The organism is Streptomyces sp. NPDC047841 (assembly GCF_040704085.1).
Lineage (GTDB): Bacteria > Actinomycetota > Actinomycetes > Streptomycetales > Streptomycetaceae > Streptomyces > Streptomyces argyrophylli.
In genome coordinates this window covers 1-55,177 of the sequence record NZ_JBEYRP010000025.1, presented here as the reverse complement: position 1 = coordinate 55,177, position 55,177 = coordinate 1, and the positions used below count along the sequence as shown (strand labels likewise).

The window sequence follows — 55,177 nt, the reverse complement described above, 5'->3', positions numbered from 1 at the left end:
TCTGCCCGCCACGGCCCGGAGGCAGAGCAGCCTCCCAGCCAGACCCTCCCTCACGACATCGGCGCGGACACCCGGAGGAGTCCCTCACCGCCGCCACGCAACCCGATCAGCCCCGGCGACTGCCCGGACCCGGCCGGCGGCAGGCGGTCCAGCGCGCGGCGTGACGGCCCAGCGCACGGCCGGGAGGGCGGCGCGGGCGCGGCGACGGCTCGGGAGCCGGACAGGCGGCAACGGAACGACGCACACAGGCCCAACCCGGCGGGACGGGGCGCCGCAGACCGGCACAGCACGGCGGCCCGTGCACGAGCGGACCGGGAACCCGACACACCGGCGCGGGCGGGAATGCACGAGCACGGCGGGGCCGGGGCGGGCCCGCCAGGCGGCCGCGGAGCGGCGCGGACGGGGGGGCGGCGCGGCACGGGCGCAGCGGGCGGGGCGGGCGCGGCCACGGGAGACGGCCGGCGGCCCGGCTCCCGCGACGGCGGACAGGCGGCGGACGGCATGCGGGACGGACGGGCGGCGGTCAGGTGCCGCGCGGCCGGGCACGGGCGGGCCGCCAGGACGCCGCGCAGCTCGGCGCAAGCCTCCGGACGGCCAAGGGACCGGCGCGGGGGGCGGGACAGCGGACCGCCGACGAGCGGCCGGAGTCCGGGCGCAGGCGGCCAAGGGCGCGGGCGGGGCCACCGCGGCCGACGGCGGAAGTCCACCTTCGTGCACGGCGCCGCGCGGTCGCAGCACGGCGGGGGTGCGGCGGGGGCGGCGCGGGGAGTAAGGCGGCGGGCCCGGGGCGCAGGACGGCCGGGTCCAGGGGCCGGTGCGGCGGGGAGCCGGCCTCGGGACGGCACACGGGCGCAGCGGGAACGGGAGGACGGCGGGCACGGGCAGTGGGGCGGACGGGGGCGCCGGTGGGACGGCTGGACAAAGCCGGCGGCGGAGGCGACTGAAACGAGAGCGCCCCGGCCAGCGTGCAGGCCGGGGCGAACCCGCGAGGGGTGTGATCGTGAAGGGCGGTCGCCTACGCGGCGAAAGGCAATGCGAGGCTTCAGCCGAACGATCGTCCTCGCATGCGATAGATGAGGCCCGGGGACACAGTTCTCTTCACCATCACGTTTCGCTCAACCACACCTGCCCGGCGAACATTCCCGCGCGCCTACAAGATCTCGAGACCTTCCCGGCCGCGGCACCGCTCCCGTCATCGCCGCGAGGTGTGATCGTCACCGGCTTCCACGCCAGCCGCACCAGCCGCACCCACAAGCTCACCCCGGCCAGAAGACCGCCAACCGCGTCCTCGCCGTCGGACGCGCACCGGTCGAACACGGCTTCGCCCACCTCAAGAACTGGCGGACCCTCACCAAGTTCCGCAGCGACCCCGCCCGCACTACCCACCTCCTGCGCGCCCTGCTCGTCCTGACGAACCTCGAAGTCAACCGCTGAGACAACGTCCGGCCCCGTCCTGTACCCAGCCTGCGTGTAGTGGGAGGTTGGAGGGCCTGCGCCGCTCGGGCGGCCAGCCCTCCAACTGCTGCAGAAAGGATCGATCATGACCTCGGATCACGACATGCTGTGGAGTCGCTGCGCGTACCTGGGTCGCGTCCTGCTGCCACTGCTGGACCAGGAGCCATGGCGTCAGGATCGCCGCCGAGAGCGGCTGCACTCTTGGGGCATTGACCTCGCGGTGGGGGAACGGCTCATGGAGGTCTTCGCGTCCATGGCCGCTCACGCTGTCGCGGTGGACACTTCCTTGTCCGCTTCAGAGTTCGAGACCCTGCCCCTCAGCGTCGTGGCCGACGCGGCGACCGGCAAGCAAGACTTCGAACTACTCGCTGGCCTCCCAGACACCTTCGCTGACGACCGCGACGACGTTGCAGTCAAGGTTTTCCGCTTGTACGCCTATAAGGGCGGCCAGACCAGTCTTCAGCTCCTTCGGCTGGGCACGGAAGTGCGCCATACGCTGACTGTCCTCGCCGCCCGCGAGTCGGTGCCGTCCCCCACCTGCAGAGACATCTTCGGCCGGGCGGACGAGGCTCACCTGCCGCTGTAAGCGCCGCCGAAAACACAGCTTGACGTTTGATCTACTCCGCAGACAGCCGCCCCTGACCAGCGTGAGCATTCCGAGAACCGGTCACACCAGCCCTTTGAACTGCGGTTTCAAGTTGGCGGAGGCTCCGTGGTCTCCACTCTCCGAGTGGAGACCACTCCCCACCCAGCCTCCGATCCGCGCCCGGGTGCGCGGTGGAGTTCACCGTGCCCGCTCATCTCCAGCGGCGGCCCCGCACGGAGCGCCACGGGTTCGGCCGACCCGGGGTACTGCCGTGAGCGGGAGCGGCGCCGGAACGGGCGGCGGCTTCGGCGACGGGTACAGCGACACGCGTAGCCGGGTCGCGTCGGCGATGTGCTCCAGGCGCTCGCGCTGCTCCGGCGAGAGGTGCGGCAAGGTCGGATGGACCATCGGGGCCTCCGTGCTTGGGTGGGTTCGATTCCCTGCACCTTCGCCTTCCGCGTCGCCTGCGCGAGCGTCCGCGCGGCCCACGTCCCGACAGGCGCTCCGGCGGCTTCGCCCGTCGTCCCGTGAGACGGGCCCGGGAGCTCCGGAGCCCTCAAGGAAGCGAACGCGCCTGCGCCCACGGACAGGAGCCGGCGACGGCAAGAAGAGCGGCAGGACCGCGGGCTATCGGCCGCGCCTCCATCGCGAAGGCGGCAGTTCCAAGGAGCTCAGGCGCTGTGTGAGCGACTGTGTATTCGACGGGGTCGAGGGCCTGCCTGTGCGGGAGATGTCGGGTGGTCACGCAGAGCGGTGGGGCACCTGGTGTCTCAGGTGCCGTGGGTCCCCGGCGCGCCGTATCGGGCGAGCATGGTCAGCACCGCTTGGTCGACCGCGTTGGTCATGGCGGCGTCGTCGGGCTCCCAGCGTGCGAGTAGCATCCGCGGCCAGAACACGTAGTTGGAGATCATCCCGAGGAATTGGGTCGCCGCCATCTCCGCATCGTCGAGCCGGGCTGTACCAGCGGCGTTCTCCGCTTCCAGGTAGCGGCGGACCGATTCGAAGTAGGGCATCTTGCCGAGCTTGAACTGGGTCTCGCCGAGCTCGGGGAAGCGCGGTACCTCGGCGATGACGATGCGGAAGAGGGCGGCCATGCCGGGCTGGGTGAGAAGGCCCGCGTATCGGTGTCCGATGGTCTCAAGCCCTGCGCGGAGGTTCCCTGGCTCGGGGCGGGGCGCCTCCTCGTCGTCGATCTTCCAGTATTCGGTGACGATCGCCTCGAACAGGGCCGCCTTGGTGGTGAACTGCTTGAACAGAGTCGCCCTCGACACTCCGGCCGCCTCCGCGATGCGGGCCAGCGAGGTGCCGTCGTAGCCGGAGTCGAGGAACAGCTTCGTCGCTGCCTCGATGATGGACGTCCGCTTCTGCGCTGCCACGCGCCGGTGGTATTCCGAAGGCTGTGCCGTCATGCCCTCCAGTATGCCTCTCACTCCGAGGTGAGTCACTTGACTCACCTCTACCTCTGCTCCTACCTTGAGAGGGGAGGTGAGTCACTCGGCTCATCATCATGTGAGCCTGGAAGGATGAACCATGGGACGCTTTGAGGGCCAGACCGTCATCGTCACGGGCGGCAGCGGGGGCATGGGCAGCAGCCATGTGCAGGGCTACCACGCCGAGGGGGCGAACGTCGTCATCGCCGGCCGCGACGACGACGCCGGCCGCGATCTCGCTGCTCAGCTCGGTCATCGGGCTCTGTCCGTCCACCTGGATGTCGCCAGCGAGGACGACTGGGCGGCACTCGTGCGAGACGTCGAATTCCACTTCGGGCCGATCACCATCCTGGTGAACAACGCGGGCGTCCAGAACCCGGCGGCCCCCATCGAGCACACCGAACTCCGCACCTGGGAGCACACCTTCAGCGTCAACGTCACCGGCCAGTTCCTCGGCATCAGGGCCGTGGCTCCGTCGATGCGCAGGGGCGGTGGCGGAACCATCGTCAACATCGCCTCAACCATGGCCCACGTCGGCACGGCCTTCTACGCCCCCTACACCGCCAGCAAGTGGGCCGTGCGCGGGCTGACCAAGACGGCCGCGCTGGAGCTGGGACGGGACAACATCCGGGTCAACTCCATCCACCCCGGCGTCGTCTCCACACCGCTGATCAACGAACCCGCCGTCGCAGGCCAGCCGGCCATCGCCGACTTCTACTCACCCGATCCCTTCGCCATCCCCCGCCTCGCCGAACCCTCTGACGTTACCCGCCTGTTGCTCTTCATCACCTCCCAGGACGCATCATTCGCCACGGGCTCGGAATTCGTCCTGGACGGGGGCCTGCTGCTCGGCCCCGCACTCCAACCCGAATCCGACATCGCAGCTTGAGCCGGCATCGCGGTACGGAGCGTGCAGTCGCGGGCGCCCATCTTGCTCAAGGAGAAGCGATCTTGCCTTGCGATGATCCCCTTCGGGCGTCGTCAGGATGAGTGCGCACAGGATGAGTGCGCAGTTGCCTTCGGGCCAGGGTGTCGAGCATCTGCGGTGACAGGGCCGACGGCAGGAGCCACAGGCCCGCGATGCCGATGGTCGCGACCATCACGGTATGGCCAGCACGCCGGTTCGGTGAGGTCGACCAGCACCTCGGTGAGCTGTGACCCCAGCTCCACCACCTACTCCTACCGCTCGAAGACGCACGGCACCATCACGGCGGCCAGTGGAGACCCAGAAGATCCGGATCCGCCAGCTCGGCGGCCCCGGCAAGCACGGCGGTGCGCCCGGCGACTTGTACGTCACCGTGCACATCGCCGACTGGTAGCAGCCGCGCGTTATTCGGCCAGATCCGATGGCTTTGTGCCACTCGTCGGCAACCCGTCTCCAACATCACCGGCCCCCGGCTACACAAGAAAGCTGGGGTGGCGTTCTGCTGTCCCGGTGCGGTGGTGGCTGGTCGGTGGCGGAGGTCTGGACGGTTGCTGACCGTCAACGTGGCGTTGCTGCTCGCGGTCATCGTGTTCTTCCGGCTGCGGCGGCGAACGGAGGCGCGTAGCCGCAATGACGAGAAGCTGACCGTCATCATCGTCCTGGCGCTGGAAGTTCTGATCGCACCCACCCCGGCAGGCCAGGGAATCCTGAACCTTCTGGGGCTGCTCGCAAGCGGCGTCACGCAGGCCGGCCGGTGCGCCCCCACACGCGCAAGGGCCGGGCGACGCCGGTCAGGCGCCCACCGGTGCGGCGACGCACCCACAAGCCCAGCAAGCGGCAGCACGCCGACGACCGCCTGATCGGCCTCCCGATGGCCGCCGTCTTCGCCGTCGCCCTGGTGGTGACCGTACTCGACTGGCTGCTGGTCCACTGGTGGATCCCGGCGATCGCCGGGGCGCTGGCGGTGTTGGCTGGTGGCGACTGGCTGTACCACAGGCAGCAGCAGGCAGGCCCGTTGGGAAGCGGTGCGTGCGCAGTTCCTGCGCTACGGCCTGGCCCCACTGGACGCCCCGCACCACACCCGGTTCGAGGACGCTGTGCGCGACCTGATGCGCCGCGACGGCTGCCAGGACGCGACGCGTGTCACGACTGCTCCGGCACCCTCTGCGCGGCGAACGGCCACGAGACCCGCACCCCGCTGGCCCCTGACGAGAAGCGCCTGCTCACCCCGGCGCCGTCCGGGTCGGACCCGGTCGCCGTGGTGCCCAGCAGGGTATCCAGGCCGCCAACGAAGCCCGCACAACGGCTACCAGTCGGGTCATCTCGGGGCAGGCGTCGGTGAGCCGTGCGAGAAGATCGTGATGTGCGGGCTTGAGGTCGTCGGGCCTGGCCTGGTGAGGATCATTCGGGCGAGCCGACGCGGGCTGGTGTAGCTGCGGTCGGCGTCCTCGCGGCCCTGGTTGAGGTACTTGTACAGGAGGTTCAGGCAGCCGGTGAACCCGAGGGCCTTGATCTCTTCGAAGAGGTGCTGGACGGGCACGGCGGGATCTTCGGCACGGCGATTGCGCAGGTGCTCGCGGTAGGGGTCGACGAGGCTGGCGCGGTATTCGGGGACGCGGAGCATCCGCTCGGACCGGTCCGCCCGCGCGTAGCGTTTGACGTGTTCAGGGCCGGCGGAAGCCGGGGGCGCATTCGAGCAGGCCCACGCCCTTCTGGAGCAGGTTGTGGACCTGGTGCCGGCGTTCCAGGGTCGTCTGCGCGCGGGGCTCGTCGTAGAGGGGCGCGTCCAGCACGGCGGCCCAGCAGGTGCTGTGTGCCTTCACCTCGCTCAGGGCGGCTTCGCAGCGGCTGTGCCCCGCGCACGCCCTGATGTTCGCCGCCATGGGCGTCCGCTTCGGCATCGGCACCGACGGGACCCGCGGGGACGGCTTCCGCCTCCTCGACGCCGCCGAGAGCGCCCAGCGGCTGGCGTACGGACTGCCGTCCGGGGACTCCTCCTGCGGCGCCGGACAGCTCTGGCTCAGCCACGCCACCGCGCTCGGCGCCGACGCGCTCGGCCTGGGACACGTCCCCGGCGAGATCGCCGTCGGCAAGGCCGCCGCCTTCCTCGTGGTGGACCTCGCGGTCCCCGAACTCGTCCTGTCCTACCACCTGTCGTAGGAGCTGGTCCGGCTGGCTGGCCGCGGCCAGATCACTGCCGTCGTCGTGGATGGCCGCCTGTGGCTGTGGCACGGCCGGCCGGCCGACTGGGACGCGGCCGCCCTGGTCCGCCGGGCCGCCGCGGTGGGACCCCGGGTCGTCCGGAGCGCCGGCATCCCCCGGGTCGACCCCGACCCGGACGGCCTCCGCGCCGCCCCACGACGCTCCCCGTCCTGAACCGGGCCGCCATGACCGGACATCCGGCCCCGCCCGGCCGCCGAACCGGCCGGCGGGGCCGCCGCACGCACCCGCCCCACGCGTCAGGCGGTGCCGTCGTCCCCGTGGCTGCGGACGATCTCCTTGACCTTGGCCACCGCGAACCCCCAGCCCTGCTCGACGGTCGGCTTGGCCGGGACCGCGACCTCGTCCGGGTTGGTGAGCACGTCGAGCAGCACCGGCCCCGGCGTGTCGAAGGCGCGGCGCACGGCCTTCTCCAGTTCGGCCGGTTCGGTGACGCGGATGCCGGGGATGCCCATGGCCTCGGCGACGGCGGCGAAGTCCGGGTTGTCCAGCACCGTGCCGAACTCCGGCAGCCCGGCCTGCTCCTGCTCCAGTTTGACCATGCCCAGGCGGCGGTTGTCGAAGACGACGAGCTTGACGGGGAGCCGGTGCGTCTTCAGCGTCATCAGGTCGCCCAGCAGCATGCTCAGCCCCCCATCCCCACAGAAGGCCACGACCTGCCGCTCCCGGTCCAGGCACTGGGCGCCCAGCGCATGCGGCATCGCGTTGGCCATCGAACCGAGGTTGTAGGAGCCGATCAGCCGCCGCTCGCCGCGCATCTCGACGAACCGTGACAGCCACACCGTCGCCATGCCGGTGTCGGAGGTGAAGACCGCGTCGTCCGCGGCGAGCCGGTCCACCACGGCCGCCAGCGCCTCGGGGCGGATGTCATCGGAACGGTTGTCGAACGTGGCCCGCAGCCGACCGATCAGACGCTTGTCGTGCGACGGGTCGGCGAGCCGCGCCTGACCGGTGCGCCACTCCTGGAATCGCTTCCGCGCCTTCTCCAGGTGCGAGCGGTCCCGCGCGCCGTCCGTCCCGGCCGCGGGGGCGGCGAGGTGGGTGAGCAGATCGCGGACGGTCGCGCCCGTGTCGCCGACGAGGCCGGCCTCGACCGGTACCCGCCGCCCGATGTGGGTCGCCTCCGTGTCCACCTGCACGACGGTCTTCCCCTCGGGATACCAGTCCCGGTAGGGGAAGTCGGTGCCCAGGAGCAGCAGGGTGTCCGCCTCCTCGAGGGCCGAGGCGGCGGCCGGGTTGCCGATCAGTCCGGTCTGGCCGACCTGGAAGGGGTTGGCGTCGCCCTCGAAGCCCTCCTTGGCCTTGAGGGTGAGGACCATCGGCGCGGCCAGCCGGTCGGCCAGGGCGAGGACGTCCTCGCGGGCGTGGCGGGCGCCCCGCCCGACGAGCAGCGTGACCCGCTCGGCGCGGTCGAGGAGCTCGGCCGCCTGGCGCACGGCGGACTCCTCCGGCCGGGTCACCGGCGAGTTCAGCGAGAAGCGGGCCGGGCGGTCCGTGCTCAGCTCGCGTTCGCCGAGGTCGCCCGGCACCGTCAGGACGGCCACGCCCTTGCGGCCGAACGCGTTGCGCACGGCCAGCTCCAGCAGCTGCGGCAGCTGGTCGGGCGAGGTGACGGTCGCGCGGAAAACGGCCACGTCGCTGAAGAGGGCGTCGTTGTCGACCTCCTGGAAGTAGTCGCTGCCCAGTTCAGCGAGCGGCACCTGACCGGCGATGGCCAGCACCGGCGCGTGGCTCTTGGCCGCGTCGTACAGCCCGTTGAGCAGGTGCACGGAGCCCGGTCCGACCGTGCCCATGCACACGCCCAGGGTGCCGCTGAGCTGCGACTGGGCGCTCGCGGCGAACGCCGCTGCCTCCTCGTGCCGGCATCCCACCCACTCCACGCCGTCCGTGGTGCGCAAGGCGTCCGTCAAGGGGTTCAGGGCGTCTCCCACGACGCCGAACACCTGGCGCACGCCGAGTTCGCTCAGGGCGTCCACGATGACACGGGCGACAGTACGGGCCACTTCGGTCCTCCACGTCAGACGGTGAAACGGTCGGGGTCGGCGGTCTTCCAGTCGGCCGCCCAGGCCTCCGGCGGCTCGGCGAGCAACTGCCCGGGCTCCAGCCACTCGTACAGCTCCTCGTACGAGCGTTCGGTGCGGGGGTCGATGCGCCGGCGGAGCATGTGCGGGCGCAGGTCGGCGGGGTCGGTGACGCCCATGGACGCCATGATCTCCAGAGCGCTGGCCACGGTCGCCTCCTGGAAGCGCCGCACGCGCGGGGCCTTGTCCCGCACGTCGAGGGCGCGGGCGCGCCGGGGGTCCTGGGTGGCCACGCCGCTGGGGCAGGCGTTGGTGTGGCACCGCTGGGCCTGGATGCAGCCGACGGCGAACATCATCGCTCGCGCGGCGTTGCCGTAGTCGGCGCCTTGGACGAGGCGCTTGACCAGGTCGGTGCCGGTGGCGATCTTGCCGCTCGCCCCGATCCGGACGCGGTCGCGCAGTCCCGCGCCAACCAGGGCGTTGTGCACGGTGAGCAGGCCCTCGGTCAGCGGGGCGCCCACGTGGTCGGCGAACTCCATGGGCGCGGCCCCGGTGCCGCCCTCTCCGCCGTCCACGATGATGAAGTCAGGCGCGGCGCCCTCCTCCAGCATGGCCTTGCACACGGCGAGGAACTGCTGCCGCGAGCCCACACACAGCTTGAACCCGGTCGGCTTGCCCCCGGACAGCTCCCGGAGCCGGGCGACGGCGCGGACGAGTTCGCGCGGGGTGGAGAACAGCTTGTGGTACGGCGGTGAGATCACCGTCTGCCCCTGGGGCACGTCGCGTACCTTCGCTATCTCCGCGTTGACCTTGCTCCCCGGCAGGACGCCGCCGATGCCGGGCTTGGCGCCCTGCGACAGCTTCAGGGAGACGCACTTGACGTTGTCGTGCGCGGCCTTGTCGGCGAACTCGGCGGGATCGAAGTCGCCGTCCCGGGTGCGGCAGCCGAAGTAGCCGGTGCCGATCTCCCAGACCAGGTCCCCGCCCGGTCGCAGGTGGTACTCCGACAGACCGCCTTCGCCGGTGTCGTGGGCGAAGCCGCCGGCCGCTGCGCCGCCGTTGAGGGCGAGGATCGCGTTGGCCGACAGCGAGCCGAAGCTCATCGCCGACACGTTCAGCAGCGCCATGTCGTAGGGGTGGCGGCAGTCGGGGCCGCCGATCCGGACCCGCGGCGGCGTGCTCGGCGCCTGGCGCGGGGCCATGGAGGGCACCAGGTACTCGTATCCGGCCAGGTAGACATCGCGTTCGGTGCCGTACGGCTGTTCGGCGTCCGTACCCTTGGCCCGCTCGTAGACGATGGTGCGGACGTCCCGGTCGAAGGGGCGGCCGTCGAAGTTCCGCTCGATGAAGTACTGCTGGAGCTCGGGGCGGATCCGCTCCAGGAGGTAGCGGGCGTGGCCCAGCACGGGATAGTTGCGCAGCACCGAGTGCCGGCGCTGGAGCAGGTCCCAAGCGCCCAGCAGGCCCAGCGCGAGGAGGGGCACGGCGCCGAAGCACCACCATGGCGATGCCAGCACCGCGGCGACGGCCGCGAGGAGGCCGAGTGTCAGGGTCAGGACGACGATTGCAATGCGGGTCACCCTTGGCGCATTGCCCTCGGTCGGCCTTCCAGTCCTGTGGTTCGTCAAGAAACCCGTAAGGGTGGCGCACGCGGCCGACGGCCGCCCGGCGCCGGGTCACCGGAACGGAGCGGCGGGAACGCGAGGACCTACGGGCGACGCCGTGCGCTCACGGGGGCCCTCGGCCGCGGGCAGATCACCACCGCTACCGTAGGCCGATGCCACCGGCCCCGTACCGCCGCGAGGTCGCGGCAGATCCTCGACGAGCGGCTCACCGACCCGGACGCGACCGCCCCGCCTCTCCCCGAACGACAGGACGGCACTCTTGACCACGGACCTCACCCGTTTCGCGCACAGCATTTTCCAGGCCCAGCCGTTCAGCATGTTCCTGGGCGCCGAACTCACCTCCGTAGGACGGGACTCGGCCGAGATCCGCGTCGTCAACCGGCCCGAGATCCAGCAGCAGCACGGCTTCGTGCACGGCGGAGTCCTCAGCTACCTGGCCGACAACGCGCTGACCTTCGCCGGAGGACTCGCGCTCGGCGGCGACGCGCTCACCGCCGAGTACAAGATCAACTACATTCGGCCGGCCGTGGGCGATCTCGTCGTCGCCCGCGCCGAGGCGACCGCCACGACCCGGCGGCAGGCCGTGTGTCAGTGCTCGGTCTACGTCGTCTCGGAGCAGGGTGAGGAGCACCTGGTCGCCGTGGCGCAGGGGACGATCGTGCGGGCGGCCAACCAGGAGGACTGAGCCACAGAGGGGCACGTCGAGCGGCGCACCGGCACCCTCCGCCGGTCCGACGGTGCGCCGGCCGGTCCGCCCGTCAGGTCACGCGTACTGGATGCCTCACAGGTTGCTGTTCTTCTTGACCAGGGCGATGTCGCCGGACTTCTTCCAGAGCTTCGCCAGCACTGCAACGGTGCTTGCCGTGACTGGTGGCCAGGTCTGGGGCTGTGTCCGCGTCGTTTGCAGTGGCTGGTGCGGGCTTGGTGTTGGCGTCGTCGGCGCCGGGCCGACCGGTGCAGGATGTGCTCGACGGGCGTGGGCGGCCCATTCCGCGCCGGCCTCCGCATCAAGGCCGGCGGTCGGTGACACGGGTGATCAGCCGTCGTGTCTCGGCGAGGCTGAGGTGGATGAGCTGGGAGGATCCGTTTCTGCTTTCCCGGTATCCCCCGCCTGGTCGTGGCCGTCGGAAGGCCGCTGCCCGGCAGCCGGGGGAGGCGATCGCAAGGAGCACCCGCCACGCCGGGACGGTACGCCGGACGAGTGCCTGGACGAAGCCCCGGCGGAGGCGGCTGTCGTTGCCTCAGCCGTGTTACAGGCATGTGAGCGCATGACACAGCCACCTCTCTGTGATCTTGGTTGCGGGTTGAGGAATCCGACCAGCACGAACCATCGGTCGGGCACGCAGCGGTAACAGTGCCTGCCTAGGGTCGCGGCATGACTTTCCACCCCGCTCTGATCACCAGCAGCTTCGCAGTCGTCGAACCCCACGGCACCAAGGTCACCAAGGTCACCAAGTATTTCTACGAACACCTCTTCGACAACAACCCGGGTGTCAGGGCCCTGTTCGCGCGACACATGCAGGAGCAGGAGGACCGACTCTGGAACGTCCTGGGCGGCCTGGTGGCCAACCTGGAGGACACCGAGACGGTCGTACGCATCCTGCGAAACCTCGGAGCCCGGCACGTCGGTTACGGCGCGTTGCCCGAGCACTTCCCGGCCGTCGGCGCCAGCCTGCTCGCCACCCTCAGGCACTTTGCGGGCGAGGCCTGGACACCGGAGACCGAGGAGTCGTGGACCGCCCTGTACGGGGTGATCACCGCCACCATGAGTGAGGCGATGGCCGAGGTGGCTGCCGGCGCGCCCAGGTCCGCCCACAGCGGCTGAGGAGCGGCCGGCGGCCTTCGACCCTGATGTCCTCCGGGGCGCGGGCACGACTGCCGCGGCAGGACTTCGGCCGAGCGACGACCGGCGCGCTTCCCGCCGAGCTGGGCCGGGCCGTCCTGGCCGCCTGCCTCGCCCGCCGCGACAGCCGGGGCGAGACGGTCCGCGTTCTCGTCCGCACCGACCACGGCCAGCATCTCGTCATCACGGCCGACTGGGCGTCAGCTGCCGGTGCGGGTTTCGGGGCCGTGGTGGTCGAAGGCGGTGTCGCGGCCACGAGATCGGCCGGTGCGCGACGCGGTCGTGCCGGACTGATCGAGGTGCCGGCCGCCGCGCTCCAGACGGCGGCGATCCTCGACGAGGTCGACTTCGTCTCCGTCGGCACCAACGACCTCGCCCAGTACACGATGGCCACCGACCGCCTCCGCGGCGAACTCACGGACCTGCTCGACCCGTGGCAGCCCGCCGTGCCGGGCCTCGTCGCCGCAACCGCCCGCGCCGGCACGGCCGCGGCCAAGCCTGTCGGCGTGTGCCGGCAGATGATCAACGGGGTGCTGTGGCGGTTGCGGACCGGTGCTCCGTGGCGTGACCTGCCGGAACGCCATGGACCGTGGAAGACTGCCTGTGAACGCTGCGGAAGCGGGCCTCCTCGGCCGGTCTTCGACGGATCATCGGCCCTTTCTCACCGCGCACGCGAATACCTCCACCCGTTCCAACCCGTGCCTGCCGCTGTGGCGATCCGGGTCGTCACCGCGACCGGGTGCGCCGGGAGCGGTGAACGGATGCGGCCGGGACGTCGCCGGCATCCGGGACGGTGAGTTCGACGGCGGCTGTCTCGCCTTGCGTCAGGACGCGACGGCGAGCCCCGTTCCGGACACGGCGGCCCCGCCCCTGGCGTACAGGGGCGGGGCCGGGTGAAGAGGCAGGGGCGGTCAGGCGTCTTCGCTGTCGGGGGATTCGGCGCGGGCGGTGCGGTCGGCGCGGCTGCCGGGCCCTGGGTCGTGGCCTTCGCCGTCGGCGGTGGATTCGCCGCAGTCCTCGTTGCGGCGCAGGTCGTCCAAGAGCGCGGTTGTGACGGCTCGGCGATTGCACGTCGCCTTCGTTGGACTCGGCGCATCGATCGGACCCCTGCTCGTTTCAACGAGCCATTGCCTCGTTTCTGAGAGATCAGTCAGTCGCGCGGCAGAAGCGGAGGGACGGCGGGGACCTCGACGGCGTTCTCGATGTCCTCGGGGCTCATCCTGAACTCCTCGGGGTAATGGCCGCGCCGGGTGCGACGCGCCGGTTCGCTGGTACGCCACATGTACAGGCACCGCTGGCACTGGAGCACGTCCCACACGCCCGGGACGGGTGAGGTGAACAGCGTCTCAACACTTTCGTAGACGCAACGGGGGCAAGTCAGGCAGGTGTCCACGGCACAGGTCCTTCCGAAGTCCGGGGTCGGGTGGGATCAGCGGGCGGCAGCCAGCCGTTGCAGCCTGGTGAGCCATTCACCGGCCTCGGGCAGGTCACGCACCCGGGAACTGCGGTCGCCTCGCCGCTCGGGTTCGACGGGGGTGGTGGCGTCAATGATCAACTTGTCGACGATGCCCGGCGTGTCGGCCTGTGGGGCCAGCGGCACCACCGACATGGCGGGGAGCCGGACGAGGTCGTGGGCCGGGTTCATCTTGGTGGACAGGGCCCACATCACCTGCGTCAGGTTGAAGGGGTCGACGTCCTCGTCGACGACGATGACGGTGGCCGCGTACCCCAGGCCGTGCGACGTGCTCAGCACCCGCGTGCCGACCGCCTTGGCGAAGCCGCCGTACCGCGTCTTCGTGGAGACGATGACGACGAGCCCGTGCGTGTACGTGGCGTTGACCGCCTGCACCTCCGGGAAGTCTCTCTTCAGCTCTTGGTGGATCGGCACACAGGTGTTGGCGGCCATCAAGTAGTCGATCTCGGTCCACGGCATCCCGAGATACAGATGCTCGAAGACAGGGTCGGTGCGGTAGGAGATCCGGTCGACGCGGATCACAGGCATGGAGCGTCCGCCGGAGTAGTGACCTGTGAACTCGCCGAACGGACCCTCGATCTCCCTTGTACGTCCCTCGACGACACCCTCGATGACGACTTCGCTGCCCCACGGCACCGGCAGCCCGGTCAATGGAGCCTTCGCGATCGGCGCCGGCGCACCGCGCAGCGCCCCGGCCAACTCGTACTCGTTCTCGTCGTACGCCATAGGAGTCGCGGCGACGATGGAGATGACGGGATCGTTGCCGAGCGCGATGGCGACGGGCAAGTCCTCGCCCCGTTCCTCGGCCTTGCGCAGATGGAGGGCGATGTCGTGCACCGGCGCCGGCTGCAGGGCGAGCCGGCGCTTGCCCTTGACCTCGATACGGTAGATGCCGACGTTCTGTTTACCACTGTTGTCCGGGTCCTCCGGGTCCCTGGAGACGACGGCGGCCTTGTCGATGTAGAAGCCGCCGTCGCCGTCGTTGAGGCGGAACAGTGGGAGCACCTGAAAGACGTCGACGTCACCGCCCTCAACGGCGTTCGCCGCCCAGAGGGGTTCCGCGCGCCACTCGGGCTGCACGGGGAAGTTCTCCCAACGGCGGATGAACTCGGCCACCTGCTCCTTGGTCCCCGTCTCCTTGGGGAGACCGAGCGCCAGGGCGTGGTTGGCCCACGAACCGTGCACGTTCATCGCGATGCGGGCGTCGATGAAACCCCGGACGTTGTCGAAGTACAGCGCGGGGGCCGCGTCTCCCATACGCGATGCCGCGTTCGCCGCGGCGGCGATGTCCGGCTCGGGCATCACCTCGTCGGTTACGCGCAGGAGTTGGCCCTCTTTGTCGAGGGCATGCAGAAAGCTGCGAAGGTCGTCGTAAGCCATGAGGAAGCTGAACTCCTTGGTACGTGGTGCCGCGGCCGGTCAGACGGCGGGTTCGAGCCCGCGTGCGACGCGCATGCCCGCCCATCGCTCGGCGGCGGGCGCGGGCAGGTCGAACTGGTCGAGGACGCGGGCGGTGACGTGGTCCACGATGTCGTCGACGGATCGCGGATGGTTGTAGAAGGCGGGCATGGGCGGCACCATCGCCGCCCCCATGCGCGTCAGCGCCAGCATGTTCTCCAGATGGATCTCGCTCAGCGGCGTCTCCCGCGGCACCAGGACGAGCTTGCGCCGTTCCTTCAGGACGACGTCGGCGGCCCTGCCGATCAGCCCGTCCGCGAAGCCGGCCCTGATTCCCGCCAGGGTCTTCATGGAGCACGGCGCGATGATCATGCCGTCGGTCCTGAAGGAGCCCGACGAGATGGTGGCGCCCTGGTCCCCGGGTGCATGCACCTCGTCCGCCAGCTCGCCGACCTCGCGGACGGAGAGTCCGGTCTCCAGCTCGATGGTGGCTCGCGCCCAGCGGCTGAGCACCAGGTGCGTCTCCATCTGCGGTAGCCGGCTCAGACACTGCAGCAGACGGATGCCGAACACCGCGCCCGTCGCACCTGTCATACCCACGATCAACCGCATGTCGTACCCCTTTCTCTGGCGCACGGCAGGGAAGACGGCAGGTCACGGACTCTTTTCGGTCACCCACACTTCCGTGCGATCACTACGCTAGGTACACATCGCAGAGACAGCGCAGTAGGCTGGGGACACGCTATGAGCAAAAACGGTCAACCTGATGTCACGGACATCCCGTACCAGTCGTCCGCGGGAGCTCCACCGGGGATCGAGGTGCTCGACTTCCCCGGGCTGGCCGCGCGTGCCGCGAGTCACAGCGTCGACCCGTACTCCCCGTCGAGGGCGGCTTTCCACGAGGTGCTCACCGTGCGGACCGGGTCATTGCGCTATTCGCTGGACTTCACCGAACACCAGTTGAACGAAGGCCACTGGCTGTGGGCCCGCCCCCGGCAGATCCACCAGTACCGTTCCGACCTCACGGCCGCCGAGGGCGTCGTCATCCTCTTCCAGCCCGGCTTCCTCGGCGCAGCCACCGCCCAGGCCGCCGACGCGGACCGACCCCCGCCGCAGGCCCTGCTCGTTCCGGAGTCCGCCGCGCGTGACCGGCTGCAGCGAGTCCTCGAACTGTTGGAGAGCGAGTACCGCGAGTTCGCCGGCCTCCCCCTGGACGTGCACATCCAGGTGCTCGGACATCTGCTCGCCACCCTCCTCCTGCACCTTGCTCATCTGCAGGGCTCCCAAGGCGGCGGCCAGGTCGGCAATGACGTGTTCCACCGCTTCCGGGATGCGGTGGAACGCGACTACGCCCGCAGCCACCGCGTGGAGGACTACGCCAGGGAGCTTCGCTACAGCGTCCGCACTCTCACCAGGGCCACAATCGCCGCCACCGGGTCCGGCGCCAAGCGCTTCATCGACGACCGCGTTCTGCTGGAGGCGAAACGCCTCCTGGTCCACACCGATCTGTCCGCCGCCGCCATCGGCGAGCGACTCGGGTTTCCGAGTGCCACGGTCTTCACGAAGTTCTTCCGGCAGCGCGTCGGCCGGACACCGACCGCCTTCCGCGCCCGCGAACTGGGCACCTGGACCTGACCGACCAGACGCCGACGACGCCCTTGGAGCGTGTGAGTCTTCAACCCGTGTGTTGGAGGCTGGTTCAGGTGGGGTCGGTGGCGAGGAACCTTGCGGTCGGTGTGCGGAGGCGGAGGTGCAGGTGGAGTGGGGACATGGTGGCCGCGTGCTTCCGCGAGCGGGAGGACTCCCTGTGCCCAGTTCGGGCCCCTCGCACCTGTGCACGTGCAGAGTGCGGCCCTGGTGTCTGCAGGGGGTTGCGGACGCCTTGGTCGGCTGCCGCAGGCGCATCCCGCGGCGGCCTTGGCCTCGGGCGGGGTCTGGGCCGGGTCCACGGCCTGCTCGCCGGGGGTGTGGCAGGCGGTCGTGCCGCAGCAGGCGCCCGGAGCGGTGCCGGCCTTCTCCAGCGTGTCGGCGTCGGCCTTGACCACGTACACCCACCGTCCCAGGGCTCCTTGCCGGACCGGTCACCCATGTCTTGTCCTGCACGCGTAGCAGCAGGAGGTGTCGTTCTCCTCGAAGGCGGCCAGGCCGGCGTCTCCGAGGCGGGTGGTGGCGGCGGTGACCTGCTCGGTGGTCTCGACCTCGACGGCGAGGTGGTCGAGGCGGGTGTCCTCGCCGACTTCGCGCCTCGATGGGGACGAGCTTGAGCGGGGGCTCGGTGCTCGCGGAGTTGGCGTAGCCCTCGCGGCGCTTGGCCGGCTCGGCGCCGAACAGCTTGGAATAGAAGGCGGTCGAGGCTTCGAGGTCGGCGACGCGCAGGGCGAGCCGGCCAGTGCGACTACGCCCGGCTGTTCCCCGCCCCTTGGACGCCGTTTTGCCGGAGCGGCAACAGGAGTGGCGTGACCGGGCCCCGATGGGTGACGTTGAGCCCGTGACCGACAACATCACAGCGGGATCGCCCGCGTCTGACACTTCCTTGCCTGGCGACGGATACGTCGGAGACCCCGCGGTGCGGGCGGAGTGGGACAACCGATACGCCGACCGACAACAGCTGTGGAGCGGCCGGCCCAACGGTGCGCTCGTGGCCGAGGTCGCCGGGCTCACGCCCGGGCGGGTGCTCGACGTCGGCTGCGGCGAGGGCGCGGACGCCGTCTGGCTCGCGCGCGGCGGCTGGGACGTGACCGCGCTCGAGGTCTCGGGCGTGGCGCTGGAGCGGGCGGCCGGGCATGCGCGGGACGCGGGCGTCGCCGTTCGCTGGGTACACGCCACGCTGACGGAAGCGGCGCTCCCGCCGGCCTCCTTCGACCTGGTCTCCGCGCAGTATCCAGCCCTGCTGCGCACCCCCGACGCCGCAGCCGAGCGAGCGCTGCTCGCGGCCGTCGCGCCCGGCGGCGTACTGCTGCTCGTACACCACGCGGGGATGGACACCCAGCAGGCGCACGACAGCGGCTTCGACCCGGCTGACTACGTCTGGCCCTCGATGGTCGCCGCCCTGCTCACCGACGACTGGAAGGTGGAGGTGAACGAGCAGCGACCACGCGTGGCACCCGACGGCGGCGCCGGCGCGCACCATGCCGACGACCTGGTGCTGCGTGCGCGACGGCTGCGCTGAGCCCCTCCGCTCACAGCAGGCCGGGCAACTGGGCAGTCCCCCAGTCCCCCCAGCTGCCTCACAGGGTGTTGGGGAAACTGAGGGACCGCTCTCGGTGATCAGTTCGCGAGCGGCGGCCAATGTGCGGGCCGGTGCACTGCCCGCAGGCGGCGTAGCCGGCGCACTCCATGCAGAACTGCTTGGGGACGCGCGGGCACGAGCAGATCGGGTTGTGGTCGGGATCGTCGTCGTCCTCGCGCCAGGGCTCCCGAGCGGCGGCGCGTAGTCGACGCGGACCTGGCCGTCGGCCGTCAGGTCCTCGTACCGGGTGCCGCAGCCGGTCACCTCCACCCAGGAGGCCACCACCTCCATCAGCGAAGACCGCAGGCGCCTGGCCGTCAGCGCCTGCATCTGGACCCGCGTCACCGAAGGCGAGCCCGCCTTCGCGCCCTGCCCGCCACACATCGCCCCCGACCCGGAACTACGTCCCGTCCGGACCCGGGAACGACACAACGTCTTCCACTGGCTCCGCAAAGCTGACCACCGCGCCGTCAAGACCCTCCTCAAGCCCTGACCTGCCGCCCTTACTCCGCCACCCGTACAAGGAGCTTTCGTGCAGATCACCCGTAGCTCGATCGACACCGTCAAGGGCCCGGCCGACTGGTTCACGGGCGACGTCTACATCGACGCCGTCGCCGCCGCGCCCGAGCCGTCCCGGGTCACCGCGTCGCTGGTGCACTTCATGCCCGGCGCCCGCACTCACTGGCACCGCCACCCGCTCGGCCAGACCGTCTTCGTCACCGAGGGCGTCGGTCTGTGCCAGCGCCGCGGCGGACCGGTGGAGGTCATCCGCCCCGGCGACCGCGTCCTGTTCGAGGCCGACGAGGAACACTGGCACGGCGCCGCCCCGAACCGGCTGATGGTGCATGTGGCCATCAACGAGGGCGACGACGACCACGCCGTCGTGCACTGGCTGACCCCCGTCACCGACGAGGAGTACGCAGCCGCCCCAGCCACCGGCTGACACCCGGCGCCGCGCCACCACGCCCTGCCGGCACCCAACCCGGCACTGCCGCGTGCGCGGCCCGGCAGCTCATCCGACCCAGCGGAGTCTGGAGAGACAGGCCCGTGCTTCGCGCCTTCCTTCGCACTGTCCTGCTCGCCGTCCTGATCTGGCCCATGACGGCCTGCAGCGATCAGCCGCCGCCCGCCGCGCCGTCCCCGCACCCGTCGGCTACGACGCGCGCATCATCCGCACCCTCCCACAGGAACAACGCCATGCGCATTCGCCTGACGATCGACGGCCAGCCGGCCGACGGCACCCTGAACGACAGCCCCGCCGCCCGCGACCTGGCCGGCCTGCTGCCGCTCACGCTGAAGCTGGAGGACTTCCACGGCACGGAGCGGATCGGCTATCCGCCGCGCGAGCTCACCACCGACGGCGCCCCCCAGCCGTCCGCGGCCAAGGCAGGCGACCTGGCCTACTACGCGCCGTGGGGCAACCTGGCCATCTTCCACCAGGACGGCCCTGCCCCCTCGGCCGACCTGCTGATCCTCGGCCGCTTCGACGCCTCCGTCGAGCAGCTGGCCAAGGCCGAGCGGATCACCATCGGGCCCGCCACCTGACCACCCCTTCTCCAAGCCTGGAAAGAAGTTCTTCATGCCCCACCCCGCCGCTCCGGCGCCGGGCAAGCTGCCCTTCGTCGTGTGGATGCTCGCGGCCGGCACCTTCCTGATGGGCACCACCGAGTTCGTCATCGCCGGGATCCTCCCGGACATCGCCCCCGACCTGGGCACCAGCGTCTCCCACGCCGGACTGCTCGTCACGGCCTTCGCCGTCGGCATGATCCTCGGCGGGCCGACCATGGCCCTGGCCACCCTGCGCCTGCCCCAGCGCCTCACCCTCGTCATCGCCCTGACGGTCTTCGCCGCCGGTCACATCCTCGCGGCCCTCACCAGTTCCTTCACCGTCGTCCTGGCCGCCCGTTTCGTCACCGCGCTGGCCACTGGGGCGTTCTGGGCCGTCGGCTTCGTCATCGCCACCGCCGCCGCCGGACCGGCGAACGCGACCCGGGCCGTGAGCGTGATGATGGGCGGCCTGACCCTGGCCAACGTCGTCGGCGTCCCCGCCGGCTCCCTGACCGGACACGTCACCGGCTGGCGCGGACTGTTCTGGGTCCTGGCCGCCCTCGCCGCCCTGGCCGCCGCCGTCATCGGACGCTTCCTGCCCCGCACCCCGCGGCGCGCCCAGATGTCCGTCCGCGGCGAGATCCGGGCGCTGCGCCAGGGCCGTCTGTGGCTGGCGCTGGCCGCGGCCGTCCTGATCATGGGCGGGGTCCTCGCGACCTACACGTACATCACCCCGCTGCTGACCGACCGGGCCGGCATCCCGGCCGGGGCCGTGCCGCTGGTCCTGGTCGCCTTCGGCGCCGGCGCGCTGGGCGGCACCGCGATCGGCGGCCGGTTCGGCGACCGGCGGCCGATGGCCACGACGATCCCGGCCGCCGCAGCGACCACGCTGGCCCTGCTCGCGCTGATCCCGCTGTCCACCACTCCGGCAGCTGCCGTCACCCTGATCTTCCTGATGGCCCTGACCGGGTTCACGATCAACCCGGTCGTCACCGCCCTCGCGGTCCGCTTCGCCGGTGACGCGCCCACCCTGACCTCGGCGCTGACCACATCCGCGTACAACACAGGCATCGCCGCCGGCTCCGCGCTCGCCGGCCAGGCCCTGGCCTCCTCTCTCGGCGTGACCGGCCCCGCGCTGATCGGCGCCCTCTTCACGGGCCTGACCCTGCTGCCGCTGATCGCCCTGGCCACCGCCGCCCAGCGGGGGACGACCCGGATCGTCACCCAGAACAGCCCCGACGCTCAGATCCCGGCACCACGGCAGACCACCGAAGCGACATCGACGCGGTCCTGAACCCGTCCGGCCATCTGACACCCCGTCCACCAGGAGAAGACCCCGTGAACCCCACCTACGACTTCACCGGCCAGGTCGCCTTCGTCACCGGCGCCGGCTCCGGCATGGGCCTGACCGCCGCCCGCGCCTTCGCCACCTCCGGCGCCGCCGTTGCCCTTGCCGACGTCAACGAGGCCGCGGTGCACGAGGCGGCCAAGGACCTCACCGACGCCGGGCACCAGGCCCTCGCCCTGGTCTGCGACGTCACCGACGAGGACCAGGTCGCCGCCGCCGTCGACCGCACGGTGGCCACGTTCGGCCGTCTCGACATGGCCTACAACAACGCCGGCATCCAGATCCCACCCGCCGACGCCGCCGACGAAGGCGCAGACCAGTTCGACCGCGTCCACGCCATCAACCTGCGCGGCGTCTGGGCGTCCATGAAGCACGAACTGCGGCACATGCGCGAGCAGGGCAGCGGCTCCATCGTCAACTGCTCCTCCCTCGGCGGCCTCGTCGGCCTGCCCGGCCGCGCCTCCTACCACTCCACCAAGCACGGCGTGATCGGCCTGACCACCAGCGCCGCCCTCGAATACGCCCCGCGCGGCATCCGCATCAACGCCATCTGCCCCGGCACCATCGACACCCCCATGGTCAGCGACATGATCGCCAAGGGAGAACTCGAGCGCGCCGAAGCCGAAGCCAACCAGCCCATAGGCCGGCTCGGCACACCTGAGGAGATGGCCCAGGCCGTCCTGTGGCTGTGCAGCCCCGGCGCCAGCTTCGTCATCGGCGTCGCACTCCCCGTCGACGGCGGCTACACAGCCCGGTAATCACCCGGCGCAGCTCGGCGGTGCGTTCGGGATGGGCTGAACTTCACTACGACAGTGACAAGAAGGGTGCCTGAATGACACCTATCGAGCGCCTGCCGGCCCGCGACTTCGGTGTGGGTGAGGCACGGTGGTTGTCACCAGCAGCGCGCAAAGCACCTTGGCCCGGTCACCGCGCGTACAGCCGGTTCAGGGACGCGCGGCTCTCCTCGTCCACGGCGCGGTAGACCAGCAGGCGCAGTTCCGGGTCCTGGAGCGGCAGCAGGACTTCGAAGTCGACGGTGATCGCACCGGCGACCGGATGCCGCAGCAACTTCCGGCCGCGTCCGTTGACGCTGACCTCCCGCTTCGACCACAAGCGGGCGAAGTCCTCGTCCTGCGTGGCGAATTCGGCGATGAGGCCGGACAGTTCCCGGTCCTCCGGGTGCGCGGCCCATGCCGCGCGCAGGTGGGCGATCCCGTCCCGCAGCACCTGCTCCCGGTCGGCGTAGAAGCCGCGCATCGCCGGGTGCAGCAGACACAGCCACATCGCGTTGCGCCGTGACGGCGGCACGGCCTCGAAATCCGGTAGCAGCCGAGCCATTTCAGGGTTCCAGGCGAGGATGTCGTAGCGGTGGTCCAGCAGCATGGCCGGCAGCGGCGACAGGTCACCGACCAGGCGGGCCAGCGACGGCGCCGCACCGGCGGCCGGCCCACCGGTGGTGCCGGGGCGGCGCCGTCCGGCCAGGTCGAACAGGTAGTCGCGTTCGCCTGGATCCAGGCACAGGGCACGGGTCAGCGCCGCCAGCACCTCTGCCGAGGGCCGCAGCCCGCGGCCCTGCTCCAGCCGGACCACGTAGTCGGTGCTGACCCCGGCCAGTTCGGCGACCTCCTCTCGGCGCAGCCCCGGCGTCCGCCGGGGCCGCCGGTGCGTCGGCAGGCCCAGCCGGTCGGGGTCGAGGCCTTCGCGCCTGCTCCGCAGGAAGGCGGCCAACTCCTGGGCGGTGTCCATGGTTCGGGTCGTCATGACCGGTCCAACCGCCAGGGTGGGAACGGTCTTCCCAGGAAGTGCCGTCCCTTACCCCCGGGCGGCCGCCGTCACAGACTCGGTCCCGGCAACGGACCACGAGCACAGGAGGACCTGATGGCACTGACCCTCGACGCCTACCGGCTGCTGGGCCGCTCGGGACTGCGGGTCTCACCGCTGGCCCTGGGTACGGCGACCTTCGGCACCGAGTGGGGCTGGGGCGCCGAACGGGCCGAGGCCCGCAAGCTGTTCGACCACTACGTCGGGCTCGGCGGCAACCTCCTCGACACCGCCGACACCTACACCGACGGCAGCTCCGAGCGCCTGCTGGGCGAGTTCGCCCGCGAGGAGCGCGAACGCCTGGTGCTGGCGACCAAGTACTCGACGCTGCGCCGCCCCGGCGACCCCAACTCCGGGGGCGGTCACCGCAAGGCTCTGTTCGGCTCGGTGGAGGGTAGCCTGCAGCGGCTGGCCACCGACTACATCGACCTGCTGTACCTGCACGTCTGGGACTTCCGGACGCCGGTCGAGGAGATCCTGCGCGGCCTGGACGACCTGGTCCGGCAGGGCAAGGTGCTGTACGTCGCGATCTCCAACACCCCGGCCTGGCAGGTGTCCCGGATGCAGACGATCGCCGACCTACGCGGCTGGTCACCGCTGGTCGCGCTGCAGCTCGAGTACAGCCTGATCGAACGCACCGCGGAGCGCGACCTGATCCCGATGGCCCGGGAACTGGGCTTGGGCGTGGTCCCGTACTCACCGCTGGGCGGCGGGGTGCTCAGCGGCAAGTACGGCCGCAACGACGTGACCGCGACGGGCGCCGGCACCGGCGACAGCACCCGCAGGGGCCTCAACCTCGCCCTGGGCACGCTCACCGAACGCAACCTGGCCGTGGCCGAGGTCGCCCGGGAGGTCGCCGCCGAGCTGGGCCGCACCCCGGCCCAGGTCGCGCTGGCCTGGACCCTGCAGAGACCGGGCGTGGCGACCACGCTGATCGGGGCCCGCACTCCCGCCCAGCTGGAGGAGAACCTGGGCGCCCTGGAGGTCGAGTTCACGGCCGCCCAGCTGGCCCGCCTGGACGCGGCGAGCGCGATCGAGCTCGGCCAGCCGCACGACCTGCTGGCGAGCGACCACATCCGCCGGGTGACCACGGGCGGCCTGCGGATCGACACCCGCGGCTGACGGCCGGCCGTCAGCCGCGGGAGCCGGGGTCTGTTCACCGTCCGGGCGAGCCATGTCCGGATCGCTTCCGCCGTCGGACTCCGTCGAACCCGGTGACCTTCACCGTTCTCATGCCCCCGGTCGGAGGCGAGCCTAACGACTCGGTGATGGCCTCCGCGACGACCGGATGCAGATCCTCCTCCGTCGCTCCGGCCTCCTGGAGCTCCAGGATCTGCTTCGCGTAGGTGGGCGAGATCGGGGTGGTGATGGTGCCACCATCCGGCATGCCGACCTATGGCGGCGGTGCCGTTCCCTGCGGGGAGTGCCCGCGGACCGTGTCACGGAAGGCGATGGGAGTCTGCCCGGTGCCCCGGTGGAAGAACTTGCTGAAGTGCGTCGCGCTGGGGAAGCCGAGATGGTCGGCGATGCGGGCGGCGCTCTGGTCGCTGTGGGCCAGGAGGCGCTTGGCCTCCAGGATCACGCGGCGGTCGATGAACTCTTTGGCGCCGAGTCCTGCGGCGGCGAGCGTCGCGCGGGAGAGCGTGCGGGGCGAGTAGCCGAGGCTCTGGGCGTAGTCCTCCACGCGGCGCGTGCGGGCGAAGTCCTGTTCGACGGCGTCCCGGAAGCGCAGGTAGGTGGGGTCGGGTTCGGGGGCGGGCGAGCCGGCGGGCGCGGTCAGGTGGGTCAGGCGCAGCACGAGGACGGCCAGCAGGTGGCGCAGGGCTGCGGTGTGGACGTCCAGGGGCAGGTGTCCGAGTGCGTGGAACTCGATGCCGAGGTGCTCGGCGGCGAGGCGCAGGGCCGCGGCGTCGTCGGGCAGGGGGAGGCGCAGGACCGGGGCGTGCGGGTCCTGCGTGCGGGCGGCGTCGGCCGTGGCCGCGTCGAGGAAGTCCGGGCGGAACAGGATCAGGGTTCCCTCGGCGCCGGTGAGGTCGCCCCACTGGTGGACCTGGCCGGGGCGTACCCAGAGCCAGGATCCCGGTTCGAGGGCGTAGCCGGCGAAGTCCACGGTGTGCCACAGGGTGCCGCCGGTGAGGGTGAGCAGGTGGTGGAAGTCCGGCCGCCGCGGTGTTGCGAGTTGGGCCGCGGTGGCCCGGTGGCGCAGATCAGCCAAGGACAGGACCTCGACCCCCGCAGGTGTTCCGGCGGGCGCGGTGAAGGCGATCTCGGGGATCTCCACCCTGTCATCGTGTCGCTTTTTGGCCATCATGTGTCGCCAGCGTATCCGAGTGCCATCGGGTCTGCCTCGTAGCTTGGAGGCATCGCTTCAAGCGGCGCCACACCGGGTGTCGGAAAAGCGTAAGAGCTGTATGGAAGGAGGCATGCGATGGCCGCAGCAGAGAGGGTCCGGCTGACGTATGCCTTCGACCCGTACTGCCCCTGGTGCTACGGCTTCGGCCCGGCGCTGCGGTCCTTCACCCAGGACAACGCCCACCGCATCCGGCTGCGCATCCGGCTGCGCATCCGGCCGGCCGGGCTGTACACCGGCGCCCGGGCCCGGCCGGTGTCGGCCTACCCTCGGACGGCCGAAGAGTGCGAGCGGGTCACGCGGCTGACCGGAGTCGGCTTCGGAGCCGGATTCGCGCAGGCGCTGACTGACGGAACGACGGTCGCGGACTCCACCGCAGCGGCCGCCGGCCTGGCGGTGTTGTACAGCCGGGCCGACGAGGTCGGCGTACCGCACCTGGACGCGGCCGAGGCCGTACAGATGGCATGGTTCGTCGACGGCCGCAGCCTCGCCGATCCCGAGGTCTACCGCGACATCGCTGACGGTCTGGGCTTGGACGCGTCCTTGGTGACGGCCGCCTACGCCTCGCCGGCACCCTGGGAGCAGGCCCGCGCCGACTTCCGCGCGCTACGTCGCCTGCGCGTGACCACCTACCCCACGCTCCTGCTGCACACCGCGCACGGCGCAGGCCGGCTGGGCGGTGCGGCGTCGACCGCCGCATCACTGACCGCGGCGCTCAACCAGTGCCTTGCCCCAGCGTTTCCCCGACCTTCTTTCACCCCACCCCCCGTTTCGCAAGGAGAATTGTCATGAGCGACACCAAGAACACCGTCCTGGCCGCCGCCGGCGAACTGTTCGGCAAGAAGGACCCGGCTGCGGTCGACCGCTGGGTCGCCGCCGACTACACGCAGCACAGCGCCCTGGCCGCCGACGGCCCCGAGGCTCTGCGCGCGCTGGTTGCCTCTCTCGGTGACGACTTCCGTTACGAGGGTGCCCGGGTCATCGCCGACGGTGACCTGGTCGCCCTGCACGGCACGTACCACGGGTTCGGCCCCGACCCGCTGGTCGGCTTCGACATCTTCCGCGTCGACGCCGACGGCAAGCTCGCCGAGCACTGGGACGCCCTCACCCCGCTGGTGAAGGACACCGCCTCGGGCCGCTCGCAGACCGACGGCCCCACCGAGGTGACCGAACCCGCCAGGACCGAGGCCAACCGCGCCCTGGTCACCGAGTTCGCGCAGAAGGTCCTGGTCGGCGCCGACTACTCGGTCCTCCCTGACTACATCTCCACGGCGACGTACGACCAGCACAACCCGGAGGCCGCCGACGGCCTGGACGGGTTCGGGGCCGCCGCCGCGCAGTGGGCCGAGCAGGGCAAGAACCTCGTCTACACGAAGGTCCACAAGGTCATCGCCGAGGGCGACTTCGTCCTGACCCAGTCCGAGGGCGAGTTCGGTGTCCCGGTGGCCTACTACGACCTGTTCCGCGTCGCCGACGGAAAGATCGTCGAGCACTGGGACGTCATTGCCCCGATCCCGGCCGAACTTCCGCACACCAACGGCCTGTTCTGACGATTCCTCCCGGCCCGGTGCACCCTCGCCCTCTTCCAGGCCGAGGCCGCACCGGTCCCTCCTCACCACCCGGGAAACCGCGTGCCCACTCCCACCCTCGAACTCGCCGACTACCGCGCTGCGATCGCCCTGGACGATCCGTTCCGGACCACCACCGGCCCCACCGTGCCCGCGCAGCCTGCCCACCTGGTCCGCGCTGCGCTGTCCTTGCTGAGCAACGACCCGGCCACAACGACGACGGCGGCGGGCTTGGGAGCGGGCGACGTGGACCGGCTCGATGACGCGACCGCCCGACGCCTGCTGCGCGCGGTACTCACCGTTCGCCGACCGGGCCCGCTTCCGGCGGACGTGTCCCAGGTGCTGGACGCCCTCCTGAGCAGTGAGCGCGCGGCCAAGATCGTGACGGACCCGGGCCGCCTCCCTTGCATCGCCGAGGAGTTCCCCGGCACGGCCTACCCGGCCGCGGACCGTACGGTGCTGTGGCAGGGCGACATCACCACCCTTGGCACGGACGCGATCGTGAACGCCGCCAACAGCGCGATGCTCGGCTGCTTCGTCCCCCGGCACCCGTGCATCGACAACGCCATCCACAGCGCCGCGGGCCCCCGCCTGCGCGACGACTGCCACACGGTCATGACCCGGCAGGGCCACCCGGAACCGACCGGCACCGCGAAGATCACCCGCGGCTACCACCTGCCGACCCGCTACGTCCTGCACACCGTCGGCCCCATCGTCGACGGCCCCCTGCACACGACGCACGAGCGCCTCCTGGCCGCCTCCTACCGAGCCTGCCTCGACCTCGCTGCCGACGTCGCGGACATCCGCACGGTGGCGTTCTGCTCCATCAGCACCGGCGTCTTCGGCTACCCCAAGCAGCCCGCGGCCCGCATCGCCCTGGACACGGTGGCCGACTGGCTCGACGCCCGCCCCGGACACCTGGACCGCGTGATCTTCAACGTGTTCGCGTCCGACGACCGCACCGCCTACCTCGACGCCCTGACCGAAGGGTCCACAATCCGATGAACCACCAGCCCCACGCCCTTCAAGCCCAGGCCGACACGGTCCGCTCCTGGCTTGCCGAGGCCGACCGCGTGCTGATCACGGCCGGCGCCGGACTCAGCGCTGCGGCGGGCTACGACTACGCCGACGCCGACCGCTTCCAGGAACTCTTCCCCGCCCTGTACCGCCTCGGGCTGCGGTCCCGCTACCTCGTCGGCGTGCCCCTGCCGCTCGCCCTGCTGTGGGGCTACTGGGCCGTCCACATCGACGACATCCGCTACAGCCCCGCCCCCAACCCGCTCTACCAGCGGCTGCGCACACTCGTCGGGGACAAGGACCACTGGGTGATGACCTCCAACGTGGACGCCCTCTTCGCCCGAAACGGCTTCGCGGCGGACCGGGTCTTCACCCCCCAGGGCGACTACGGCCGCTACCAGTGCACGACCCCCTGCACTCCCACCACCTGGGACAGCAAGCCCTTGATCGACCGGCTCCTGTCCGCGTACGACCCGGACACCGGCGTCGTCACTGATCCCGACGCCCTGCCGACCTGCCCGAGCTGCGGCGGCGAGGTCGAGATCAACGTCCGCACCGGTCCCGAGTTCATCGACGCCCCCTACCTCCCCGCGGCCCGGCGCCTGCAGGACTGGCTGAACGAGACCCCCGCCGACACCCGACTGCTGATCCTGGAGTTCGGCGCCGGTTTCAACACCCCCGGCGTCATCCGCCACCCCGGCGAACGTCTCACCCGCCACTTCCCCCAGGCCCGCCTCGTCCGCGTCAACCCCACCCACCCCGAGACCCCCGCCGACCTGGCCGGACGAGCCCTGTCCCTCCCTGCCGGCGCCGACCACCTGCTCGACGCGCTCAACGCGCCCCACCCTGCGGTGACCCCGTGAACGATCCGGAGAAGAACAAGACCACGGCCAAGGCGTTCTACGACCTCGTGTTCAACGAACGCCGCCCCGCCGAGGCCCTCGACGAACGCGCCTCGCCCCAGTTGCTGAACGGCAGCCACCTGGTCACCTCATGACAGCAGACCAGCACACGCTCACAGCGCACAACCAGGCCATCGACAACCGAACACCGCTGACGCCGCGATCGGCGCCCCGCGCTCGACTCCGTGTTCACCGGCGCATGGCCGGGGAATGGCGGTCCCCGTTGGATGTGACCGGTGACGGCCCGATGCGGCGGGGGCCGGACGGCGGGTGACGCAGATGGTGGCGGCCGGACGGCTGACCGCGGGCCGCCGGGAGGAAGCGGCCAGGGGGCGGCGCCTGCGCCTCGCCCTGCGTCACTGTCGGCCGCAGTCACGGCGACCGAGGCCAAGCTGCGGGTCAGCGCGGGCCCCGCTCCGTCTCAGCGTGAAGGATGCGGTCGTCGGCCCTGCCCTCATCGGGTCTACGCGGGCACCTCTTGCAGCACCCACTCGTTTCCGTCCGGGTCGTTGAACGTGGCGTACGAGCGGTATCTGAGCCGCTGGGGATGGAGGCCGCTGCGTCGGGTTTCGTCAGTGCAACGGTGGAACATGTCGCAGGTGTCGTGGAAGACCTCACTCGTCTCGACCCCCCGCTCACGGAGGTGCAGGCACGCGCTTTCGATGTCGGTCACGACGAGATGGAGCCCCCGGACCGTGCCAGGCACGGCCGTTGTCACCTCGGTCCCGAACAGAATTGAGCACGGAGATCCCGGAGGCGTCATGTGTACCACTCGATATGATTCGTCGCTGCTGTGGTCCTCGTCCAGACGGAACCCCACCGCCTGATAGAAGGCCTTGGCGCGGTCGACGTCGGAGACGGGGAGGACGACCAGCTCCAGCCTGAACTCCGAAAGGGGCTCGCTGCCTTCGGCGGCGACCGCAGCCGTTCCGGCGCGCACCGGGCCCTCCGCCTCCTCGATCTCTACCCGATAGACGTAGAGTTGAGGTTCATCTCCCCGTCCCGTTCAAGGGTCGGGTAGGACGACGAGAGCCCTGCTTGAGGCGCTGGGCACTGCACCCGGCGACGCGTACCACGTCCCTACCGAGCAGGGAGGCAGCTGCGATGTGGTCGGCGTGGGAGTGGGAGTGCACCAGGTGCGTGACCCTGGATGGTTTGCCGCTGGCACGGGTCACCCTTCAGGACGGCATCAGGTGGCGCCCAGGGGCGGTCTGGACGTCGACGAGCACGACGCCGTCCCGGATGGACGTGGGTCGTGGTTCATTGCCGGCTAGAGGTGCGGGCGGCGATCTCCGCTGTCAGAAAGGGTGCCTTGTCGAGCGCGGTGCCTGAGGTCCACTCGGCGATGTGGACGAACTGCGCCTCGGGGGTGTCGGCGAGCGGCCTGTGCAGGCGGGAGCGGAGGAAACCGGGCTGGGTCGACATGATCCGGGCGTTCTCCTGGTACACCTCGACGAAATAGTCGGCTTCGCCCGCCGGCACGGTGTAGCGCTTGATGACAGTGACCGGCCCGTCGATGCCCGTCTTCGATTCCAGCGATTGGCTCATCCCTACAGTGACCGACGACGCCACTTGTTCGTGACCGACTGTCGGCAAGGCCACGCGCGCAGCTACTGGACGAGGCCGGCCGACACTGGTTCGGCGCCCGGGAACCGTGGCTTGGGTACGCCGGCCCGCCCGATGTGGTCGAGGGCCGGCTGTTGCGGTAGTCCAGGTAGGCCGTGAGCCGGTCGCGCACAGGATCTGCGAGCAGGACCGTTGTCAGGGGCGGGCCGGGAGCCAGCGTTGTTGGACGGCGCGTACGCCGGCCTGGAAGCGGCTGCGGGCGCCGAGGCGGTCCATCAGTTCGGAGGCTATGCGGCGGGCGGTGCGATGGGACACCCCGAGCCGCTTGGCTATGGCCTCGTCTGTGTGGCCCTCGGCGAGCAGGCGCAGGGCGGTGGCCTGCTGGCCGGTGAGGCCGTGGGCGTCGGTGGGGACGACCTGGCCGAGGGGCTGGGCGGACTCCCAGGTCGTCTCGAAGAGCGCGCACAAAGCGGTGAGCGTGCCCTGCCCGGTCAGGACCACCGCGCCGGCGGCGGTGTCGTCACTGCTGACGGAGACCATGGCGATCCGCCGGTCCATGAGGATCATCCGCGTCGGGAGCGACGGCACCGTGCGGACCTGACCGCCCAGCCGGGCCAGCCAGTCGGCGTGCTCGACAGTCGGGCGGTTGGTGCGCACGCTGTCCAGGTAGATCGTGCGCATCCGCACCCCGCGGCCGAGCAGATCCTCGTTGAGCGGCCGGGACGCGGCCATGTTCTCCGCGGTCTGCGGCCCGCCCGGCGCGAACGTCAGGAACTCCTCGCGCACCTCACGGGTGAGCACGGCCAGCCGGTCGCGGATCTGGTCGAGCCCCACCAGTTGTTCCACGCTGGGGTGGCTGGTGGCCGGCCGCAGTTCGGCGTACTCCGAGATGAGCTGGGCCGCGGCCGCCCGCGAAGCCTCCAGGCGCTGCTGCTGCGCCGCCAGCCGGGCCTGCTGGCGGGCCATCAGGATCTCCATGCCGATGTCCGGCGACACCGCCCGCATCCGCCCCGCGTCCCCGGCGGCGGGACGCACCAGCGCCAACTCGCTCAGGGTGTCTAGGGCATCGCGCACCTCCTCCTCGGACAACCCCACGGCGTCGCCGAGGTCCGCGACACCGGCGGCCGGGTGTCTGAGCATGGCGCGGTACACCGTCTCCGCGACGGAATCGAGTCCGAGTCCGGTCAGCACGTGTGTCCCCCGTTTCTGCACCCAACATCCCCTGTTCGGCGTCGATCCTCGCAGAACGGCAACGTTTCGTCATAGGATCGGGCCGGAACGGGCCAGGGACACAACCGACCACCCCCGGAACCGATGCGGGGGCCCGCTTCGTTGAGACGCTGGAGCGCATGTACCTCGTCCACGCGCACCTGGAACTCCCTCCCGGCAGTCACCTGCCGCCGGAGGTCCGCGAGTTGGTGCGCTCGTCCCTGGCCCCCGGCGACCGCGTCGAGCACGTCTCCGTGCACGTCCGCTCCCCCGTCTGGCTCGCCCTCGGCCTCTATATGCTGGCCGACGGGGTGGAGGAGGCCGAGCAACGGGCCGTCCGCGTCTGTGCCAGGCTGCTGCGTGAGGTACCGCAGTTGGCAGGGGCGCGACTCACGGGTGCCGGGGTGCCGCTGATCCCCCTGGCGTTCGAGGCACAGCCCTCCGACTGACGTCCAAGGCGCCACCAGCCCCCGTGGACGTATCGGTCCAAGGCCCTTTCCGTCCATCGCAGACCCCTTCTCACACGCCCGGCCGGCGACGAACCTGGTGATCACCGGCCGGAGCGCGCGTCACCGCGGGACGCAACGACGGGCCGGACCCCGCACCTCGTCCCGGAAGGAACGGTCTGTCATGCCTCGCACCCGTATCGCCAAGGCCGCCGCGGTCGCCTCCCTCGTCGTCGCCGTGGCCCTCGCCACTCCGGCCGTCACCTCGGCACACGGGACGGACGCCGCCGAGTCCTCCGCCGTCGTCGCCGGTGACGCCGGCTGGCAGGTCACACCGGTGGACACCGGCCTCCAGGCGCCCCCGGCCGATGCCGGCTGGCAGTAGGCCACCCGCCGGCAGAAGGACACCCGCCGCCCCGGCCGACACCCGCCGGCAGGAGGCCGCCCGCCGCCCCTGACGGCGACTCCCACGCATCCCACCCGCTGGTCCACGACCTGCGACCGCCCTGCCCGACCTCAACCGCTCCCGGGGGGAACCACAAGTGAAGGAACTCCGCACCAACGGCCGTAGAGCCGCCGGCCTCATGGTCTCCGCCGCCCTGAGCACCGGACTCCTCACGGTGACCGCTCCCACCGCCGACGCGGCCACCACCTGTTCAGGCAGCGTCAGCATCTACGGCGTACTGACCGACGGCCGGCTCACGTTCAGCCAGATCAACCCGGCCACCGGCGACCTGGCCAAGGTGCTCGTCGGACCGGACCTCGGCTTCGAGCCGCGAGCCATGGCGACCCTCAACTTCAACACCGTCCTGGTGACGTCGACCTCCGGTGCCCTCTACCGCATCGACATCAAGACCAACAACACCAGCCTCGCTCTGCTCAACCCGCCGGTGAGGATCGCCGACAGCGGCTGGACCCACGACAAGCTGACCTACGACGGTCACGGCCACCTCTACGGGACGACCACCTCCGGGCTGCTGCTGCGCTACAACGTCACCGAGGACAAGCCCGCCGGCTCCCAGCACATCGGCGTACGCACCGAGATCGACACCGGTTTCGTCCTGAAGACCCTCACCGCGACCGGCGACGACCGGCTCGGCGCCACGACCGAGGACGGCCGGCTGCTCGACTACACCATCACCGGTGCCGGCGCCTGGAAAAGCAACGCCCTGAAGTCCTCCGGCTGGTCGGGCTTCAACCAGCTCGTCTCCCCCGGCGGCGGGCTGTACTACGGGCGGCTGTCCACCGGGGCCATGTACTGGTACAAGGACGCCAACCCGACGGACGGCTCCGGCGCGGACATCACGTACCACCTCGACGACCCCGTCAACACCAGCGGCTGGACGCAGAAGCTGCTGTCCGCGCAGCCGGGCACCTACACCTGCGCGACCTCCGTGGACACCGTCGACCGCAATGACATCACCGAGGTCAAGGCCGCCGGACGGCAGCTGATGAACGACAAGGACACGGCCTGGGCCAACACCACCCAGTGGGCCTGCCTGGAGACCCTCTGGGACCATGAGAGCGGCTGGCGCTGGAACGCCACGAACCCGTCCTCCGGCGCGTACGGCATCCCGCAGGCGCTGCCCGCCTCCAAGATGGACGTCGCGGGCGACGACTGGCACGAGAACCCGCTGACCCAGATCAGATGGGGCCTGAGCTACATCGACGGACGCTACGGCTCCCCGTGCGGCGCGTGGAACTTCTGGCAGGCGAACAACTGGTACTAGACCTTACGGACACGGCACGACGGCGGCGCCCCCTTCGGAAGGAGAGGGCGCCGCCGTCGTGCGCCGGTCAGGCGATCTTGTCGTAGCGCAGGGCGATGTAGGACGAGGCCGGGTGGCTGTCGATGGTGCCGCTGTAGACGTTCGCGGACGAGTAGTTCATGTCCGAGCTCGGGCTGCCCTCGGAGTAGTAGTAGAAGGTGCCCGCGTCCTGGTCCTTCCAGCCCGCGAAGAGGACCGTGTGCCCCTCGCTGCTGGAGTTCAGGGCGTCACCGGGCCTGAGGTCGGCCTTGGAGATCTGCGTTCCCGCGCTGGGGAGGGTCTGCGTCGTCAGCGAGGAGGTGAGGTGCCAGGCCATGGAGACGAATCCGGAGCAGTCGGTGCGGTAGGAGTCGTCGCCCTCGATGTCGGTGGCGTAGGCGCTCTGACTGTACTGGACGTTGCGGTTGTACCAGTCCCTGGCGCGGGTCATGACCTCGCTGCGGTAGATCGTGCCACCCTGCACGGAGTGCGGCGGGGCCGGCGGCACGTAGGCGCAGTTGTTCGCGTAGGCCGACAGCAGGGTCTGCGTCCAGCCGGAGGCGTCCACCGGGTCGTTCGGGTGGTAGGCGATGTCGGAGCCGTCCGCGTCGGTCGGGTCGGCGTCGTGGTACCAGTACATGCCGCCGTTGGTACGGCCGTAGTAGAGGCCCCCGCCGGGGGAGGACAGCGAGTCGACCGCCGACCAGCCGCTCGTCTTCAGCACCGCGCGGTCCCAGTCGTTCACGCCGTTGATCTTGTAGCTGAGCAGGCGTCCGTCCGAGGTGGAGGCGATGATGCGGTCGTCGCCCGCGGCGGCCAGCGTCTTGAGGACGAAGCCCGTGTCGATCACGACGTGCTGGCCTATGTGGGCCGACCCGGACGGCTTGTCCCGGGACACCAGGTACTGGTGGAGCTGACCGTCGACCGTGCCGTAGAGGTGGCCGGCGCCGTCGTACACCATCTTGTCGAAGGTCCAGCCGCCGTCCCAGATCTTGACGACACCGGCGAGGCTCAGGGACGTGTTGTTGGTCTGGACATCGACGCGATAGAGGTCACCGGCGGTCGACGTGACCAGCACCGTGTTGAAGTTGAGCGTCGCCATCGCCTTCGGCGTGAAGCCGAGGTTCGGACCGATGAGCGTCTTGACCCGGTCGCCGGTGTTCGGCTCGATCTGCGTGTACGTCAGTCTGCCGTCCGCCAGCGTGCCATAGATCGACACGTCACCGGTGCAGGAGGCGACGGCCTGCGCGGCCCCGCCGGCGACGGTGACCAGACCCAGGGACATCGCGCCGACGGCGAGGGCGGCGGACATACGGCGAACGGCATGACTCAGTTTCATGGTCTCTCCTGCGGCACCGGTGTCGGACGGGCGCACGCACATCCCTGCCCCGGGCAGCCGGCCCTGCGGGTACGGCTGCCCGGGTTGTTCGAGGGCGTGGCGCCCGGTGGCGGGAACTACTCTCGCCACAGGTCAGGGCTGCCGGAAGAGAGACGCGGTGGCCGCAAAGGTCCCTGGCCGCTTGCGTCCTGACGGTGTGTTGTTCATGTGCGCGCGGCAGGCGACGGTACCGAGCCCACAGCGCCCGGACCGGCGGCGGGCCGTTCACGTGCGTGTCCGCTTGGCAGGGGAAAAGCAGGGAGCCCCGCCCAGCGGAAGCAGCGGGGTGATGGGAGCCGGGTCAGGGACCGGTCACGGACTTGATCGTGTACGGGAAGCTCTCCTGGACCCGCTACAACAGCACCGGCGCACCGAGTTGTCGTCGAGGTCGGTAGCGAGGGCGTGTGGAAGCCCACGTCGTCGGTGGAGCCGAGATCCGCGGCGGGCTTGCCAGAGTGCCGGTACGGAGGTTCCCTGCAGGGCTGCCAACCTCCCGCTGGGCCACCGCGGTAGCTGTGTGTCGACACGTCGTGACCCCTGCAGTTGACAGGAGCGGCAGATCCAGGTGCGCTACGGCAACAAGAAGGCCGGAGCGCCCTACTACGCGTGGGCGTCCACCACCGGCGCGAGGAGGGGTGATCAGGTCCAACTCCGGTGGGACAATCGACTACGGGTCCTGACAGCCGCCTGCGCGTGGACGACGACACCGGTCGCCGGCGTGCCGACGGCCCGCGGTCGTCGGTCGTTCCAGTGGCCCGTTCGACTCGTGGTGCGTGCGCCTGGTAGTCGCCGCCGGCGCCGTTGTCGGCCTCGGCGATCAGACCGTACAGAAGAACACGGTCCGCGTCGGTCCGGCCGGGGAGCCGGCGTCGGCGGGCTGCCAGGTCGCCCCCCCGTTCTCCTGGGCGCGGAGAGCCGACTGCTCAGCCTCACTCGGGTAGGTCGTGCGCATACTCGACGTACAGCGGTGTTGCCGCGAGCACCGATGGCAGTCCGGCATAGTGTTCGGAGCGGTTCACTCGCATCGTCACCCGCGCGTAACCGCGCATCCAAGCCGCGGTTTCAGAGCTCATACTGCTCGCCTGAATGAACCTGGCCAAGAACCTGTTCCGCTCGGCTCCCGGCAGTTCAACAGGTTCGATTTCTGTCTCAAGCAGGCGTTCCGCCGCTGGAAGCGGAGGAGTTGCCTCAAAACGGCGCACGGCCATGTGGAGCGCACTTCCCACGATGCCATACAGCGAAGTTCGGGAGATGGTGGGAGGTACGTCGACTCGCAGATGGTGGGCACTGCCATGAAGGAGAAGTCCGATCCCGCTACGGTCCGACTCGTTCGCCCCCGTTGCCATCGTGTCCAGGAAAAAGACAGTTTTCGAGCTCCCACCGGCTGCGACGACCGTATTGAAGGGGGCTTCGAAGTACACCCACCGTCCCGCACAAGCCTCTGGGTCCTGGTACCAGAGTGAGCGCTCGTCGAGATGCTTCATCACTGCAGCGAGATGACTTGGCACGCTCTGCTCTTTCTGGGCCTCTGCCAGCTCTACCTCGACGCCGCCCCCTCCTGCGGGCGTTGTGACATCCATGCGTGCCCTGGTCAGGCGGCGGAGCCAGGTCAGGGGCCTTCCTCCGGGGACGAACTGCCGCAACTTGGCGTCCGACAAGTAGACCAATTCCTGCATTGCGCCACCCCCAAGTCGAGTGCCCTGATTGTACGGACCGGGTCCGGACTCTCGCTCGGCCGCCGTGGAAACGCAGGCAGCGTCTCCACCGTGCGGTGGAGGTTGTCGGCCGTGCGGGCCATCCGGCCCCGTCATCCCCCGATCCGCCGACTACCGTACGAGTACGCCGATGCCGCGCCCGATGCAGGCACGCGGCCGAATGGGCCGGGCAGAGCACAGGAGCGGTCGATCCGGCACCCGGGGTTCGGCAGCGGCATTCACTCGTGCCTCGGCGGCGCGCTGCCCCAGCGGGAAACCCAGATCGCGCTGACCGAACTGCTACGCCGACTCGGCCGCCCCAGGATGGCCGCCGATCCGGCGCCGTACCGGCGAGTTCCTGGAACTTCGGCAAAGTGACAGGCTGGTCACCCGGCCGACCCGAGCGAGGCCAAGGATCAGGCTCCGGCGATGGTCCGGCCCGGCATCGGCTCCGCGAGCGCGGCCCGCCAGGCCGGCGCGCCGAAGGGGTCGGCGAAGTACTGCGTCTCGTGCACCACGCGCTGGTCGGCGAATTCCATGATGCTCACCGAGTACGAAGGCACACCGTCGTAGGTGATGATGCATTCGCTCACCCATAGATTCGCACGGCCGGTGATCCGCTGGACGGTGAAGTGTCGGTCGGCCGGGTGCCCGCCGCGTTGCGCCGAGATCGCCGCTCGGCCCCGGAACCGCTCACCTGACTGCGGGTAGTCCAGGATCGCGTCCGTGGCGTAGATGGCGTGCTCGGCTTCGGTGTTCCCGCGTTCCGAGGCCCGCCAATGCTCCTCGATCGCGGCCCTGGTCCGTGAGTCAGCATCCATGGCACCGCCCTTCCGTAGCAGTGACAGCCTAGGCACTCCGGGCCACAGCCGGCCCGGGGCCGGGCGGACCTGGGCTGTCAGGTCCTCCCTTTGGCCGGATCGGAAGGCGGCAGCCGTCCACCGCGGCAACGGCGTCGAGTGACCGCCGCCCGGCTCACCCCATCTTCGATCCATTCTGGTGGGAGTTCTCCGGGTGCGGCGTGCCGACTTCGACCACATGGTGCGGCTCGGCTGGGTCCGCTCACCACAGTCGATCGAGGTCCGCTTCGGCACCAGCCGGGCCGGAGCCGTCGACGTCGCGCTCTACGCCACGGCGTCCGTCGACGCGGTCGTCCCCACCCACCCCGAGGCCGACTGGGAGCAGCTGCGCACGGTGAAGAAGGGCCGGCGCTCTCCGCCGGCATCAGCACTACGAGGGTGCCCTGCTGCGCCGCCGGGGGGAAGTCTGCGGCGGAGCAGGGCGATTGGGCGGCCGGTATCTTGCGTGCGAGCGCACGGGTGCCGCGGGATGCCCCGGTGGCCGGGACGGGCCGTCAGGCGGAGTGCCGGCGCATCCGCCACACCGACAGGGCGACGAGCGCGGCACCGAGCGCCAGGCACACACCCGTCGCCGACCACTGCAATGCCCACAGGTGGGAAGCGGGATGGTATTCGGCCCAGTGGCCGCTGATGCCGTGCGTCTTCAGACACGCACGGTAGTCGGTCTGGGCGTAGCAGTCCACGACGTCGGACACCCGCCGGCCGTCCTTCGACAGCGGGCCGTCCGCCAGCAGCCACGCGGAGTCCGGAGCGGGCGGCTCGGTGGTGTGCTGTGCGTTCACCGTGCGTATCGGCCACAGGTGCGGGCGAGCCCACTCGATCAGCGCGAAGAGCGCTGCTCCCGCCACGAGCGTGGCTCCCATGGCAGCGACGGTACGGCGCAGGAACAGGCCGAGGGTGGCGCCCAGCAGGTAGAACAGAACGCTGAGGCCGACGACGACGGGCCCGATCCCGTAGAACGGGTACCACATGGACCACGGGAAGACGGACCCCATGGTCTTGGCGATCGGGTGCCACCACCAGGTCATGGCAGCGCCGGTCACCCCGCTGACGATCACGGTCATGACGAGCGGCACACCCAACTTCGCGGCGAACCAGCGCAGCCGGGTAACGGACTGGGTGGCCACCGTGCGGTAGGTGCCGGACTCCAGTTCCTGGGCGAGCTGCGGCCCGCCCAGGAACACGCCGATCAGGAAGGGCAGCAGCAGGACGGCTTGCAGGGCCCGCCGCAGCGGGTACTGGTACTCCTTGCCGAAGCTGAGCAGGTCCCGTGTGCACTGCGTGGAATCAACCGTGCCGCCGCGGCAGGCGTCGAGGTGCTGGGCGGCGATCGCCGCGGTGGCGTGCTGGTGCTGGACCGCGGCGTAGACGGTGACGGCCGCGGCGGCTGCCAGTCCGATCAGGAACGCGACGCGGTTCTGCCGCCAGATCAGCCAGGTCAGTCCGCGCAGGCGCAGACCGCGCCGGACACGCGTACGGGCCGTGTGGATCGCGGTGCTCACACCGACACCTCGCTCTCCGTGGAAACCCGCGCACTCGGGGTGATCAGCGGCGCCGTGTCCGGCGCGCCGAGATAGCCGAGGACCAGTTCCTCGAGGGTGGGCGTGCGGTGGGTCCCGTCGGGCGGTGGTGCGTCGTGGGTCCGGACCAGCGTCGCGCGCTCCGCGCCCTGGCCGGTGGTTGCGATCACGTCGTACTCGTCCGCGTCCGCGGCTGCGGCGGTGAGCTGCCGGTGCCGGTCCAGGAGGAGGTCCACCTCGCCGGCCAGCCGGACCCGGCCGTTGTTGACGAGGACGAGGTAGTCGCAGGCATTGCTCAGCTCGGACACCAGATGCGAGGACATGACCACGGTGGAGCCGTTGCGGCGGGCCTCGGCCCGCAGGATGTCGGTCATCTGGTGGCGCACCAGGGGATCGAGGTCGGCCATCGGCTCGTCCAGCAGCATCAGCCGGGGGCGTTTGCCGAGGGCGAGGGCGAAGGCGACGCGGGTCGACTGACCGCCGGAGAGCGTGCCGACCCGTGCGTCCATCGGGATGCCGCCGGCCTCGACGACCCACTCGGCGGTCTCCTGGTGCCAGCTGGGGTTCAGCTCCTGGCCCATCCGCAGGATCTCGCGCACCCGGAACCGCGGGTACAGGGCCTTGCGCTGGCTGAGGAAGGCGGTGCCGTGGCGGGCCTCGGGGCTGCCGGGGCGGTGCCCGGCCAGCCGGATCGTGCCGGTCGTCGGTTCGACGAGGCCGGCGGCGAGCGACAGCAGCGTCGTCTTGCCGGCGCCGTTGGGCCCAACGAGCGCGCACACGCGGCCGGCGGGCAGTCGGAAGGAGCTGTCGCGCAGCGCCCAGCCGCGGCGGTAGCGCTTGCCCAGGCCGACGGTCTCGATCGCTGGGGGGTGAGGGACCTGGTGGTCCGTGGCGGAGTGTGTCATGGGGTGATGGCCTGTGTGGTCTTCCTGGGTGAGGTCGGCAGAGTGGGGACGCGCCCCGAGCGCGCGAGACGGCGCGACCGGGGCGGGTCAGTCCCCTACGAGTCCGAGTGGGTGTCAGTGGCCCTGGAGCGGCGCAGCGCGACGCACAGCACCGCCGTGCCGGCGGCGACGACCAGCAGGTGCGACAGGCCCGGAACGGGCACCGCGAGGGTCCACACCTGCAGATGGGCGAGGAAGCGCCCGGCCAGCGGTACGGCACCCAGCAGCAGGATTACCGCACCGAGAACGCCGGCGACGAGTCGTGCGGGCTGCCGGACCGGAAGGACGGCGCCTTTTTCGAGGATTCGGTTCATGGCGCCGACGCTATGAGCGGGGCGGGCACGCCGGCTTCGGCGGAAAGTCTGCGATCGGCGGGTGACCAAAGTAGCGGTGGGGACATCCGCTCATACCTAGGTAGCGACCTCGGGCGACGAGGCACGCGGGGTTGGCGCTCCCGAGCACGGGCGCCGTATGTTGCGGAGGCGTGAGCCAGAGAGAATCCGGAGAGGGCCGGCACGCCGCCGTACGTGACCTCGCGGTCGTGGCGGCGGCCGGGGCGCTGACGGCCAGCACCGTCGCCGCCGGCAACAGAGGCCTGGAGTTGTACCCGCAGTTGTCCACGGGTGTGACGGTCCTGCCCTTCTGGACGGTCATGGCCCAGCCCCTCGTCCCCCTGGCGGCGTGCCTGTTGCTGTGGTGGCGGCGTTCCCGGCCTGTGACCGTCTCCCTGACCCTGCTGGTGGTCTGCACCGTCGCGCCGGTCGTTCCGTCCCTGGTGATCGCCCTGTTCACCATGGCGGCCCGCTGCCCGATCGGCACGACCCGCAGGGTGACGGCCGTGGCGCTGCTCCCTGTCGTGGTCTACCTCGCGACGCGCTGGAACGGCGCGACCGCGCAGGTGGCCTCGGCGCTGACCGGGGCGCTGCTCGTGGTCGGCGCGGTGGGCTGGGGCCTGTTCGTACGGGGCCTGCGCGAGCGCGCGGAACGCGCGGAGAACGAGGCCGCTCTGCGCGCGGAGCAGGCACGCCACCGGGAACGCGAGGCCATCGCCCGCGAGATGCACGACGTGCTCGCTCACCGTCTGTCACTGCTGAGTGTCCACGCGGGCGCCCTGGAGTTCCACCCGCACGCACCGGCCGAACAGGTGCAGCAGGCGGCCGCGGTGATCCGGGACAACGCCGGGCGGGCCCTGGAGGACCTGCAGCACGTCCTCGGCGTCCTGCGCTCCCCCTTCGATCCGGCCGCCGCCCGCGCCGAACCGCCTCAGCCCATGCTGAGGGACCTGCCCCGGCTGGTCGACGAGAACCGGGCGGCGGGGGTGCGCGTGGAGGTCGAGCGGGAGCTCGCCGACGAGGACGCGCTGAGCGACTTCACCAGCCGCACCGTCTACCGCATCGCCCAGGAGGCACTCACCAACGCCCGTAAACACGCCCCCGGCGAGCCCGTCCGTCTCAGCCTGACCGGCACACCGGACGACGGACTCACCCTGGAAGTCACCAACGGCCTGCCCGCCACCGCGCCCGCCGCGCCGGTGCCCGGTGCGCGTCAGGGGCTGATCGGCATGTCCGAACGCGCCGTCCTCGCCGGGGGCGACTTCACCCACGACCGGACGGACGGCCGGTACCGGGTACGGGCCTGGCTGCCGTGGGCGGCGTGAGCCCCGTACCGTGTGCGTCATGATCCGCGTACTGCTGGCCGACGACGACCCCCTGGTCCGCGCAGGGCTGCGCATGATGCTGGGAGCCGCCGAGGACATCGCGGTCGTCGGTGAGGCGTCCGACGGCACCGAGCTGCCGGACCTGGTCGACCTCCACCACCCGGACCTCATCCTGATGGACATCCGCATGCCGATGATGGACGGCCTGGAGGCGACACGTGTGCTGCGCGCCCGTGCGGAGCCGCCCGAGATCATCATGCTGACCACGTTCGCCTCGGACGGATACGTGCTGCGCGCCCTCCAGGCGGGGGCAAGCGGTTTCCTGCTGAAGCACACCCTGCCACAGGACCTCGTCACCGCGGTGCGCCGGGCCGCGGCCGGTGAGCCGGTGTTCTCCCCGAGCGCGCTGCGTCAGCTCCTCGACACCGTGGCCGACCCGCTCGCCGCTGACGGCACCGCTCACCGTCCGGCCCCCGCCGCGCAGGCGGCGCCCGTTCCCGGCGGTGCCGGCACCGGGGACGCGCGGGCGCTGCTCGAACGGCTCGGGGCCCGCGAACGCGAGGTCGCGCTCGCCGTCGCCGAGGGGAAGACCAACGCGCAGATCGCCGCGGAGCTCTACCTGAGCATCCCGACGGTCAAGGCCCACGTTTCGCATGTGCTGACCAAGCTCGATCTGAACAACCGTGTTCAGATCGCCCTGCTCGTCTACCGGGCCGGACTGATCTGACGGGGCCGTTCGTTCGGAGGCCGTCTGCGTGAGCCGGGCCGGCGTGCTCCCGACCCTGCCTGGCTCCCGACAGGCCGAGCCCGAACCGCCGCTCAGGCGGTCAGCGAAGTCCTCGTCATGCCACAGCCCGTCCATTCGGTCTCTCACCCATATCGCCGTCGTGCCCGCCCGGGCTGCTCGCCCGCGCGATCTGCGCAGTCAGAGACGGGACCTGCTCACCGGAACGTGCACGGAGGGACAACGGGCACCTCGACAACCGCGTCGGTCATCGGAACCACCCGGACATGCCCGTTGACCATGCTGCCGCACCGCGAGACTCCACGATCCCCGGCAGAGTCCAGCTCAGCACACAGCCGTCCTGTCGTACAGGCCGAGGATTCCCTCGTAGTAGTAGGACTGATGCGCTCCTGGGCCCAAGGTGTAGCACGGGCTGTCGGGGGCGTAACTGACGATCACCTGCACACGCATGGTCTTACCGCAGTTGTTCGTAAGGCCGACCAGGAAACCGTCCTGAGTGCCTGACACGAAGCGCGCGATGCACGCGGGGGCGGTTCCGCCGGCGGCATAGGCGGCGGGGGACGATGCGGCGAACATCCCACTGACGACCGCTGTCGCAGCCGCCGCAGCGGCCAGGTTCCTGCGTAGACGCATGGCTGTTTCTCTTTCTCTTGGTGAACGGCACTTGTTGCTTTCCGTGCGAAGCCGGCGAGCCCATCGCCGGCCCACGCTCAGCCCCCGGCGTTCACCCAACAGCCGACCGGGCTCGGCCCGTTGCAGGGCTGTTGGGATTCGTGCGGGTGTTGTGTCTTCACCGTGGCAGGGCGGTCTTCGGGAAACCTTCGGGAAGTCTGGAATCGGGCTGTACCCCACGGTCGGCGGCGGGTAATCAGAGTGACGTAACCATGACGGGGGTGGGTGTGGCGGTTCGGTTCGGGGTCCTGGGCGCCATCGCGGTGTGGGCGGATGGGGTGCCCGTGGATGTGGGTCATGCGCGGCAACGGTGGGTGTTGGGGGCGTTACTCGCCGACGCTGACGGTGCGGTACCGGCAGATGTCCTGGTGGATCGGGTGTGGGGCGCGGATGCGCCAGATCGTGGCCGGCAGGCTCTGTACGGGTATGTGTCCCGGCTGCGGCAGGTGCTGTCCGGAGTCGAGGCGGACATGGTGCGGGACCAGGGTGGCTACCGGCTGAAGGTGTCGGCCGGATCGGTGGATGTCCATCGGTTCCGTGGCCTGGCCGACCAGGCGCGCGCGATGCCCGACCCAGAGAAAGCGGCCTCTGTGTGGGAAGAGGCGCTGGGACTGTGGCGTGGGTCGGCGTATACCGGGGTGGACACCCCGTGGTTCAACGCGCAGCGTGACTTCCTCGATCGGGAACGGCTGGCCGCGCAGCTGGACTTGGCCGACGTTCGGCTGCGCCTGGGACAGCACGACCAGGTACTGGCCGAACTGTTCGCCAGGGCTGAGGCCCACCCGCTGGACGAACGGATGGCTGGTCAGCTCATACTGGCGCTCTATCGCGGCGGCCGGTCTGCCGATGCGCTGACGCACTACCAGGACATCCGGCGGCGATTGGCGGAAGAGCTGGGCACCGACCCTGGACCGGCGCTGCGGCAGCTCCACCAGCAGCTCCTCACAGCAGACCCGGCGCTCATCACACCCGCCCCCAGGTCCACGACCGGGACCGGACCGGCATCCGCTTCGGTTCCTCGGCAGCTTCCGGCGCCGCCGCCGTTCTTCATCGGTCGGGAGCGCGAGCTGGCCCGTCTGGATCGCCTGCTGGAGTCACAGGCCGAGCGGGGCGGCACGGTGGTGATTTCCGCGATCGGCGGCACCGGCGGCATCGGTAAGACTTGGCTGGCTCTGCGCTGGGCCCACGAGCAGCGGGAACGCTTTCCCGACGGGCAGCTGTACGCCGACCTGCGCGGCTTCTCCCCTGCCGAAGACCCAGTACCGCCCGAGGCGGCGCTGCGTATGTTCCTCGACGCCCTGGGCGCTGCCCCCGCACAGATTCCCGCGCACCTGGACGCCCAGGCCGCGCTCTACCGCACCCTGGTCGCAGACAGGCGCCTGCTCATCGTCCTGGACAACGCCCGTGACACCGCCCAAGTTCTGCCTCTGGTCCCCGGCAGCCCGCATTGCACCGTCGTGGTCACGAGCCGTCATCAACTCGGAGGCCTGATCACCGCCCATGGCGGAACCCCGTCACCCTGAATGTGCTGACCGACGCCGAGGCACACGAGTTACTCACCCGCCACCTCGGCTCCGGCAGGATCGCCTCCGAACCCGAGGCCGCCAGTACCCTCCTGAAGCACTGTGCCGGCCTGCCCCTGGCCATCAGCATCCTGGTAGCCCGTGTCACCATGAACCCCGCACTCACCCTGGCAGCACTGGCCGCGGAACTCCAGGAGACCACGCCGCGGCTCGACGTCCTGGACGCCAGCGAAACGACCGCCAACCTACGTGCGGTCTTCGCCGCCTCCTACCGCGCCCTCGCCCCGCAGACAGCCCACGTGTTCCGACAGCTCGCCCTGGCACCCGGCCCCGACATCAGCCTGCCCGCCGCCGCCAGCCTCACCGCTCTGCCCCCCCCCCGCCTCCGCGCCCACGTGCGCGAACTGCAGGCCGCACATCTTCTCCAGGAACACGCACCAGGCCGCTACGTCTTCCACGACCTGCTGCTCGCCTACGCCACCGAACTCGCCGACGCTTTCGCTACCGACAGGGAGCGGAGCGCAACGCTGGGCCGGATACTCGACCACTACGTGCACACCGCGTACGCCGCCGACAGACTGCTGCTACCCCACCGGGATCCGATCAGCCTGACACCCGCGGCAGACGGCGTTTCTCCCGAACGGCTCACCACCCACCGCCAGGCTCTGGGATGGTTCGCCCATGAGCGAGCACCTCTGGCTGCGGCCGTTGAACAAGCGGCGCTCGCCGGCAGCGATTCCCACGCCTGGCAACTGGCATGGACGACCGTCACCTTCCTCACCCGAAGCGGACTGTGGCACGACGTGGAGACCGTGCAACGAACGGCCCTGACAGCCGCCACGCGGCTCGGGGACCACTCGGCACAGGCCGAGTGCCATCGGGAGCTCGCCTACGCCTTCGCGCTGACGGGCCGTGGCCCCGAGGCCGGCCGCGCACTTCTACGGGCGCTCGAACTGTCCACGAAGGTCAGCGATGTCCTGGGGCAGGCCCACACCCACATCGCGTTGGGCTGGCTGCACGAGTACCAAGGCGACCAGCAGACCGCTTTCCGCCACGATCTCACTGCTTTGGAGCTCTTCACTTCGCTCGGCCACCGTCCCGGACGCGCCAGAGCACTCAATGCAGTCGGCTGGGACCACATTCAGCTAGGTCACCACCAGCAGGCCATCTCCCATTGCCGGGAGGCGCTGGCCCTGCAACAAGAACTTCAGGATGAACGCGGCCAAGCCGGCACATGGGACACCCTCGGCTACGCCTACCAGCAGACCGGCGACTGCCGTAACGCCCTCGAATGCCACCGGCACAGTCTGGCGCTCAACCGGAAACTGGGCCACCGCTACAACGAGGCAGAGACCCTCGTCCACCTCGGAGAACTCCACCGTGCCACCGGCTCCCTCGACGCGGCACAGGACGCCTGGCAACGAGCCATCGCCATCCTCACCGACGCAGGGCGGCACGACACCGAACTGGACCGGATCCGTAGCATGCTCCGGGACCTCAGCGGGGCCTCGCGATCGCGGGAGCGACCTTGAACACTGATGGTGATCGTTCGATGCCGGTCGGCCGGCACGGTCGGGCCTGTTCCGGCCGGCGGGGCACAGCGGCCGGTAACCGGCCGGGTCGAGCGTGGTGTCGACCTCGACGTTGACGGTGCCGAGAACGTTCGCGTTCTCGCTGCGTGCCGAGGAGATGTGCGCCAGCATCTCGTCGTCGACCGCGCGGCCCTCGGCGCGCTTCTGCGCGATGGCAGACCACAGTTCTTTGTCGTTCGGATGACCACCGCGTCGGTCACCAGCGTCAGACGCCCTGCGTGCTCGGTCCACGCCGGCCAGGTGGCGGTGCCGGAACGCGCCCTCGTGCCCATAGAGCAGGCCGCGGCGCAGCGAGTGCAGCGACTCGCCACCGTCTGGGGGCGCCGGGGGCGATGCGTGGGACTTGGAGACGACGAGACCGGCGCCCGGGTAACGGATGCCGGCGTCGTGCGGACAGATCACGTGCCGACGTAGATCCGCCGGTGGCCCTGTCAGCGTCGGTTGCAGCCAGTAGCAGTTAACGCGCCATCAGGTGAATGTCTTCGAGTCATGTGATCGGGATGCCCGGCAGGCCGAGGCGGCTCGGGGGGACTATCTGGGAGGAAGCGAACGACGGGAGGTGGGCCACGGTCTGGCGCAGGGAAGCTCAGCGCAGCGCCAAGCCGCAGGGCCGGAGGAGAGAACCGTGGAAAGAATCTTCGACAGCAACGACTTTCCGGCGCGAGATGCTCTTTCAGTGTGGGAGAACGTCACCGCGGACACGCTGATGCCGACATCGTTCAAGTTGATCAACACAGATGTCTTCCGCGGATGGTTCGGCACGATGCCGCTGGGAGCGGTCCAGGTGTCAGCGATGGCGTACTCGTCTTTCCTGACGCGGAGGACCCCGAAGCTGATCCGTGCCTCGGACCCGGAGATCCTTGCCCTCGGCGTTACGAACTCGGGCCCCCATGTGATCGAGCAGAACCGCAATCAAGCCGCGATCCGAACAGGTGACCTCCTGCTCTTCGAGAGTTCACGTCCGTTCGACACCTACGCCGACGGCGGGAACATTCTGATCCAGTTCCCCCGTACCCTGACTCCGTTACCGGCCTGCCGCATTGACCAGCTCATCTGCCGGCCTCTCCCCGGGGCCCAGGGAATGGGACGCCTGCTGGCAGACTTCCTCACCCGCCTGGCAGAAGACAGCACGAGCTACACACCGCGTGACGCCGTGCGACTCGGCAATATGAGCCTGGACTTGGTCACCGCTACCCTGGCGCACTTTCTGGAGTGCGAGGACGGCATTCCCTCCGAGTCCCGCCAACGCGTCCTGTACATGCGCATCATGGCGTTCATCGAGCGTCATCTCGGCGACACCGCCCTGACCGCGGACCAGATAGCGGCAGCCCATCACATCTCGGTTCGTTCACTGCACAGGATCTTTCAGCAGCACGGCGTGACTGTCCGTTCCTGGATCCGCAGCCAACGCCTCGAAAACTCCCGACGCGACCTCGCCGATCCTGCGAAATGTCACGTCCCCATCCAGGCCATCGCCGCACACTGGGGATTCCCTCACCCCGGAGACTTCACCCGGGCCTTCCGCGCTCTGCATGGCATCAACCCCAGTGAGTACCGGAAATACCACAGCACCGAGGCCGGCACACCAGGCTAAGCACCTGGCACACCTGGCTAAGGCACTGCGGGCGGCTTCCTGTGAAGATCGCACTGCCAACCGGCGTCACGATCTCCGAAGGAGTGCACCGTGAAAATTCGCTTCCGCGCTGCCGCCTCAGCGGCCGCTCTCGCCCTGGCGACCGCGGGTGGTATCGCCGCGTCCGGGCCGGCGTCCGCCGCGACCACGTCTTCGCAGGCTCAGACGTGCGTCTCGGGTTACTACTGCGTCTGGTCCTTGTACAACTACGAGGGTTCCCGGTACATCTTCAAGGACAGCAACTCCAGCTGGGCGGGCTACGGCGCGTACCACAACGACGAGTCGTCCTGGAACTCCGGCACCTCCGGCATGGGTGTCTACCTCATCGGTGACGGCGGCCGGACCCTCGGCTGCCTGCCGCGCGGCCACGGCTGGGCGTACCACAACCCCGCCAACCGGGGTGAGGGAAACATCTGGACCTGGAACTGCTGAAGGTGTGCGCGGGCGGCCAACGGCCGCCCCGGTCCCGCGCTGTCCTCCGGGACAGCGCGGGCTCCCGTCCCAGCTGTGGAGGTACCACTGTGCCCGCACGTCGCCCACGCTCGTCTTCGCCGGGAGTTCCGCTGGCCGCAGCATCTCTCGCTCTGCTGCTCACCACTGCCTGCACCGCCGACCGCAGCGATGCACCGCCTTCCACCTCAGGCGAATCGGCTCTGGTGACCACGACGGATCTGGACCGGTTGCGGGGCTCCCCGGCAGAACGGAAACGCCTGTTCGAAGCGCAGGAACATGCCATCAGTCTTTGCATGGCCCAGCGCGGATGGCCGTATCGACCGGTGGCCTGGCATCCGGCGGAGAGCGACGCCGCGGTGACGCGGGCGCTTGCCCACGGCGATGACATACCACTCCACCGTCGGTTCGGTTATGGCATCACCACCCTACGTACATCGAAGCCGGCCGACCCCAACGCGGTCTACACCGCGTCCTTGTCCCGCCAGCGTCAGGAGCGCTACTCGGAGGCTCTCTTCGGTACTCCGGCGCACCGTCTCGACGCCCGCTTGTCCACTGGGGAGGTCACCTTCGTCTACACCGACGGCTGCACAGCCCTGGCTGACAAGCAGCTTTTTGGCGACCTCAGGAAGTGGCTGGTCGCCGACACGATCGTGTTGAATCTGCCTGCAGAGGTTGACAATCGCGTGCGAGCAGCGGGCGAACTCACAGCCACCGAGAAGCCCTGGCGCGACTGCATGGCCTCGCACGGACTTCGCTTCAAGTCCCCCGACGACGCGAGAAACCGGATCGCTCGCGCGGCGAGCGGACTGCAGACGATGTCCCGCACCGACGTCGAGCGGCTGCGCCATCGGGAGATCTCCCAATCGATCATCGACGCCGCATGCGATCGCACGGTGGGGCGCTCCCGCGTGGCACGATCACTCATCGGCAGAGAAGTGCGCCGCGTCGTAGCCGACCGGGCTCCCGAGATCAGCACCTATCGAACGTTCGTGCGCAAGGCGCTGACCACCACTCCCGGGCCGGGAAAGGGAACCCCGAGCACCGGGTGAGGACCGGCGACCCTGACCGTCCGTGTTCGCCGCCCGCCGACTGTTCGTCCCTTGGATGCTGTGCCCATCGCCCATCGCCCATCGCCCACCGACCTGGGCACCGTGCGCGATTGACTGATGTGGGCGCCGGTCGGGGATGGAGCGCGTGTCGTCTGTCGACATGGTCACCGGGGCCGAACTCCGTGGCCCGGCCGAACCATGTGCAAGCCCGATACGCACCCGATACGCACCGGTCCCGCAGACAGGAGGAGCAGGGTTCCACTGCTGAGTCCGCGGGGCCGGTGCATGACTCACGTACCCTGCGGCGCGTCCGATAAGCCCGATCCCTCCCAACGGTCGCAAGGAAGCTTCTCTTTCACGCCAGTGGGCCCGGCCGTATCGGCCGGGCCCACTCATTGCTCGTGCGCGGCGCGCTCCTCGCGCCGGGCGTCTTTTGTCTACCAGCGGTACCAACGGCCCTTGCGGCCACCACTGTCCGCGGAGCGGACGACGAAGCCGAGCAGCCACACGATGAGCACGATCACTGCGATCCACCACAGTGCCTTCAGGGCGAAGCCCGCGCCGAAGAGGATCAGAGCCAGCAGAAGAACGAGAAGCAGGGGAACCATGGTTATCAACCTCCTGGCCACCGGATGCCCGCACTTCAACCCCGCAAGCACACAAAATATGAGTTACTTCCGAGGAATAAGGGGCATACGCGCCGCACGCCGTGGACGGGGTTCCCCCTTTCTCACACCTCACGCACCCCAGACACGCAGTGTGTATCGCTCAAAGCGATGCTGTGGCCTTGGACTTACCGGGACGGTTACGGGGGTCGCGCGCACCACCAGACCGGCGACCGTGGGAACTCAGCCGCACGACCGCCATCGAATAGGCCGAGCGCAGGCCGAACAGCGCGCCACCACCCGACGAGGAGCTGAACAGGCGGACCAGCTCACCCGCGAGGCGCGGATGCTGTGGGAGCGCGCCGGGATGCCCGCCCGCACCCACGTCGTCAAGGCCACCCGGCACACCGCCATGCGCCACGAGCTCACCCTGTTGCTGCGCGCCTCGGAGACCGGGCGGCCGATCACCGGACTCTCACCCGAGATCGTCGCCCGGCGCCGCACCCAGCCGATCGGCCAGGAGCGCTGGATCGACCGCGGTCGCCGGCACCAGGGGGGCACCCCCGGCTCCGAACTGGTCCACAAGACTCGCGACGACGCACGGGGGTGACTTTCTACCAGGTGAGGACGCCCGATTCCACCGAGACGCCACGCATCGACCTGGCCAAGGTCTGCCGCGCGCCCAACCTGCCGAGGATGACTCGTGCGTGTTCGTCCGCGTCCTGGTCACCCGACGGCAGTCACGCGAGCGCGGACTGAGCCCCGGCGGGCACGGCCCGGTCGCGGTGCTGCGCTGCACGGCGTACGCCTACCGGCCCGAGCTGTCGTGCATCCATCCGACCCGGGCCTGTCTCTACGGCGTGGAACTGGCTTGCCGAAGCGGGTGCCGACGCTCGCGCAGGAAGAGGCGTTGACAGCCGGCACCACACCGTGGCTCTTCTCCGGCCAGGAACCCGCGCAACCCATCCGGTCCGAATACCTCGGCCTACTGCTCCGACGTCATGGCTTCGAAGACCTGCGCCAGCTGCAACAGCGCCCGTCATGCCCTGGCCGACCTCACCGGCACGAGCATCAGCAACGTCACGCGGTGGACCGCATACGCGAAGCGGGACTGGTTCGACTGGATCGCCTGTCGCAAGGAACTCCAAGGCTGACCGGGACTTATGGCCCGAGCGCACCACGAAGCGTCTACTGGTCAGAGGGATCGGTGAACGAGACCGGCTTGCCGGTGGCCTGGGCGTATGCGATCTCCCGGCTAGTGGACTCGCCTATATACCCGCCGGGGTTGACGACCAGAATCCGGTCAGCGAGGTCGATCTTGCGCAGATGGAGGGCGTCCAGCGCGGTCTTCTGCTCGTTGGTGATCGACTCGTCTGCCTCGCCGGGCGCGACGACGATGACACCCGCGAAGGTCAGATCACGGTTCGCCGCACGCATCTCGTCCACGAACCGGGTAGAGCCGCAGATGCAGACGATCTCAGGTCGGTCGGGCACGGCTCAGTCCTTCGGGTCGAGCGCGAAGCCGTCGGTTGCACGTCGACTGCACAGACGGGCACACGAGCCAACAGTTTACGCAGCGGCCTCCGTCGCGCAGCGAGCCGAACGGATCGAGCCCGACCGCGACGGCGACGCCTCCTGCCCGCTGCCCGAGGCCGCCCTCATCACCGACAACGCCGGGCAGAGGGACGTCCTGCACGTACCCAGTAGCACCTCGCCGAAGCGCCGCGCCCCGCCCTTCCCGGCCGGGCGCGGCGCTCCGCGTGCTTCCGTCCTTCAGCACGAGCAGGAGGCTCCCTCGCACCCGATCCGTCTGATCTCGTTCGGCTGCCTGCACCTGCCCACCGGCCGGACGGCTCCCCCGTTCCGCCTGCCGCCGACCGGATCGAAGACGTCCGCGACCGGCTCCGCGACCCGGCCGCCGCCCGCGACGTCCGCGACCTCAACCCCCGCGTCCAGGACGTCGTCCTCAACACCCCCGGCGCCCGGGAGTTGCTCGCCCATCTCGCTGAGCACGCGCCTCTGCCCGTCGGCCCCCGCCACATCGCCATCGGCTGTGCGGGAGGCCGGCATCGAAGTGTTGACCGGACTGTGGGAGGCCACGTCGGGCGGGAGCGCATCCCCGCTCGGGCGTCGACGGCTTCTATGACTGGGCGGTGGCATCGGACAGCCGCTTTGCCAGGATGCGCCGGTTCCCGCCCGGAGCCAGCCGGGTGGTCAGCCCAGTGCGGTGCGGCGTGCGGTGCGTGCGGGCCGCCCGACTGCGGCGTACCAGACCAGGGCCGCACATATGAAGCCCGTCGCCGCGGAGACCAGTGACCTTGTGAGGGTGTCGTTCCGTGCGCCGGAAACGAGGGCGACGGCCAGTGCCAGCGTCAGGGTGATGACGGGCAGCGCTCGGGGGCTCCGCGTGGCGCCCGGCGCGGCGGACGACGGCAGCAGCCAGGTTGCGAGGCCGTACCAGGCACAGGCCAATAGCGTGGCCCCCAGCACTTCGCTGGGCCGGTGGCCGCCGTTGGTCGCGCTGTAGGCGGCGATGCAGGCGAGCCACAGCACTCCGGCCGTGGCGACGTAGGGGCGGATGCGGGGGGAAACCACGAGGACGGCGGCGAGGGTCAGCGCGGCGGGGATGGCCGTGTGCCCACTGGGGAACCCCTGATCAAGGAGATTCTCGGGCGCGCCCACCAGATCGGGGCGGGGCAGGGTCGATTTGAGCACCTCCTTGCCTCCGGTCGTGAGAATGACGATCCCGAGCGCCGCGCACCCCGGCCACCAGCACCGCCGCACCAGGGTGAGGACCACGATGACGGCCAGGCCCACCATCAGGGTGGGCTTGGCACTCAATTCCAGCGGCGGCAGGGGCGTCGAGCCGTAGGCCGCTCCTGACAGGGGGTAGAACCATGCTTCTTCGCCGCCCTGTGTACCGAGACCGAACAGGGCGTTCTCAGCTTGTTGCCCCCACGGGGTGCAGATGGCGAGCAGGTAGACCGTCAGGAACCCCAGGGTGTACAGCAGAGCCGGCATCCACGGCCGTGTCGTACGCGACGGGCTGGGGTCGTCGGGGGCCTCGGGAGCCTGCCTCAAGGCCCTCGGGCGGGGCGCGGGCAGGGACGGAGAATCGTGCTGAGTCATCGCTCTGTTTCTTCCGTTGGGGGGAGTTCGGTCACGCACGTCTTGCGGTACGACGTGGGCCGCCGGGCTCGGCCGGCCCACCGGGGTCCGCCCCTATTCGGCGAGTGCCTGCCCCTGCCGGCGCTGGGCGGCGATCGCCAGGGCGGGGAGGGGTGCGATCAGCAGGATGAGGACGACCAGGTCCGGAAAGGACTGCATGAACGCGTCCGGACGGACGACGATCGCCTGCGTGCGGACTATCGCGACCGCCGCGACGGGGATCAGCCACCGGTGGTCGCCGGTGGCGGCCGTCGCCGCCCACGCGCCGAGCAGCGCGGCGACTTCGAGGACGAACAAACCGCGCTGGAAAGCCGGACTGACGGAGATGATGTGCAGGCCCCCGGCCACGAACATGGCGAGCACGACGGGGGCCAGCCAGCGGTACGAGCGGCGTCGCAGACGGCTGGGACGGCAGAGCGCCGGCACGGCGCACGCGGCACACAGTGTCCCCGAGAGGGCCAGGTCACGGGCCGTTATCGGGGCGCCCAACCCGTAGTAGCTCAAGCCCGCCTTGCCCTCGTCGCCGAAGAGGGTGCGGCCGTGGGTCGTGGCGCCGGCCCAGATCATGGCTGCCGCGGCCGGCAGCGCGATCCACGCTCTGCCACGCAGCAGAGCGATCAGGCAGCCCAGCGGGAGCAGCCCGTAGGGCAGCAGCCGTATCCGCGTGGGACCTGCGGCCCACGGATACCAGCCGGAGAAGTGGAAGGCGATGGCGTGCTGTCCGGGGTCGATGTGCAGTGCCCAGTGCCACACATCCTGCAAGTACGGAACCAGCGCCAGCGCGGCGAGGGCCAGGGCGGCCAGATGGATGCCGTCCAGCCACCACGGCCGAGTGGTGTCGTCGACAGTGGCACGGGCGCGGGCCTGCACCCCGGCGCGCACCAAGGCGGCAACTTCCCGCGGCGGGGGCCAGGAGCGGCCGGGATACGCCTCGGACAGGCAGGCCAGCAACTCCTTGCCCTGCCGGGAACGGTAGGACTTGGGATAGGCGGCAAGCAGCAGACGGTTCATGCCGGGGCCGCCCCGGTGTTCCGTGAGCGTCCGATGACTACGGCCGCCGCCTGCTGCATCCGCAGCGCCTCCCGGCCGAGTGCCTCGGTGCCGTCCTCGGTGAGCCGGTAGTAGCGCCGCGCTCGCCCGTCCACGATCTCCTCATCGCCGGCGGCCACCAGCCCGGCCCGCTCCATCCGCTCCAGCGCGCCGTAGAGCGTGCCGACGGCGATGCGGAGCCGCCCGTCGGTGGCCTGCTTGGCGGCCTTGATGATGCCGTAACCGTGCAACGGACCATCCATGAGCGCGGCAAGGATGAAGTACTGCGGTTCCGTCAAGGGCGGGTTCCGTCTGGTCATGCACCGAGCATATATCGAGCTACGAAATATATCTGCCAGTCCTGAGTGATCACTGGCAGCACCTCCACGGCCCGCGGTGAGCGTCACGCACGCCCGGCCGGCGGGCGCGACGGCGGTCTCCTCGACGCCCCCGCGCGGCGATGGCGGACGCTCACCGCGACCTGGTCCGGGCCGAGCGGAATGTCATTCCCACCGTGTCCGCCGGACCCGACTCGCCTCCGTTGAACCTTCCGTGGACCAGACTCCGTTCGCCCGGACCGGCCGGGCGGAGCCGACGAGGCAGCGTTCGATGAGGCCCGACCCGAGCAGTCGCTTCCCCAGTGCCTCCGGGAAGCGCAGATCGCCGCCTGTGGCCGTCTGCCAGGCCCCGTCGATGACTCGGCTCGAGGGTCTTGAGCGGGTTAAGACGTCATCTCATTTGGCAGCCTGGGTAGGCTGTCGGCCGTGGTGGGGATCGTTGAGCGGCTGGTGCCGGACGAGTTGTGGGAGCTGTTCCAGCGAGTAGTGCCGGAGGCGCCTGTGCGGCCGCAGGGTGGTGGCCGTCGTCGGCATGGTGACCGGGAGGTGCTGGCCGCCATCGTGTTCGTGGCCACGTCTGGCTGCACT

At 70.3% G+C, this 55,177-nt stretch carries 58 protein-coding genes and 6 pseudogenes; 37 read left to right on the top strand and 27 right to left on the bottom strand.

Features of this window, described 5'->3' with window-relative positions:
* The first annotated feature begins 1,125 nt into the window (after positions 1-1,125).
* Both AB0947_RS33435 and AB0947_RS33430 read left to right on the top strand, forming a co-directional pair.
* Positions 1,126-1,434, top strand: coding sequence for a transposase family protein (locus AB0947_RS33435; RefSeq protein WP_366754158.1), 309 nt, complete (start codon positions 1,126-1,128; stop codon positions 1,432-1,434).
* Between the two features lie 106 nt (positions 1,435-1,540).
* Positions 1,541-2,041 carry a hypothetical protein gene (locus AB0947_RS33430; protein WP_366754124.1) on the top strand — a complete coding sequence of 167 codons (501 nt, stop codon included), beginning with the start codon at positions 1,541-1,543 and terminating at the stop codon, positions 2,039-2,041.
* Positions 2,042-2,811: 770 nt separating this feature from the next.
* Here the strand turns inward: AB0947_RS33430 and AB0947_RS33425 are convergent.
* The gene (locus tag AB0947_RS33425) at positions 2,812-3,450 is read right to left on the bottom strand and encodes a TetR/AcrR family transcriptional regulator (RefSeq protein WP_366754123.1); all 639 of its coding nucleotides are present in this window, start codon (positions 3,448-3,450) and stop codon (positions 2,812-2,814) included.
* 121 nt (positions 3,451-3,571) lie between these two features.
* Between AB0947_RS33425 and AB0947_RS33420 the strand changes: the two genes are divergently transcribed.
* Together AB0947_RS33420 and AB0947_RS33415 are read left to right on the top strand one after the other, a co-directional pair.
* The gene (locus AB0947_RS33420) at positions 3,572-4,360 is read left to right on the top strand and encodes an SDR family oxidoreductase (protein ID WP_366754122.1); all 789 of its coding nucleotides are present in this window, start codon (positions 3,572-3,574) and stop codon (positions 4,358-4,360) included.
* Between the two features lie 584 nt (positions 4,361-4,944).
* Positions 4,945-5,151, top strand: a pseudogene (locus AB0947_RS33415) (hypothetical protein); the annotation flags it as partial.
* Positions 5,152-5,706: 555 nt separating this feature from the next.
* On the opposite strand, the pseudogene AB0947_RS33410 reads toward AB0947_RS33415, so the two are convergent.
* Positions 5,707-6,249 (bottom strand): annotated as a pseudogene (locus AB0947_RS33410) (ISL3 family transposase); the annotation flags it as partial.
* A gap of 16 nt (positions 6,250-6,265) precedes the next feature.
* Between AB0947_RS33410 and AB0947_RS33405 the strand changes: the two are divergent.
* Positions 6,266-6,556 (top strand): amidohydrolase family protein, encoded by a 291-nt coding sequence (locus AB0947_RS33405; RefSeq protein ID WP_366754121.1) that lies wholly within the window; start codon positions 6,266-6,268, stop codon positions 6,554-6,556.
* A 45-nt stretch (positions 6,557-6,601) separates the two neighbouring features.
* Positions 6,602-6,772 carry a hypothetical protein gene (locus AB0947_RS33400; protein WP_366754120.1) on the top strand — a complete coding sequence of 57 codons (171 nt, stop codon included), beginning with the start codon at positions 6,602-6,604 and terminating at the stop codon, positions 6,770-6,772.
* Positions 6,773-6,855: 83 nt separating this feature from the next.
* Here AB0947_RS33400 and AB0947_RS33395 read toward each other — a convergent pair whose 3' ends face one another.
* Positions 6,856-8,619 carry a thiamine pyrophosphate-dependent enzyme gene (locus AB0947_RS33395; RefSeq protein WP_366754119.1) on the bottom strand — a complete coding sequence of 588 codons (1,764 nt, stop codon included), beginning with the start codon at positions 8,617-8,619 and terminating at the stop codon, positions 6,856-6,858.
* Positions 8,620-8,633: 14 nt separating this feature from the next.
* Positions 8,634-10,217 carry an FMN-binding glutamate synthase family protein gene (locus AB0947_RS33390; RefSeq protein WP_366754118.1) on the bottom strand — a complete coding sequence of 528 codons (1,584 nt, stop codon included), beginning with the start codon at positions 10,215-10,217 and terminating at the stop codon, positions 8,634-8,636.
* Between the two features lie 304 nt (positions 10,218-10,521).
* Between AB0947_RS33390 and AB0947_RS33385 the strand changes: the two genes are divergently transcribed.
* From AB0947_RS33385 to AB0947_RS33375, 3 genes and pseudogenes are all read left to right on the top strand, one after another.
* Positions 10,522-10,947: a PaaI family thioesterase gene (locus AB0947_RS33385; RefSeq protein ID WP_366754117.1), complete on the top strand. Its 426-nt coding sequence runs from the start codon at positions 10,522-10,524 to the stop codon at positions 10,945-10,947.
* Between the two features lie 690 nt (positions 10,948-11,637).
* A complete protein-coding gene (locus AB0947_RS33380; RefSeq protein ID WP_366754116.1) occupies positions 11,638-12,087 on the top strand; it encodes a globin domain-containing protein in 450 nt (149 codons plus the stop codon).
* 26 nt (positions 12,088-12,113) lie between these two features.
* Positions 12,114-12,704, top strand: a pseudogene (locus tag AB0947_RS33375) (putative PEP-binding protein); the annotation flags it as partial.
* 312 nt (positions 12,705-13,016) lie between these two features.
* Here AB0947_RS33375 and AB0947_RS33370 read toward each other — a convergent pair.
* The 4 genes from AB0947_RS33370 to AB0947_RS33355 all read right to left on the bottom strand — a co-directional run bounded on the left by AB0947_RS33370 (position 13,017) and on the right by AB0947_RS33355 (position 15,589).
* On the bottom strand, positions 13,017-13,145 hold the full coding sequence (locus AB0947_RS33370; protein WP_366754115.1) for a hypothetical protein: 129 nt from the start codon (positions 13,143-13,145) through the stop codon (positions 13,017-13,019).
* A 110-nt stretch (positions 13,146-13,255) separates the two neighbouring features.
* On the bottom strand, positions 13,256-13,498 hold the full coding sequence (locus tag AB0947_RS33365; protein WP_366754114.1) for a non-oxidative hydroxyarylic acid decarboxylases subunit D: 243 nt from the start codon (positions 13,496-13,498) through the stop codon (positions 13,256-13,258).
* 36 nt (positions 13,499-13,534) lie between these two features.
* Positions 13,535-14,959 (bottom strand): non-oxidative hydroxyarylic acid decarboxylases subunit C, encoded by a 1,425-nt coding sequence (locus tag AB0947_RS33360; RefSeq protein WP_366754113.1) that lies wholly within the window; start codon positions 14,957-14,959, stop codon positions 13,535-13,537.
* 39 nt (positions 14,960-14,998) lie between these two features.
* A complete protein-coding gene (locus AB0947_RS33355) occupies positions 14,999-15,589 on the bottom strand; it encodes a non-oxidative hydroxyarylic acid decarboxylases subunit B (RefSeq protein ID WP_366754112.1) in 591 nt (196 codons plus the stop codon).
* 132 nt (positions 15,590-15,721) lie between these two features.
* Here AB0947_RS33355 and AB0947_RS33350 point away from each other — a divergent pair, with 132 nt between their 5' ends.
* A complete protein-coding gene (locus tag AB0947_RS33350) occupies positions 15,722-16,612 on the top strand; it encodes an AraC family transcriptional regulator (protein ID WP_366754111.1) in 891 nt (296 codons plus the stop codon).
* Between the two features lie 374 nt (positions 16,613-16,986).
* Here the strand turns inward: AB0947_RS33350 and AB0947_RS33345 are convergent.
* Positions 16,987-17,353 (bottom strand): annotated as a pseudogene (locus AB0947_RS33345) (ArsI/CadI family heavy metal resistance metalloenzyme); the annotation flags it as partial.
* A 112-nt stretch (positions 17,354-17,465) separates the two neighbouring features.
* On the opposite strand from AB0947_RS33345, the gene AB0947_RS33340 reads away from it, so the two are divergent.
* The 6 genes from AB0947_RS33340 (at position 17,466) to AB0947_RS33315 (ending at position 21,860) form a co-directional block, all read left to right on the top strand.
* Entirely contained in the window at positions 17,466-18,146 is a 681-nt protein-coding gene (locus AB0947_RS33340) for a class I SAM-dependent methyltransferase (protein ID WP_366754110.1), read from the top strand.
* 307 nt (positions 18,147-18,453) lie between these two features.
* Complete coding sequence (locus AB0947_RS33335) at positions 18,454-18,699, top strand: hypothetical protein (RefSeq protein ID WP_366754109.1); 246 nt, start codon at positions 18,454-18,456, stop codon at positions 18,697-18,699.
* Positions 18,700-18,738: 39 nt separating this feature from the next.
* Entirely contained in the window at positions 18,739-19,149 is a 411-nt protein-coding gene (locus tag AB0947_RS33330; protein ID WP_366754108.1) for a cupin domain-containing protein, read from the top strand.
* 254 nt (positions 19,150-19,403) lie between these two features.
* Positions 19,404-19,751 carry a cyclophilin-like fold protein gene (locus tag AB0947_RS33325; protein ID WP_366754107.1) on the top strand — a complete coding sequence of 116 codons (348 nt, stop codon included), beginning with the start codon at positions 19,404-19,406 and terminating at the stop codon, positions 19,749-19,751.
* A gap of 34 nt (positions 19,752-19,785) precedes the next feature.
* Entirely contained in the window at positions 19,786-21,048 is a 1,263-nt protein-coding gene (locus tag AB0947_RS33320; RefSeq protein WP_366754106.1) for an MFS transporter, read from the top strand.
* A gap of 44 nt (positions 21,049-21,092) precedes the next feature.
* A complete protein-coding gene (locus AB0947_RS33315) occupies positions 21,093-21,860 on the top strand; it encodes a glucose 1-dehydrogenase (RefSeq protein ID WP_366754105.1) in 768 nt (255 codons plus the stop codon).
* 166 nt (positions 21,861-22,026) lie between these two features.
* Here AB0947_RS33315 and AB0947_RS33310 read toward each other — a convergent pair whose 3' ends face one another.
* The gene (locus tag AB0947_RS33310; protein ID WP_366754104.1) at positions 22,027-22,863 is read right to left on the bottom strand and encodes a helix-turn-helix transcriptional regulator; all 837 of its coding nucleotides are present in this window, start codon (positions 22,861-22,863) and stop codon (positions 22,027-22,029) included.
* A gap of 117 nt (positions 22,864-22,980) precedes the next feature.
* On the opposite strand from AB0947_RS33310, the gene AB0947_RS33305 reads away from it, so the two are divergent.
* Complete coding sequence (locus AB0947_RS33305; protein WP_366754103.1) at positions 22,981-24,045, top strand: aldo/keto reductase; 1,065 nt, start codon at positions 22,981-22,983, stop codon at positions 24,043-24,045.
* 136 nt (positions 24,046-24,181) lie between these two features.
* Here AB0947_RS33305 and AB0947_RS33300 read toward each other — a convergent pair.
* Positions 24,182-24,292: pseudogene (locus AB0947_RS33300) on the bottom strand (terminal protein); the annotation flags it as partial.
* A 24-nt stretch (positions 24,293-24,316) separates the two neighbouring features.
* The gene (locus AB0947_RS33295; protein ID WP_366754102.1) at positions 24,317-25,234 is read right to left on the bottom strand and encodes an AraC family transcriptional regulator; all 918 of its coding nucleotides are present in this window, start codon (positions 25,232-25,234) and stop codon (positions 24,317-24,319) included.
* 117 nt (positions 25,235-25,351) lie between these two features.
* Between AB0947_RS33295 and AB0947_RS33290 the strand changes: the two genes are divergently transcribed.
* The 5 genes from AB0947_RS33290 (at position 25,352) to AB0947_RS33270 (ending at position 28,855) form a co-directional block, all read left to right on the top strand.
* Positions 25,352-26,065, top strand: coding sequence for a DsbA family protein (locus AB0947_RS33290; RefSeq protein WP_366754101.1), 714 nt, complete (start codon positions 25,352-25,354; stop codon positions 26,063-26,065).
* Positions 26,062-26,823 (top strand): nuclear transport factor 2 family protein, encoded by a 762-nt coding sequence (locus AB0947_RS33285; RefSeq protein WP_366754100.1) that lies wholly within the window; start codon positions 26,062-26,064, stop codon positions 26,821-26,823. The genes AB0947_RS33290 and AB0947_RS33285 overlap by 4 nt, the downstream gene beginning before the upstream one ends.
* A gap of 81 nt (positions 26,824-26,904) precedes the next feature.
* Positions 26,905-27,846 (top strand): protein-ADP-ribose hydrolase, encoded by a 942-nt coding sequence (locus tag AB0947_RS33280; RefSeq protein WP_366754099.1) that lies wholly within the window; start codon positions 26,905-26,907, stop codon positions 27,844-27,846.
* On the top strand, positions 27,843-28,721 hold the full coding sequence (locus tag AB0947_RS33275) for an NAD-dependent protein deacetylase of SIR2 family (RefSeq protein WP_366754098.1): 879 nt from the start codon (positions 27,843-27,845) through the stop codon (positions 28,719-28,721). The genes AB0947_RS33280 and AB0947_RS33275 overlap by 4 nt, the downstream gene beginning before the upstream one ends.
* Complete coding sequence (locus tag AB0947_RS33270; protein WP_366754097.1) at positions 28,718-28,855, top strand: hypothetical protein; 138 nt, start codon at positions 28,718-28,720, stop codon at positions 28,853-28,855. Before AB0947_RS33275 ends, AB0947_RS33270 begins: the two co-directional genes overlap by 4 nt.
* Before the next feature lie 368 nt (positions 28,856-29,223).
* Here AB0947_RS33270 and AB0947_RS33265 read toward each other — a convergent pair whose 3' ends face one another.
* The 3 genes from AB0947_RS33265 to AB0947_RS33255 form a co-directional block, all read right to left on the bottom strand.
* Positions 29,224-29,700 carry a VOC family protein gene (locus AB0947_RS33265; protein ID WP_366754096.1) on the bottom strand — a complete coding sequence of 159 codons (477 nt, stop codon included), beginning with the start codon at positions 29,698-29,700 and terminating at the stop codon, positions 29,224-29,226.
* Positions 29,701-30,020: 320 nt separating this feature from the next.
* A complete protein-coding gene (locus AB0947_RS33260; RefSeq protein ID WP_366754095.1) occupies positions 30,021-30,308 on the bottom strand; it encodes an antibiotic biosynthesis monooxygenase family protein in 288 nt (95 codons plus the stop codon).
* 213 nt (positions 30,309-30,521) lie between these two features.
* Entirely contained in the window at positions 30,522-31,517 is a 996-nt protein-coding gene (locus AB0947_RS33255; RefSeq protein WP_366754094.1) for a helix-turn-helix transcriptional regulator, read from the bottom strand.
* Between the two features lie 158 nt (positions 31,518-31,675).
* On the opposite strand from AB0947_RS33255, the gene AB0947_RS33250 reads away from it, so the two are divergent.
* From AB0947_RS33250 to AB0947_RS33240, 3 genes are all read left to right on the top strand, one after another.
* On the top strand, positions 31,676-31,984 hold the full coding sequence (locus tag AB0947_RS33250) for a hypothetical protein (RefSeq protein WP_366754093.1): 309 nt from the start codon (positions 31,676-31,678) through the stop codon (positions 31,982-31,984).
* A gap of 181 nt (positions 31,985-32,165) precedes the next feature.
* A complete protein-coding gene (locus tag AB0947_RS33245; RefSeq protein ID WP_366754092.1) occupies positions 32,166-32,366 on the top strand; it encodes a hypothetical protein in 201 nt (66 codons plus the stop codon).
* Positions 32,367-32,523: 157 nt separating this feature from the next.
* The gene (locus tag AB0947_RS33240; RefSeq protein ID WP_366754091.1) at positions 32,524-33,711 is read left to right on the top strand and encodes a tachylectin-related carbohydrate-binding protein; all 1,188 of its coding nucleotides are present in this window, start codon (positions 32,524-32,526) and stop codon (positions 33,709-33,711) included.
* A gap of 67 nt (positions 33,712-33,778) precedes the next feature.
* Here AB0947_RS33240 and AB0947_RS33235 read toward each other — a convergent pair whose 3' ends face one another.
* The 3 genes from AB0947_RS33235 to AB0947_RS33225 all read right to left on the bottom strand — a co-directional run bounded on the left by AB0947_RS33235 (position 33,779) and on the right by AB0947_RS33225 (position 37,622).
* Complete coding sequence (locus tag AB0947_RS33235; RefSeq protein ID WP_366754090.1) at positions 33,779-35,068, bottom strand: tachylectin-related carbohydrate-binding protein; 1,290 nt, start codon at positions 35,066-35,068, stop codon at positions 33,779-33,781.
* 968 nt (positions 35,069-36,036) lie between these two features.
* Entirely contained in the window at positions 36,037-36,783 is a 747-nt protein-coding gene (locus tag AB0947_RS33230; protein ID WP_366754089.1) for an SAVMC3_10250 family protein, read from the bottom strand.
* A gap of 434 nt (positions 36,784-37,217) precedes the next feature.
* Positions 37,218-37,622 carry a nuclear transport factor 2 family protein gene (locus tag AB0947_RS33225; RefSeq protein WP_366754088.1) on the bottom strand — a complete coding sequence of 135 codons (405 nt, stop codon included), beginning with the start codon at positions 37,620-37,622 and terminating at the stop codon, positions 37,218-37,220.
* Positions 37,623-37,809: 187 nt separating this feature from the next.
* Between AB0947_RS33225 and AB0947_RS33220 the strand changes: the two are divergent.
* Positions 37,810-38,028, top strand: a pseudogene (locus tag AB0947_RS33220) (hypothetical protein); the annotation flags it as partial.
* Between the two features lie 127 nt (positions 38,029-38,155).
* Here the strand turns inward: AB0947_RS33220 and AB0947_RS33215 are convergent.
* The 3 genes from AB0947_RS33215 to AB0947_RS33205 form a co-directional block, all read right to left on the bottom strand.
* Positions 38,156-39,163 (bottom strand): ABC transporter permease, encoded by a 1,008-nt coding sequence (locus AB0947_RS33215; protein WP_366754087.1) that lies wholly within the window; start codon positions 39,161-39,163, stop codon positions 38,156-38,158.
* Positions 39,160-40,086: an ABC transporter ATP-binding protein gene (locus AB0947_RS33210; RefSeq protein WP_366754086.1), complete on the bottom strand. Its 927-nt coding sequence runs from the start codon at positions 40,084-40,086 to the stop codon at positions 39,160-39,162. Before AB0947_RS33210 ends, AB0947_RS33215 begins: the two co-directional genes overlap by 4 nt.
* 95 nt (positions 40,087-40,181) lie before the next feature.
* On the bottom strand, positions 40,182-40,439 hold the full coding sequence (locus AB0947_RS33205; protein ID WP_366754085.1) for a hypothetical protein: 258 nt from the start codon (positions 40,437-40,439) through the stop codon (positions 40,182-40,184).
* Positions 40,440-40,609: 170 nt separating this feature from the next.
* Here AB0947_RS33205 and AB0947_RS33200 point away from each other — a divergent pair, with 170 nt between their 5' ends.
* Entirely contained in the window at positions 40,610-41,782 is a 1,173-nt protein-coding gene (locus AB0947_RS33200; protein ID WP_366754084.1) for a histidine kinase, read from the top strand.
* Positions 41,783-41,801: 19 nt separating this feature from the next.
* On the top strand, positions 41,802-42,509 hold the full coding sequence (locus AB0947_RS33195) for a response regulator transcription factor (RefSeq protein WP_366754083.1): 708 nt from the start codon (positions 41,802-41,804) through the stop codon (positions 42,507-42,509).
* Positions 42,510-42,851: 342 nt separating this feature from the next.
* Here AB0947_RS33195 and AB0947_RS33190 read toward each other — a convergent pair whose 3' ends face one another.
* Positions 42,852-43,160: a beta-Ig-H3/fasciclin gene (locus tag AB0947_RS33190; RefSeq protein ID WP_366754082.1), complete on the bottom strand. Its 309-nt coding sequence runs from the start codon at positions 43,158-43,160 to the stop codon at positions 42,852-42,854.
* A 260-nt stretch (positions 43,161-43,420) separates the two neighbouring features.
* On the opposite strand from AB0947_RS33190, the gene AB0947_RS33185 reads away from it, so the two are divergent.
* The 6 genes from AB0947_RS33185 (at position 43,421) to AB0947_RS33160 (ending at position 49,449) form a co-directional block, all read left to right on the top strand.
* Entirely contained in the window at positions 43,421-44,722 is a 1,302-nt protein-coding gene (locus tag AB0947_RS33185) for an AfsR/SARP family transcriptional regulator (RefSeq protein ID WP_366754081.1), read from the top strand.
* A gap of 2 nt (positions 44,723-44,724) precedes the next feature.
* Complete coding sequence (locus AB0947_RS33180) at positions 44,725-46,254, top strand: tetratricopeptide repeat protein (protein WP_366754080.1); 1,530 nt, start codon at positions 44,725-44,727, stop codon at positions 46,252-46,254.
* Positions 46,255-46,260: 6 nt separating this feature from the next.
* A complete protein-coding gene (locus tag AB0947_RS33175; RefSeq protein WP_366754079.1) occupies positions 46,261-46,728 on the top strand; it encodes a hypothetical protein in 468 nt (155 codons plus the stop codon).
* A gap of 211 nt (positions 46,729-46,939) precedes the next feature.
* Positions 46,940-47,908: a helix-turn-helix domain-containing protein gene (locus AB0947_RS33170; RefSeq protein WP_366754078.1), complete on the top strand. Its 969-nt coding sequence runs from the start codon at positions 46,940-46,942 to the stop codon at positions 47,906-47,908.
* 90 nt (positions 47,909-47,998) lie between these two features.
* Entirely contained in the window at positions 47,999-48,379 is a 381-nt protein-coding gene (locus tag AB0947_RS33165) for a peptidase inhibitor family I36 protein (protein WP_366754077.1), read from the top strand.
* Positions 48,380-48,603: 224 nt separating this feature from the next.
* Positions 48,604-49,449: a hypothetical protein gene (locus AB0947_RS33160; protein ID WP_366754076.1), complete on the top strand. Its 846-nt coding sequence runs from the start codon at positions 48,604-48,606 to the stop codon at positions 49,447-49,449.
* A 437-nt stretch (positions 49,450-49,886) separates the two neighbouring features.
* Here AB0947_RS33160 and AB0947_RS33155 read toward each other — a convergent pair whose 3' ends face one another.
* Positions 49,887-50,057 carry a hypothetical protein gene (locus AB0947_RS33155; RefSeq protein WP_037661814.1) on the bottom strand — a complete coding sequence of 57 codons (171 nt, stop codon included), beginning with the start codon at positions 50,055-50,057 and terminating at the stop codon, positions 49,887-49,889.
* A 232-nt stretch (positions 50,058-50,289) separates the two neighbouring features.
* Here AB0947_RS33155 and AB0947_RS33150 point away from each other — a divergent pair, with 232 nt between their 5' ends.
* Positions 50,290-50,664 carry a hypothetical protein gene (locus AB0947_RS33150; protein WP_366754075.1) on the top strand — a complete coding sequence of 125 codons (375 nt, stop codon included), beginning with the start codon at positions 50,290-50,292 and terminating at the stop codon, positions 50,662-50,664.
* A gap of 391 nt (positions 50,665-51,055) precedes the next feature.
* On the top strand, positions 51,056-51,208 hold the full coding sequence (locus AB0947_RS33145) for a hypothetical protein (protein WP_366754074.1): 153 nt from the start codon (positions 51,056-51,058) through the stop codon (positions 51,206-51,208).
* A gap of 34 nt (positions 51,209-51,242) precedes the next feature.
* Here the strand turns inward: AB0947_RS33145 and AB0947_RS33140 are convergent, their stop codons facing one another.
* The 4 genes from AB0947_RS33140 to AB0947_RS33125 all read right to left on the bottom strand — a co-directional run bounded on the left by AB0947_RS33140 (position 51,243) and on the right by AB0947_RS33125 (position 54,571).
* Complete coding sequence (locus tag AB0947_RS33140; protein WP_366754073.1) at positions 51,243-51,548, bottom strand: hypothetical protein; 306 nt, start codon at positions 51,546-51,548, stop codon at positions 51,243-51,245.
* A 720-nt stretch (positions 51,549-52,268) separates the two neighbouring features.
* Entirely contained in the window at positions 52,269-53,183 is a 915-nt protein-coding gene (locus AB0947_RS33135; protein ID WP_366754072.1) for a phosphatase PAP2 family protein, read from the bottom strand.
* A gap of 93 nt (positions 53,184-53,276) precedes the next feature.
* Positions 53,277-54,233 carry a hypothetical protein gene (locus AB0947_RS33130; RefSeq protein ID WP_366754071.1) on the bottom strand — a complete coding sequence of 319 codons (957 nt, stop codon included), beginning with the start codon at positions 54,231-54,233 and terminating at the stop codon, positions 53,277-53,279.
* A complete protein-coding gene (locus AB0947_RS33125; RefSeq protein ID WP_366754070.1) occupies positions 54,230-54,571 on the bottom strand; it encodes a PadR family transcriptional regulator in 342 nt (113 codons plus the stop codon). The genes AB0947_RS33130 and AB0947_RS33125 overlap by 4 nt, the downstream gene beginning before the upstream one ends.
* A 444-nt stretch (positions 54,572-55,015) precedes the next feature.
* Here AB0947_RS33125 and AB0947_RS33120 point away from each other — a divergent pair.
* On the top strand, positions 55,016-55,177 hold a 162-nt coding region (locus tag AB0947_RS33120), incomplete at its 3' end, for a transposase (protein WP_366754157.1).

Excerpts from the sequence above, each read along its gene's own strand:
- AB0947_RS33135 (WP_366754072.1), bottom strand. The coding sequence starts at position 53,183 with ATGACTCAGCACGATTCTCCGTCCCTGCCCGCGCCCCGCCCGAGGGCC.
- AB0947_RS33350 (WP_366754111.1), top strand. The coding sequence starts at position 15,722 with ATGAGCAAAAACGGTCAACCTGATGTCACGGACATCCCGTACCAGTCG.
- AB0947_RS33305 (WP_366754103.1), top strand. The coding sequence starts at position 22,981 with ATGGCACTGACCCTCGACGCCTACCGGCTGCTGGGCCGCTCGGGACTG.
- AB0947_RS33190 (WP_366754082.1), bottom strand. The coding sequence starts at position 43,160 with ATGCGTCTACGCAGGAACCTGGCCGCTGCGGCGGCTGCGACAGCGGTC.
- AB0947_RS33175 (WP_366754079.1), top strand. The coding sequence starts at position 46,261 with ATGGTGATCGTTCGATGCCGGTCGGCCGGCACGGTCGGGCCTGTTCCG.
- AB0947_RS33355 (WP_366754112.1), bottom strand. The coding sequence starts at position 15,589 with ATGCGGTTGATCGTGGGTATGACAGGTGCGACGGGCGCGGTGTTCGGC.
- AB0947_RS33310 (WP_366754104.1), bottom strand. The coding sequence starts at position 22,863 with ATGACGACCCGAACCATGGACACCGCCCAGGAGTTGGCCGCCTTCCTG.
- AB0947_RS33405 (WP_366754121.1), top strand. The coding sequence starts at position 6,266 with ATGTTCGCCGCCATGGGCGTCCGCTTCGGCATCGGCACCGACGGGACC.
- AB0947_RS33290 (WP_366754101.1), top strand. The coding sequence starts at position 25,352 with ATGGCCGCAGCAGAGAGGGTCCGGCTGACGTATGCCTTCGACCCGTAC.
- AB0947_RS33145 (WP_366754074.1), top strand. The coding sequence starts at position 51,056 with ATGGCTTCGAAGACCTGCGCCAGCTGCAACAGCGCCCGTCATGCCCTG.
- AB0947_RS33380 (WP_366754116.1), top strand. The coding sequence starts at position 11,638 with ATGACTTTCCACCCCGCTCTGATCACCAGCAGCTTCGCAGTCGTCGAA.
- AB0947_RS33430 (WP_366754124.1), top strand. The coding sequence starts at position 1,541 with ATGACCTCGGATCACGACATGCTGTGGAGTCGCTGCGCGTACCTGGGT.
- AB0947_RS33205 (WP_366754085.1), bottom strand. The coding sequence starts at position 40,439 with ATGAACCGAATCCTCGAAAAAGGCGCCGTCCTTCCGGTCCGGCAGCCC.
- AB0947_RS33285 (WP_366754100.1), top strand. The coding sequence starts at position 26,062 with ATGAGCGACACCAAGAACACCGTCCTGGCCGCCGCCGGCGAACTGTTC.
- AB0947_RS33235 (WP_366754090.1), bottom strand. The coding sequence starts at position 35,068 with ATGAAACTGAGTCATGCCGTTCGCCGTATGTCCGCCGCCCTCGCCGTC.
- AB0947_RS33425 (WP_366754123.1), bottom strand. The coding sequence starts at position 3,450 with ATGACGGCACAGCCTTCGGAATACCACCGGCGCGTGGCAGCGCAGAAG.
- AB0947_RS33230 (WP_366754089.1), bottom strand. The coding sequence starts at position 36,783 with ATGCAGGAATTGGTCTACTTGTCGGACGCCAAGTTGCGGCAGTTCGTC.
- AB0947_RS33130 (WP_366754071.1), bottom strand. The coding sequence starts at position 54,233 with ATGAACCGTCTGCTGCTTGCCGCCTATCCCAAGTCCTACCGTTCCCGG.
- AB0947_RS33245 (WP_366754092.1), top strand. The coding sequence starts at position 32,166 with ATGCCTCGCACCCGTATCGCCAAGGCCGCCGCGGTCGCCTCCCTCGTC.
- AB0947_RS33320 (WP_366754106.1), top strand. The coding sequence starts at position 19,786 with ATGCCCCACCCCGCCGCTCCGGCGCCGGGCAAGCTGCCCTTCGTCGTG.
- AB0947_RS33195 (WP_366754083.1), top strand. The coding sequence starts at position 41,802 with ATGATCCGCGTACTGCTGGCCGACGACGACCCCCTGGTCCGCGCAGGG.
- AB0947_RS33155 (WP_037661814.1), bottom strand. The coding sequence starts at position 50,057 with ATGGTTCCCCTGCTTCTCGTTCTTCTGCTGGCTCTGATCCTCTTCGGC.
- AB0947_RS33250 (WP_366754093.1), top strand. The coding sequence starts at position 31,676 with ATGTACCTCGTCCACGCGCACCTGGAACTCCCTCCCGGCAGTCACCTG.
- AB0947_RS33325 (WP_366754107.1), top strand. The coding sequence starts at position 19,404 with ATGCGCATTCGCCTGACGATCGACGGCCAGCCGGCCGACGGCACCCTG.
- AB0947_RS33225 (WP_366754088.1), bottom strand. The coding sequence starts at position 37,622 with ATGGATGCTGACTCACGGACCAGGGCCGCGATCGAGGAGCATTGGCGG.
- AB0947_RS33125 (WP_366754070.1), bottom strand. The coding sequence starts at position 54,571 with ATGACCAGACGGAACCCGCCCTTGACGGAACCGCAGTACTTCATCCTT.
- AB0947_RS33260 (WP_366754095.1), bottom strand. The coding sequence starts at position 30,308 with ATGAGCCAATCGCTGGAATCGAAGACGGGCATCGACGGGCCGGTCACT.
- AB0947_RS33295 (WP_366754102.1), bottom strand. The coding sequence starts at position 25,234 with ATGATGGCCAAAAAGCGACACGATGACAGGGTGGAGATCCCCGAGATC.
- AB0947_RS33360 (WP_366754113.1), bottom strand. The coding sequence starts at position 14,959 with ATGGCTTACGACGACCTTCGCAGCTTTCTGCATGCCCTCGACAAAGAG.
- AB0947_RS33420 (WP_366754122.1), top strand. The coding sequence starts at position 3,572 with ATGGGACGCTTTGAGGGCCAGACCGTCATCGTCACGGGCGGCAGCGGG.
- AB0947_RS33275 (WP_366754098.1), top strand. The coding sequence starts at position 27,843 with ATGAACCACCAGCCCCACGCCCTTCAAGCCCAGGCCGACACGGTCCGC.
- AB0947_RS33210 (WP_366754086.1), bottom strand. The coding sequence starts at position 40,086 with ATGACACACTCCGCCACGGACCACCAGGTCCCTCACCCCCCAGCGATC.